Origin of the sequence: Asticcacaulis sp. AC466 (assembly GCF_000495815.1) — a bacterium.
Classification (GTDB): domain Bacteria; phylum Pseudomonadota; class Alphaproteobacteria; order Caulobacterales; family Caulobacteraceae; genus Asticcacaulis.
In genome coordinates this window covers 57,672-115,342 of the sequence record NZ_AWGE01000007.1, presented here as the reverse complement: position 1 = coordinate 115,342, position 57,671 = coordinate 57,672, and the positions used below count along the sequence as shown (strand labels likewise).

50 protein-coding genes and 1 tRNA gene (1 of these 51 only partly in view) are annotated in these 57,671 nt (G+C 56.7%); 26 read left to right on the top strand and 25 right to left on the bottom strand.

Annotated features, from left to right (window positions below; genetic code table 11):
- Positions 1 to 2 precede the first annotated feature (2 nt).
- Together AEAC466_RS31050 and AEAC466_RS31045 are read left to right on the top strand one after the other, a co-directional pair.
- Complete coding sequence (locus AEAC466_RS31050) at positions 3 to 401, top strand: NADH:ubiquinone oxidoreductase subunit NDUFA12 (RefSeq protein ID WP_023457700.1); 399 nt, start codon at positions 3 to 5, stop codon at positions 399 to 401.
- A 10-nt stretch (positions 402 to 411) separates the two neighbouring features.
- The gene (locus AEAC466_RS31045) at positions 412 to 1,143 is read left to right on the top strand and encodes a DUF2155 domain-containing protein (RefSeq protein ID WP_023457699.1); all 732 of its coding nucleotides are present in this window, start codon (positions 412 to 414) and stop codon (positions 1,141 to 1,143) included.
- Positions 1,144 to 1,156: 13 nt separating this feature from the next.
- On the opposite strand, the gene aat is transcribed toward AEAC466_RS31045, so the two are convergent.
- The 4 genes from aat to aroQ all read right to left on the bottom strand — a co-directional run bounded on the left by aat (position 1,157) and on the right by aroQ (position 4,357).
- On the bottom strand, positions 1,157 to 1,801 hold the full coding sequence (aat, locus tag AEAC466_RS31040) for a leucyl/phenylalanyl-tRNA--protein transferase (protein ID WP_023457698.1): 645 nt from the start codon (positions 1,799 to 1,801) through the stop codon (positions 1,157 to 1,159).
- A 219-nt stretch (positions 1,802 to 2,020) separates the two neighbouring features.
- Positions 2,021 to 3,391 carry an acetyl-CoA carboxylase biotin carboxylase subunit gene (accC, locus tag AEAC466_RS31035; RefSeq protein WP_023457696.1) on the bottom strand — a complete coding sequence of 457 codons (1,371 nt, stop codon included), beginning with the start codon at positions 3,389 to 3,391 and terminating at the stop codon, positions 2,021 to 2,023.
- Positions 3,392 to 3,396: 5 nt separating this feature from the next.
- A complete protein-coding gene (gene accB, locus AEAC466_RS31030) occupies positions 3,397 to 3,882 on the bottom strand; it encodes an acetyl-CoA carboxylase biotin carboxyl carrier protein (RefSeq protein WP_023457695.1) in 486 nt (161 codons plus the stop codon).
- A gap of 40 nt (positions 3,883 to 3,922) precedes the next feature.
- Positions 3,923 to 4,357 (bottom strand): type II 3-dehydroquinate dehydratase, encoded by a 435-nt coding sequence (gene aroQ / locus AEAC466_RS31025; protein ID WP_031238509.1) that lies wholly within the window; start codon positions 4,355 to 4,357, stop codon positions 3,923 to 3,925.
- 104 nt (positions 4,358 to 4,461) lie between these two features.
- Here aroQ and thiS point away from each other — a divergent pair, with 104 nt between their 5' ends.
- Entirely contained in the window at positions 4,462 to 4,662 is a 201-nt protein-coding gene (gene thiS / locus AEAC466_RS31020; protein WP_023457693.1) for a sulfur carrier protein ThiS, read from the top strand.
- A gap of 97 nt (positions 4,663 to 4,759) precedes the next feature.
- On the top strand, positions 4,760 to 5,548 hold the full coding sequence (locus AEAC466_RS31015; protein ID WP_023457692.1) for a thiazole synthase: 789 nt from the start codon (positions 4,760 to 4,762) through the stop codon (positions 5,546 to 5,548).
- Between the two features lie 57 nt (positions 5,549 to 5,605).
- Here AEAC466_RS31015 and AEAC466_RS31010 read toward each other — a convergent pair whose 3' ends face one another.
- The 3 genes from AEAC466_RS31010 to AEAC466_RS31000 all read right to left on the bottom strand — a co-directional run bounded on the left by AEAC466_RS31010 (position 5,606) and on the right by AEAC466_RS31000 (position 10,699).
- Positions 5,606 to 6,388: a DsbA family protein gene (locus AEAC466_RS31010; RefSeq protein WP_023457691.1), complete on the bottom strand. Its 783-nt coding sequence runs from the start codon at positions 6,386 to 6,388 to the stop codon at positions 5,606 to 5,608.
- 18 nt (positions 6,389 to 6,406) lie between these two features.
- Entirely contained in the window at positions 6,407 to 7,777 is a 1,371-nt protein-coding gene (locus AEAC466_RS31005) for a M48 family metalloprotease (RefSeq protein ID WP_235074218.1), read from the bottom strand.
- 153 nt (positions 7,778 to 7,930) lie between these two features.
- Positions 7,931 to 10,699 (bottom strand): ribonuclease E/G, encoded by a 2,769-nt coding sequence (locus AEAC466_RS31000; protein WP_023457688.1) that lies wholly within the window; start codon positions 10,697 to 10,699, stop codon positions 7,931 to 7,933.
- A 633-nt stretch (positions 10,700 to 11,332) separates the two neighbouring features.
- Here AEAC466_RS31000 and AEAC466_RS30995 point away from each other — a divergent pair.
- The 3 genes from AEAC466_RS30995 to prfB all read left to right on the top strand — a co-directional run bounded on the left by AEAC466_RS30995 (position 11,333) and on the right by prfB (position 16,350).
- Positions 11,333 to 12,559: an N-acetylmuramoyl-L-alanine amidase family protein gene (locus tag AEAC466_RS30995; protein ID WP_031238507.1), complete on the top strand. Its 1,227-nt coding sequence runs from the start codon at positions 11,333 to 11,335 to the stop codon at positions 12,557 to 12,559.
- Positions 12,560 to 12,799: 240 nt separating this feature from the next.
- The gene (locus AEAC466_RS30990) at positions 12,800 to 15,172 is read left to right on the top strand and encodes a penicillin-binding protein 1A (protein ID WP_023457686.1); all 2,373 of its coding nucleotides are present in this window, start codon (positions 12,800 to 12,802) and stop codon (positions 15,170 to 15,172) included.
- Between the two features lie 58 nt (positions 15,173 to 15,230).
- Positions 15,231 to 16,350 (top strand): peptide chain release factor 2 gene (gene prfB, locus AEAC466_RS30985; protein WP_155913557.1). Its coding sequence is split into 2 segments (ribosomal slippage): positions 15,231 to 15,299 and positions 15,301 to 16,350, totalling 1,119 coding nucleotides; the frame shifts between segments, so codons are not numbered across the junction.
- A gap of 7 nt (positions 16,351 to 16,357) precedes the next feature.
- On the opposite strand, the gene AEAC466_RS30980 is transcribed toward prfB, so the two are convergent.
- The 4 genes from AEAC466_RS30980 to AEAC466_RS30965 form a co-directional block, all read right to left on the bottom strand.
- Positions 16,358 to 17,356, bottom strand: a complete 999-nt coding sequence (locus AEAC466_RS30980) for a YihY/virulence factor BrkB family protein (RefSeq protein ID WP_023457684.1) — start codon at positions 17,354 to 17,356, stop codon at positions 16,358 to 16,360.
- 214 nt (positions 17,357 to 17,570) lie between these two features.
- Positions 17,571 to 18,113, bottom strand: a complete 543-nt coding sequence (locus tag AEAC466_RS30975; protein WP_023457683.1) for a bactofilin family protein — start codon at positions 18,111 to 18,113, stop codon at positions 17,571 to 17,573.
- Complete coding sequence (locus tag AEAC466_RS30970) at positions 18,097 to 19,239, bottom strand: M23 family metallopeptidase (RefSeq protein WP_031238505.1); 1,143 nt, start codon at positions 19,237 to 19,239, stop codon at positions 18,097 to 18,099. The genes AEAC466_RS30975 and AEAC466_RS30970 overlap by 17 nt, the downstream gene beginning before the upstream one ends.
- Positions 19,240 to 19,539: 300 nt before the next feature.
- Positions 19,540 to 20,034 (bottom strand): peroxiredoxin, encoded by a 495-nt coding sequence (locus AEAC466_RS30965; protein ID WP_023457681.1) that lies wholly within the window; start codon positions 20,032 to 20,034, stop codon positions 19,540 to 19,542.
- 175 nt (positions 20,035 to 20,209) lie between these two features.
- Between AEAC466_RS30965 and AEAC466_RS30960 the strand changes: the two genes are divergently transcribed.
- Positions 20,210 to 24,376, top strand: a complete 4,167-nt coding sequence (locus AEAC466_RS30960; protein WP_235074214.1) for a DUF3971 domain-containing protein — start codon at positions 20,210 to 20,212, stop codon at positions 24,374 to 24,376.
- A gap of 56 nt (positions 24,377 to 24,432) precedes the next feature.
- Here the strand turns inward: AEAC466_RS30960 and tyrS are convergent, their stop codons facing one another.
- Positions 24,433 to 25,686, bottom strand: coding sequence for a tyrosine--tRNA ligase (gene tyrS / locus AEAC466_RS30955; RefSeq protein WP_031238504.1), 1,254 nt, complete (start codon positions 25,684 to 25,686; stop codon positions 24,433 to 24,435).
- A gap of 86 nt (positions 25,687 to 25,772) precedes the next feature.
- Here tyrS and AEAC466_RS30950 point away from each other — a divergent pair, with 86 nt between their 5' ends.
- Together AEAC466_RS30950 and AEAC466_RS43695 are read left to right on the top strand one after the other, a co-directional pair.
- Positions 25,773 to 26,906, top strand: a complete 1,134-nt coding sequence (locus AEAC466_RS30950; protein ID WP_023457678.1) for an anhydro-N-acetylmuramic acid kinase — start codon at positions 25,773 to 25,775, stop codon at positions 26,904 to 26,906.
- 8 nt (positions 26,907 to 26,914) lie between these two features.
- The gene (locus tag AEAC466_RS43695) at positions 26,915 to 27,313 is read left to right on the top strand and encodes a hypothetical protein (RefSeq protein ID WP_023457677.1); all 399 of its coding nucleotides are present in this window, start codon (positions 26,915 to 26,917) and stop codon (positions 27,311 to 27,313) included.
- Between the two features lie 37 nt (positions 27,314 to 27,350).
- Here the strand turns inward: AEAC466_RS43695 and AEAC466_RS30945 are convergent, their stop codons facing one another.
- The gene (locus AEAC466_RS30945; RefSeq protein WP_023457676.1) at positions 27,351 to 28,001 is read right to left on the bottom strand and encodes an alpha/beta hydrolase; all 651 of its coding nucleotides are present in this window, start codon (positions 27,999 to 28,001) and stop codon (positions 27,351 to 27,353) included.
- A gap of 172 nt (positions 28,002 to 28,173) precedes the next feature.
- Here AEAC466_RS30945 and AEAC466_RS30940 point away from each other — a divergent pair, with 172 nt between their 5' ends.
- The 8 genes from AEAC466_RS30940 to AEAC466_RS30905 are packed head-to-tail and all read left to right on the top strand — an operon-like array spanning position 28,174 to position 34,948.
- Complete coding sequence (locus AEAC466_RS30940) at positions 28,174 to 28,716, top strand: Rrf2 family transcriptional regulator (RefSeq protein WP_023457675.1); 543 nt, start codon at positions 28,174 to 28,176, stop codon at positions 28,714 to 28,716.
- 3 nt (positions 28,717 to 28,719) lie between these two features.
- Positions 28,720 to 29,844, top strand: a complete 1,125-nt coding sequence (locus AEAC466_RS30935; protein WP_023457674.1) for a cysteine desulfurase family protein — start codon at positions 28,720 to 28,722, stop codon at positions 29,842 to 29,844.
- The gene (gene sufB / locus AEAC466_RS30930) at positions 29,844 to 31,310 is read left to right on the top strand and encodes a Fe-S cluster assembly protein SufB (RefSeq protein WP_023457673.1); all 1,467 of its coding nucleotides are present in this window, start codon (positions 29,844 to 29,846) and stop codon (positions 31,308 to 31,310) included. The genes AEAC466_RS30935 and sufB overlap by 1 nt, the downstream gene beginning before the upstream one ends.
- Positions 31,311 to 31,321: 11 nt before the next feature.
- Entirely contained in the window at positions 31,322 to 32,071 is a 750-nt protein-coding gene (gene sufC / locus AEAC466_RS30925; RefSeq protein ID WP_023457672.1) for a Fe-S cluster assembly ATPase SufC, read from the top strand.
- The gene (gene sufD / locus AEAC466_RS30920; protein WP_023457671.1) at positions 32,072 to 32,950 is read left to right on the top strand and encodes a Fe-S cluster assembly protein SufD; all 879 of its coding nucleotides are present in this window, start codon (positions 32,072 to 32,074) and stop codon (positions 32,948 to 32,950) included.
- The gene (locus tag AEAC466_RS30915) at positions 32,940 to 34,154 is read left to right on the top strand and encodes an aminotransferase class V-fold PLP-dependent enzyme (protein ID WP_023457670.1); all 1,215 of its coding nucleotides are present in this window, start codon (positions 32,940 to 32,942) and stop codon (positions 34,152 to 34,154) included. Before sufD ends, AEAC466_RS30915 begins: the two co-directional genes overlap by 11 nt.
- Positions 34,155 to 34,166: 12 nt before the next feature.
- On the top strand, positions 34,167 to 34,559 hold the full coding sequence (locus tag AEAC466_RS30910) for an SUF system Fe-S cluster assembly protein (protein WP_023457669.1): 393 nt from the start codon (positions 34,167 to 34,169) through the stop codon (positions 34,557 to 34,559).
- A 2-nt stretch (positions 34,560 to 34,561) separates the two neighbouring features.
- Positions 34,562 to 34,948, top strand: a complete 387-nt coding sequence (locus tag AEAC466_RS30905; RefSeq protein ID WP_023457668.1) for a HesB/IscA family protein — start codon at positions 34,562 to 34,564, stop codon at positions 34,946 to 34,948.
- Here the strand turns inward: AEAC466_RS30905 and AEAC466_RS30900 are convergent, their stop codons facing one another.
- From AEAC466_RS30900 to AEAC466_RS30865, 8 genes are all read right to left on the bottom strand, one after another.
- On the bottom strand, positions 34,949 to 35,692 hold the full coding sequence (locus tag AEAC466_RS30900; RefSeq protein WP_031238502.1) for a lysophospholipid acyltransferase family protein: 744 nt from the start codon (positions 35,690 to 35,692) through the stop codon (positions 34,949 to 34,951).
- A 75-nt stretch (positions 35,693 to 35,767) separates the two neighbouring features.
- On the bottom strand, positions 35,768 to 36,826 hold the full coding sequence (locus tag AEAC466_RS30895; protein ID WP_023457666.1) for a GGDEF domain-containing protein: 1,059 nt from the start codon (positions 36,824 to 36,826) through the stop codon (positions 35,768 to 35,770).
- A 129-nt stretch (positions 36,827 to 36,955) separates the two neighbouring features.
- Positions 36,956 to 38,425: a DEAD/DEAH box helicase gene (locus tag AEAC466_RS30890; RefSeq protein WP_023457665.1), complete on the bottom strand. Its 1,470-nt coding sequence runs from the start codon at positions 38,423 to 38,425 to the stop codon at positions 36,956 to 36,958.
- Between the two features lie 214 nt (positions 38,426 to 38,639).
- Positions 38,640 to 40,754: a DNA topoisomerase IV subunit B gene (gene parE, locus AEAC466_RS30885; RefSeq protein ID WP_031238501.1), complete on the bottom strand. Its 2,115-nt coding sequence runs from the start codon at positions 40,752 to 40,754 to the stop codon at positions 38,640 to 38,642.
- A gap of 124 nt (positions 40,755 to 40,878) precedes the next feature.
- Positions 40,879 to 41,541 carry a TorF family putative porin gene (locus tag AEAC466_RS30880; RefSeq protein ID WP_035429558.1) on the bottom strand — a complete coding sequence of 221 codons (663 nt, stop codon included), beginning with the start codon at positions 41,539 to 41,541 and terminating at the stop codon, positions 40,879 to 40,881.
- A gap of 609 nt (positions 41,542 to 42,150) precedes the next feature.
- Positions 42,151 to 43,554, bottom strand: a complete 1,404-nt coding sequence (locus AEAC466_RS30875; protein ID WP_023457662.1) for an ammonium transporter — start codon at positions 43,552 to 43,554, stop codon at positions 42,151 to 42,153.
- Positions 43,555 to 43,927: 373 nt separating this feature from the next.
- Positions 43,928 to 45,334 carry a type I glutamate--ammonia ligase gene (gene glnA, locus AEAC466_RS30870; protein WP_023457661.1) on the bottom strand — a complete coding sequence of 469 codons (1,407 nt, stop codon included), beginning with the start codon at positions 45,332 to 45,334 and terminating at the stop codon, positions 43,928 to 43,930.
- Positions 45,335 to 45,394: 60 nt separating this feature from the next.
- A complete protein-coding gene (locus tag AEAC466_RS30865; RefSeq protein WP_018080099.1) occupies positions 45,395 to 45,733 on the bottom strand; it encodes a P-II family nitrogen regulator in 339 nt (112 codons plus the stop codon).
- A 450-nt stretch (positions 45,734 to 46,183) separates the two neighbouring features.
- Between AEAC466_RS30865 and AEAC466_RS30860 the strand changes: the two genes are divergently transcribed.
- The 3 genes from AEAC466_RS30860 to AEAC466_RS30850 all read left to right on the top strand — a co-directional run bounded on the left by AEAC466_RS30860 (position 46,184) and on the right by AEAC466_RS30850 (position 48,559).
- A tRNA-Leu gene (locus AEAC466_RS30860) sits at positions 46,184 to 46,268 on the top strand.
- Between the two features lie 86 nt (positions 46,269 to 46,354).
- Entirely contained in the window at positions 46,355 to 47,203 is an 849-nt protein-coding gene (locus AEAC466_RS30855; protein WP_031238500.1) for an AraC family transcriptional regulator, read from the top strand.
- Positions 47,204 to 47,320: 117 nt separating this feature from the next.
- Positions 47,321 to 48,559 (top strand): dicarboxylate/amino acid:cation symporter, encoded by a 1,239-nt coding sequence (locus tag AEAC466_RS30850; protein ID WP_023457659.1) that lies wholly within the window; start codon positions 47,321 to 47,323, stop codon positions 48,557 to 48,559.
- Here the strand turns inward: AEAC466_RS30850 and AEAC466_RS30845 are convergent.
- Positions 48,556 to 49,338 (bottom strand): hypothetical protein, encoded by a 783-nt coding sequence (locus AEAC466_RS30845; RefSeq protein WP_155913555.1) that lies wholly within the window; start codon positions 49,336 to 49,338, stop codon positions 48,556 to 48,558. The two genes, AEAC466_RS30850 and AEAC466_RS30845, sit on opposite strands and share 4 nt — an antisense overlap.
- Before the next feature lie 58 nt (positions 49,339 to 49,396).
- Positions 49,397 to 49,894, bottom strand: a complete 498-nt coding sequence (locus AEAC466_RS30840; RefSeq protein ID WP_023457657.1) for a hypothetical protein — start codon at positions 49,892 to 49,894, stop codon at positions 49,397 to 49,399.
- Between the two features lie 217 nt (positions 49,895 to 50,111).
- On the opposite strand from AEAC466_RS30840, the gene tig reads away from it, so the two are divergent.
- Positions 50,112 to 51,455 (top strand): trigger factor, encoded by a 1,344-nt coding sequence (gene tig / locus AEAC466_RS30835; RefSeq protein ID WP_023457656.1) that lies wholly within the window; start codon positions 50,112 to 50,114, stop codon positions 51,453 to 51,455.
- A gap of 109 nt (positions 51,456 to 51,564) precedes the next feature.
- Here the strand turns inward: tig and AEAC466_RS30830 are convergent, their stop codons facing one another.
- Complete coding sequence (locus tag AEAC466_RS30830; RefSeq protein ID WP_023457655.1) at positions 51,565 to 52,029, bottom strand: GyrI-like domain-containing protein; 465 nt, start codon at positions 52,027 to 52,029, stop codon at positions 51,565 to 51,567.
- Positions 52,030 to 52,246: 217 nt separating this feature from the next.
- On the opposite strand from AEAC466_RS30830, the gene AEAC466_RS30825 reads away from it, so the two are divergent.
- Together AEAC466_RS30825 and AEAC466_RS30820 are read left to right on the top strand one after the other, a co-directional pair.
- Positions 52,247 to 52,459 (top strand): hypothetical protein, encoded by a 213-nt coding sequence (locus tag AEAC466_RS30825; protein ID WP_023457654.1) that lies wholly within the window; start codon positions 52,247 to 52,249, stop codon positions 52,457 to 52,459.
- A 186-nt stretch (positions 52,460 to 52,645) separates the two neighbouring features.
- On the top strand, positions 52,646 to 53,281 hold the full coding sequence (locus AEAC466_RS30820; RefSeq protein ID WP_023457653.1) for an ATP-dependent Clp protease proteolytic subunit: 636 nt from the start codon (positions 52,646 to 52,648) through the stop codon (positions 53,279 to 53,281).
- Between the two features lie 54 nt (positions 53,282 to 53,335).
- Here the strand turns inward: AEAC466_RS30820 and AEAC466_RS30815 are convergent, their stop codons facing one another.
- Positions 53,336 to 53,971 (bottom strand): HAD-IB family hydrolase, encoded by a 636-nt coding sequence (locus AEAC466_RS30815; RefSeq protein WP_023457652.1) that lies wholly within the window; start codon positions 53,969 to 53,971, stop codon positions 53,336 to 53,338.
- 275 nt (positions 53,972 to 54,246) lie between these two features.
- Here AEAC466_RS30815 and clpX point away from each other — a divergent pair, with 275 nt between their 5' ends.
- A complete protein-coding gene (gene clpX / locus AEAC466_RS30810; protein WP_023457651.1) occupies positions 54,247 to 55,506 on the top strand; it encodes an ATP-dependent Clp protease ATP-binding subunit ClpX in 1,260 nt (419 codons plus the stop codon).
- 302 nt (positions 55,507 to 55,808) lie between these two features.
- Positions 55,809 to 57,671 carry the 5' portion of an endopeptidase La gene (gene lon / locus AEAC466_RS30805; protein ID WP_023457650.1) on the top strand. It continues 531 nt past the right edge of the window, so the window shows 1,863 of its 2,394 coding nt (coding positions 1-1,863); its start codon is at positions 55,809 to 55,811; its stop codon lies off the right edge, out of view.

The window sequence follows — 57,671 nt, the reverse complement described above, 5'->3', positions numbered from 1 at the left end:
CCTTGCTGGCAAACATTTTCACCTGGTGGACCGGTAGCGGCACAATCGGCACGATTTTCACGATCGGCAAGCGCGGGCGCCAGGTCGGCACCGACGAGTTCGGCAATCGCTATTTCGAAGACCGGACGGCCAAGAACGCTTATGATACCGGCCGCAAACGCCGTTGGGTACTCTATAAAGGGTATGCCGACGCGTCGAAAATTCCGCCCGATTGGCACGGCTGGATGCACTATGTCTACGACACGCCGCCGTCGCAGGAACCTCTGCCTCGCAAGGCCTGGGAGCAGCCCCACCTGCCGAATATGAGCGGCACGCCGTACGCGAAATTCCCCGCCGGGTCTCTGAACGCCGAAGCCGAACGTCAAAAGACGACCGGTGACTACGAAGCCTGGAAGCCGTAGGAGTTATTGGATGAAACGCATTTCCGTATCCGGCTGGGCTTTACTGGCGGCTGTGGTGGCATGCGTTGTCATTCCGGCGTCCGCGCAGGTGCCGCCTCCCGACCACAGCGATGCACCCCATTATGTCGACAGCGCGGATTACGATCCGCAGCCCTACTATGTCGACGGCGTGCAGTACAAACCCTATGTGCCTGAGAAAAAGAAAGCCAAGCCTGCGGCCGACACGGTCAAGGCTGCCGCTTCACCCGCCACGCCGGAGACGGTCGCGAAGCCGGGCGAGTTGCATCCCTTCGTCCCCCAGGCCGCGCCCAATCAGATCGCCAGCAGCGATGCTGCCCCTAAAAATGCAGCATCGTCATCCTCATCCAGCCAAAGCGTCTATGTGCCGCAAAAACGGCCGCGCTACGCCGTAGCCATTATTGAGGCGCTCGACAAGGTAACGGCCGAAAGTGTGCGCTTCGAAGCCCCACTGGGTAAACCTATCCGGTACAAGGGCCTCATCTATACTGTAAAGGCCTGCGAGACGACTGCCGAAGACGAAGCGGTCAGCGATGTTATGGCCTACGTGCGCGTAAGGACTAACCCCGTCTCCGCGACAAGTAATGCACCGGCGACGAAGTCAAAAGAAGTTTTCCGTGGCTGGACCTTTTCATCGACGCCCAGCCTAAATCCCATTCAGCATCCAGTCTATGATGCCTGGGTTATCGGTTGCCGCAAGCCCTTAAGCGGTACCGCCAGCTAAGACGCTAAGCCAACTATGACGCTAAGATAGACATGACGTCGGCTCCTGAAGCGGTGCGCGGCAGGTCATAAAAATCCGATTTCAAATCGATCGCTTCAGACAATCGGACGAGATACTCAGCCTTTGGCAACTCGACCACACCGAACTGATGCAGGTGCTCAGTCTGAAACTGGCAATCAAGCAGGGTGTACCCTCCGGCTTTCAACCGCGCCACCAAATGAACCAGGGCGATCTTGGAGGCATCACGGGCGCGCGAGACCATGCTTTCGCCGAAGAAGGCGCCCCCTATGGCAACGCCGTAGAGGCCACCGACCAATTTGTCTTCTTCCCATACCTCAACGCTGTGGGCCAGGCCTCGCGCGAACAGGGCCTGATACAGGGCCTGAATGGAATGAGATATCCAGGTCGAGGTCCGGTTCAAGGCTTCTTCTGCACACAGCTCAATCACCTGCGTAAAAGCGGTATCGATGCGAACGTGGTAGATATCTTTGCGGACCGTGCGAGCCAGGCGGGACGGCACATGGAACCCATCCAGCGGCAGGATACCCCGCAGCGGCGGGTCGACGAGGAATAAGTACTCGTCGTCGCGCGCATCCGACATGGGAAAGACGCCGGTGCGGTAACAATTGATCAGATCATCGAGGGTAAATTCGGCCAAGATCCGCTACTCATAAACTAGTCAAATGTCACGTCGTAGCAGGCGGTCAAATGGCACGACGGCGTTCCGGAGTGCCCTTCCGTCCAATATGGCCTTCTGCATATCGATGACGAGCAATGCGGTTGTCATGGATATCTCCCGACCACAGCGACAAATGAATGGCGATGGCAATAAAAAAGCCTTGGCCAATGGGGACAAGGCTTTTTGGCGGCATGACAATCAGGCCTGGGCCTGAGCGACTTCCTGCGCCTTGATCCAGTTTTCCAGCCAGTGGATGTTGTAATCTCCGGTCTGGATATCCTTTTCCTGTAGAAGGTCGAGGAAGAGCGGGATGGTGGTATCAATGCCCGTTACTACGGTTTCCCCTAAGGCCCGCTTCAGGCGGGCCAGGGCTTCCGGACGGTCACGACCATGGACGATCAGCTTTCCGATCATCGAGTCGTAATAGGGCGGAATGGTGTAACCGTTATAAACGGCCGAATCCATGCGAACACCTAGGCCGCCCGGGGCGTGGAAATCGGTGACCGTGCCGGGTGACGGCACGAATGTGCGGGCATTTTCGGCGTTGATCCGGACCTCGATGGCGTGCCCTTGCAGGTCGATATCCGCCTGGGTGAAGCTGAGCGGATAGCCCTCGGCGATACGGATCTGTTCGCGGACCAAGTCGATGCCGGTGACATATTCGGTTACCGGGTGTTCGACCTGAAGACGCGTGTTCATTTCGATAAAGAAGAACTCGCCGTCTTCGTAAAGGAATTCGATCGTACCGACGCCGAGATAACCAATCTTCTTGATCGCATCGACGACAATCTTTCCGATCTTTTCGCGCGCGACCTTATCGATGGCGGGCGAGGGCGCTTCTTCCAGCACCTTCTGGTGACGGCGCTGGAGCGAGCAGTCGCGTTCGCCGAGGTGAACGACATTGCCATGGCTATCGGCGATAACTTGAATTTCGATGTGACGGGGCTTCTGGAGGTAACGCTCCATATAGACCGTGCCGTCGCCAAATGCGGCTGCCGCTTCGCTTTGGGCCGACATCACAGCTTCGGTCAGGGCTTCACGATCGCGCGCGACCTTCATGCCACGTCCACCGCCGCCCGCCGCGGCCTTGATGATGAGCGGAAAACCGATCTTTTCGGCGGCCTGGACCGCGTCTTCCACCGTGGCGACGCCGCCATCGGAGCCGGGCACGACCGGAATACCGGAGTCCCTGGCTGCCTGCTTGGCGGTGATCTTGTCACCCATCATGCGGATGTGCTCGGGTTTTGGACCGATAAAGGTCATGCCGTGCGCGCCGACGATTTCGGCGAAACGGGCGTTTTCCGACAGGAAGCCATATCCCGGGTGAATGGCCTGGGCGCCGGTAATTTCGGCGGCGGCAATGATCGACGGGATGTTGAGGTACGACTTGCCGGCTGCCGGCGGCCCGATGCAGACGCTCTCATCGGCCAGATGGACATGCATCGCGTTGCGGTCGGCTTCGGAATGGACGGCCACAGTGGCAATGCCCATTTCCTTGGCGGCGCGAATGACGCGAAGTGCGATCTCGCCGCGATTGGCGATCAGAATTTTATCGAATGTCTTGACCATGTGTCTTACTCGAAGACGACGAGCGGTTCGCCAAATTCAACCGGCTGGGAATCAGTAACCAGAATCTGCGCCACCACCCCTTCACGCGGGCTGGGGATTGGGTTCATGGTCTTCATCGCTTCGACGATCAGCAGGGTTTGGCCTTGCTTGACGCGGTCACCGATCTTGATGAACGGCGCGGCGCCCGGTTGGGCGGCTAGATACACTGTACCGACCATCGGCGACTTGATCGCATCCACGGCAACGGCCGCCGGAGCGGGTGCGGCTTCGACCGGTGCGGCCGCAGCAGGCGCCGCAGCAGGAGCCGGCGCCGCATAAGGTGCGGGCGCATAGGTGACATTGGCCGCTGCGGTCAGTTGACGCGCCACACGAATTTTCAGATCGCCTTGTTCGACCTCGATCTCGGTCAGCTCGGTTTCCTTGAGGATATCGGCGAGCTTGCGCACGAGTTTCGGATCGATGGGATCTACGGTGGGTTTAGCTGTCGTCATGATTAAACCTTGCACAAAGTCTTTTAAAACAAAGACTCTACTATTTTACGAGGGCCAAAACGGCGCGAATGGCCAGTTCATAACCAATGGAACCAAATCCTGCAATAACCCCCTTGGCCGCCAGCGACACATATGAGTGATGGCGGAAAGGTTCGCGGGCGTGCGGATTTGACAGGTGGCATTCTATGATGGGAATGCTAAGCGCCTTCAGGGCGTCATAGAGTGCCACGCTGGTGTGGGTGTAGGCCGCCGGATTGATGATCAGAGCGGCAGCTTCGGTACGCGCCTCCTGAATCCAGTCAACGAGCGCGCCTTCATGATTGCTTTGACGGAAGACGAGGCCATGCCCCGTGCCGTCCAGCAACCCCTTGCAACGCGATTCGATGTCGGCAAGGGTGTCATACCCATAAATTTCCGGCTCACGCACCCCAAGAAGGTTGAGGTTTGGGCCATTGAGGACATATATGGGTTTCATGAAACCTGCTTCGAAATCGAAGCGGCACTTGTAACGTGTCGTGAACAGGGCCACAAGCCCGCACGTGCATCGCAACATGCCCACAAGGCAAAAACGGCGTAAAAATGGTCAAAATACTGTTGAATGGCGAGGAAAAGGAGGTTGCGGCCTCCAATCTGACCGCGCTGATCGAGGAAATCGGGCTCGACGGTCGCAAAATCGCGGTAGAAAAGAATCTCGAAATCGTGCCGCGCTCGACCTATCTGGCGACGCAGATCGCCAATGGCGACCGGCTGGAAATCGTCCACTTCGTTGGCGGCGGCTAACCAGGTTCCCATTCGGAAAACCGCCCTGTATTCTTCATTTTGCGCGCTTTATAATTTAAAAAAAGTGCGTCACACGTTTCGGAAAGTGCTTTGTGCCATGGACGATCAATCCCTTTTGAATGAAACCTGGACCGTTGCTGGTCGTACCTTCAGTTCGCGCCTGATCGTCGGTACCGGCAAGTACAAGGACTACGCCCAGAATGCGGCGGCTGCCCGGGCGTCGGGGGCGGAAATCGTGACGGTGGCCGTGCGCCGCGTCAACCTGACCGATCCGAACCGGCCGATGTTGATGGACTACGTCAAACAGGACGAATTCACCTATCTACCCAATACGGCGGGGTGTTTTACCGGCGAAGATGCCGTACGCACGCTGCGCCTGGCGCGCGAGGCCGGCGGCTGGAACCTGGTAAAGTTGGAAGTTTTATCCGACCCCAAGACGCTTTATCCCGATATGGAAGAGACGTTGCGGTCTCTGAAACTGCTGGTCAAGGACGGCTTTGACGTCATGGTCTATTGCAGCGACGATCCGGTCTATGCCCGCAAGCTCGAAGAGGCCGGTGCCGCCGCCATCATGCCCTTGGCCGCGCCGATCGGCTCCGGCCTCGGCATCCAAAACCCCGTAACGCTGCGCATTATCATCGAAAATGCCAAGGTGCCGGTTTTGGTCGATGCTGGGGTCGGCACAGCGTCGGAGGCCGCCGAGGCCATGGAACTGGGCTGCGATGCCGTTCTGATGAACACGGCCATCGCCGAGGCCAAGGACCCCATTCGCATGGCGCGCGCAATGAAACATGCTGTCATTGCGGGACGCGAGGCCTATCTGGCCGGACGGATGCCGCGCAAGCTCTACGCGGACCCGTCGTCGCCATTGGCCGGTTTGATCTAGAAAGACGGGTTGCCCGGCCTCGTGCCAGCAGGCGTCTTCCTGGCTATTTTCTGCGGGCTATTTTCTGGCGGCGCGAGCGTCGGCAACCGCCTTTTTTACGTCGTCTATCTTGGCACCGTCGATGGCCTGATCACCGATCACGAAGGTGGGCGTACCGGTTACACCGATATCGCTGCCCAAGGACAAAACGCGCGTGATATGATTCTGTATCTCGTCTGACCCGGCCAGGGCGAGGATCTCCTTGGGATCGACACCGGATTTGATCAGCGCGGCGTCAAGGTCGGCTTCCGTCTTGATGGTGTCGGTCATGAATGCATAGTGGACAGCTTCGTAGTGGCCCAGCTTGGCGGCGGCGAGGGCGCGCGCTGCCAACGGCCGCGAGTTCTGACCAATGACCGGATATTCCTTGACGATGATCGCCACGTCGGGGTTTTGCGCCAGGAAGGCCTTCAATTCCGGCGTAACGGCGCGGCAATAGCCGCAATAGTAGTCAAGGAATTCAACAATCTTGATGGGCGCATTGGGATTGCCCAAAATCGGATCGGTCTTGTCCTCGAACAACGAGTCGTGACGACTCTTGATGCTGACAGCCATCGCCTTGGCGTCGGCGGCTTGTTTCTGCGCGGCATAGGCTTGGCTGGCGGTCATCAGCATAGCCGGGCGGTTGAGCATACCCTTTTCAACGATATAGCTCTGTACCTTGGGCACGACATAAGGGGCACCCGCCAGCACCACGGCGAAAACGGCCAGTCCCGTCGTCAGATTGGCTTGCGAAAAGATATCTTTCCAGATGGGGCGCTGAGGGGATGACGGCGTATCGCTTTTGGGGGTGTCGGTCACTTATAAGCCTTAAGAAAGTTAGCGTCGGCGGCGTTTGGTTTCCGCTTCAACGGGGGAAATCCCCATTTCCGAAGAGGTCGCCATGACGATGTCGCGGGCGCGGCGGTATTCAGGGGAGCTCGTGTCGAAATATTTTTGCGACCAGACAGCCGATGTACGGGCCGCCATGTAGTCACCGTTGTAGAATTGCGCTTCGGCGGTGGACAACCTGGCCAAGCCTGCCTGACCCAGCCCGTCATAGGCCTGAGCCAACTGCTCCCACGCGAAGCTATCGTCGTCCTCGTACTTGATTGATTCCTGCAAATGCGCAACGGCGGCATTGAGGCTCTCCTTGTCACCAATGGCGATCAGGGTTTGGCCGAGATTAAGTTGCAGCAATGGCGCCTTAGGCATGAGGGCGACGGATTTTTCATGCGCGGGCTTGGCAAGGGGCGCCCGACCGGTCTCAAAATAGATTTGGCCTTTCAACTCCCAGAGATAGGGGTTGTCCGGCTGCTCCTTAATGAGTGCATCTAGCATGGTCAACGCCTGATCCCACTGGCCGCGCTTATAGGTGGCGATCACCCGGGCGTATCGAGCCGGAAACGACGTATCGCTTTCGGGATACAGCTGAAACGTCTTGATTGGGTCATCCAAAAACCCGGCCAGTTTCGCCTTGACAATATTGAACTGGGCGATGGTTTCTGGACGATCTGGGGTGTTGTAGTGGGGCTGCGACTGAGCAAGCCGGGTCGTTGCCTGGATGCGCTCGCGGGACAACGGGTGCGTGATAAAGAACTGATAGCGTTCAGCGTTGCTGAAGGTTTCCACGTTGCGGAATTTGTAGAAGAAATCGACCAGACCCTTAGCCGACATGCCAGCCTTTTCCATCGCCTTGACGCCCGCGACATCGGCGGCAGATTCTTCGGTCTGCATGTAACGCAGAGCACCAAGTGTGCCGAAAGTGCCGGAACTGACCATAAGGTTGGCGCCCGCATCGGGGGCTCCGGCCAACGCGGCGATAATGCCAAGCCCCAGCGAAATCGCCATCGGTGCGCGCGCCGCGCGTTCGATCTCATCGGTCCGCATCATGTGACCGCCGCTTAGGTGGCCCGTTTCGTGCGCGATCACACCAAACAATTCATTGGGGTTATCCGCCTCCGTTATCGTCCCGGTATTAATCCCGATGCGTAAACCCGTTGTCGCGAAGGCGTTTAGCTCATCGCTTGCGATCAGCAAGTAGTGGACGCGATCAGGATCGAGGCCCGCTGCGGCCAGAACGGGGCGGGTTTCGGTTTTCAGAAAGGTTTCAATTTCCGTATCACGAATGACGCTTTGCGATTGGGCGCTGGCTGACGCCGGAGCCATCGCTACGCTCGCCGATATCGCAGCGCACAAAACGGTGCTCACGGCACGCCTCGAAACGAGGTGCCGTATACGTGCAAGGATGACCGGGAAAGCCTGCATTCTAGATCTCCACCTGTCGCAATTTCTAGGCGGCAAGCGTGACAAATCTAAGGCGGGCACTGATACTGTCAATGCCCGCCTCATTCATTTTCGTGCTTAGCGGCGCCACCAACCCCGCTTGGGTTTTTCCGGCGGGGCGCTGATCTCATTTGGATCAGGCGCCACGACCGGCTGTGGTTCCGGCTCAGGCAGCGAGACGGTTATGACATCTTCGACCAACGCCTCCACTGCCACAGGTGCTGCCGCCTTTCGGCCGCGAGCGGCTTTAGGCTTTGGTGCAACCGGCGCTGGAACGCTCGCAATCGCCTCCGGCGCAATATCGGCCGACTTAGTCTCGGCGGTCTCGTCGACAACCTTCTTGCGCGATCGTGTTTTCCGTACAGGCTTGGCCATTTCCGCCACCTCTGCCGTGACATCTACGGGTGCCAGAACGGCAATTGCCGGGTCGCTTTGTGGCGTCAGTTCTGGAGCTACCCCCGTATCGACGTCGGTTGACGTCGGCATAGGCGCAGTTATGACCACTTCCGACGCATTTACCGCAACGGGATCTGCGGCATCGACGCCGCCTTTGCCACGACGACGTGGGGGACGTTGGCGTTTAGGTGCGGGTTGACCGCGCAGTGCCTCGGGCACGATGGACGAAGGCGATGTGCTTTCGGCTCCAAGCGCGGAGACCACGGCCTGAGCAACAGAAACGTCCGATGCTTCTGCGGCGATCAGAGGCTGATGGGCCATCTCGGAACGCGGATGTTCCCGCCTTTGCTGTTCTTCGAACGGATCGATCCAGACGTAGGGGGCTTCGAGCGAGGGCGTGCGCGCCCGAACCCAGCTATAGGTCTCACGCGGACGGCTATCGAAACCGGCGCGACGACCACCCCTACGTCCCCGGCGGCGGCGGCCCCGACGGCCATCTTCGCCGACCTCACCATCCATTTCCTCTTCGCCGTCTTCGTCACCTTCGCCGGCGGGCGCTGCGGCGCGATCTTCAGCTTCAGGCCGCTCACGACCACCCCGACGCCGACGCCGACGCTTGCCACGACGGTCGTCACGGCCTTCGACACGCGTTTCGAGACGTTCTGAGGCTTCGTCATCGTCCGTGTCTTCACGTTCGATCGCGACCTCATCGTCGTCGTCTTCCTCTTCTTCGACCACTTCATCGCTCATATCGAAAGCGATCGGCTCGGGACGCACGGGTGGAACGAAGTCAACTTCGTCAGCATGAACCGTACGCACAATCTGCACTTCGGTATGGCCGAGATCGGTATCGATTTCGATATTGACCTTAAGGCCCCACTCGCCGCGCAGCTTGGCCAGATGCTCCTGCTTTTCGTTGAGGATATAGAGGGCGATATCCATTGGCACCTTGACGGTGATGGCGCCGGCGCCGTTTTGCATGGCTTCCATATCGATGACCCGCATCGCCGACAGGGCGGCGGAATCGACAGAGCGGATGCGGCCCTGGCCTTCGCAGTGCGGGCAGACGACCGTCGTACCTTCCAGGAAACCGGTGCGGCGGCGTTGGCGGCTGATTTCCATCAGACCGAAGCTGGAAATCTTGCCCATCTGGATACGGGCGCGATCCTCTGACAGCGCGTCCTTTAGCTTCTTTTCGACGGACCGGTTATTTTTCGCTTCATCCATGTCGATGAAGTCGATTACGACCAGACCGGCCAGGTCGCGCAGGCGCATCTGGCGGGCCGACTCCTCGGCCGCTTCCATATTGGTTTTGAGCGCAGTGGCTTCGATATTACGCTCTTTGGTCGACTTGCCCGAATTGACGTCGATGGCGACCAGCGCTTCAGTCTGGTTGATGACCAGATACCCGCCGGATTTAAGCGGCACGACCGGAGAATAGATTTTCGAAATCAGCTCTTCGACGCCATACCGGGCGAAGAGGGGGATATTGGCCTTGTATAGCTGTATTTTCTTGGCCTGCGACGGCATGATCATGCGCATGAAATCACGCGCAGACTTGTAGCCTTCCTCGCCCTCAACGAGCACGCCGGCAAAATCCTTGTCGAACAGGTCGCGGATGGCCCGTTTGACCAGATCCTCTTCCTCGTAGATCAGGGCAGGGGCGTTAGACCGCAGCGTGGTTTCGCGGATGGTTTCCCATACGCGCAGCAGATAATCATAGTCGCGTTTGATCTCAAGCTTCGTCCGCTTGGCGCCCGCCGTACGCACGATCAGGCCCATGCCGTGCGGCACATCAAGCGTGGTGACGAGCGTCTTGAGCCGCTTGCGGTCTGCCGCATTGGTAATCTTGCGCGAAATCCCGCCGCCACGCGCCGTGTTTGGCATGAGCACGCAATATCGACCGGCCAGCGACATATAGGTGGTCAGCGCCGCGCCTTTGTTGCCACGCTCTTCCTTGACGACCTGGACCAGCAGAATCTGGCGGCGTTTGATGACTTCCTGAATCTTGTAGCGGCGGATCAGGTGCTGGCGCAGGCGACGCTCTTCATCGGGCAGGTCATCGTCATGACCATGATCGTCATCATCCGCGTCTTCGCCGTCTTCATCGGCATGGCCGTTGCCATTACCGTTTGTATTGGCCTGAGCCTGCGCGGCCAGTTCCGCCATGAGTTTTTCGCGGTCGGCGACCGGGATTTGATAGTAGTCCGGATGGATTTCGTTGAACGCGAGAAAACCGTGGCGGTTGCCGCCATATTCAACAAACGCGGCTTGTAGGCTGGGCTCTACGCGCGTGACCTTGGCCAGATAGATATTTCCGCGAAGCTGCTTACGGGCATGGCTTTCGAAATCAAATTCTTCGACGCGGGCTTTACCGTTTTCCTGGCCGTTGAGCACGACGACACGGGTCTCTTCCGTGTGCGTCGAGTCGATTAACATTGTCTTTGACATTAAAGGTATCTCCGGAGCGCTCAAACGCAGGCATCAGCCGAGACGAAAGCCGGGCAGTTCCAAAAGCGTGGCGCTGATAGGGGGTAAGGGGGCGCGCGGCGGCGAAGACGATGGTGACATCTGTCTTCGCTGAAAACCGGTTGAGGCTCAAGGCGCAGCCCATATGGTATTGTTCCAAACTCGATTTTGCGCGTAAGCCGCGCAAATTTTATAAAGGCGTAATGCGGGTCCCGGGCGAAAGGCACCATCAGGCTGGACGAGATCGCCGGATCAGCATGACAGCGAAATAGGCGCGCGGGGCCTTCATCACAAGGGTTCGTCATATCAGTCGGCGAAAAGTCTGCGCTTTGGCCGGACTCATTAAAGAGCGATACCCGTCTGTCACATGTTCGCAAAACGCGAAAAACGTCAACGTTTTTCTTTTTACGTCCGTATCCGCCCTTTAGGAAACCGTGAATACACCGGGCAAATGTCGAAGGACGAGCCGGATTTTAACTTCATGGAAACCAAATTGCGTAAAGGAAAAGTAACCGTACCCTTTAATCGTATTTCTACCCAGCCGTGGCATGTTGAGGGGACAAACATGCCAATGACGGAAAAAAAGCCTACAGAATGTGGTGCGTGGAGTACTTGATGAGCCGACGCCTTAATGTCCTTTCCGACCTAATCCGAGCGATGGGCATCGCAGGTGTGATGTCGCTGGCCGCCTTCACGGCACAGCCGGCTAGCGCTGCACCGGATACCGGCACAGGCGACGTAGTAAAAGTGCGCCTGGGGGGAGATGCGACCCAAACCCGTATCGTCATCGAACTGGAAAAGTCGGTTGCCGGCCAACTGGTGACGCGCGACACAGATCTGTCCAAGCAGGTCATCGCCCTACCTGACATTGACCTCGACGGCACCATGACCGGTGCGGGGCAGGGGCTCATTCGGGATTGGCGCATTGACTCGGTGGCGGGAAGTGTACGCCTGAAGCTGAATTTCAAATCTGGCGCGAAAATCTATCGCCGCTTCCTCTTGCCACCTGCCGACGGCATTAGTGTTTATAGATATGTGATCGACGTTATCCCCGAAGGCACCGATACATCACTTGTCAAACCTGCCGTCGTACCGGTCGTAGCGACCACGGCACAACCCCGCACGCAACAGGCCGCTGTGAAAACACGTGCCAAAAAGGTGATCGTTATCGATGCCGGCCATGGCGGCAAGGATCCCGGCGCGCTCGGTGGAAACACCTTTGAAAAAGATGTCAATCTGGCTGCCGCGCGTGCCCTTCGTGAAAAACTGGAAAAGACCGGCCGCTACACCGTTATAATGACGCGTGACACCGACAGCTTTGTCGACCTGCCGGCGCGCGTCCGTATTGCGCGATCCGCCAATGCTGACCTGTTCATTTCGCTTCATTCCGATGCTGGTGGGAATGGTTCGACGTCTGGCGCCTCTATTTATACGCTTTCGGACTCTGGCACCGAACGCGCCGCCAAGAAAGCGCTTGTCAAGGGCGATTGGTCTCTGGCCGACAATTCGTCGTCGGACGCCATGGTCAACCGCATTCTTATCGACCTGACACAACGCGCTACTAAGAACCGTTCCGCAACCTTCGCCCAGCTTGTCATGGACAATATTAGCGACAGTACGCCTTTGTTGAAAACCAATCTGCGTCAGGCGGGGCTGTTTGTTCTGTTGGCCCCCGACGTGCCTGCCGTTTTGCTTGAAATGGGCTTTGTCAACAATGCCCGCGACGAAGCCATGCTCAATGATTCGCGTCACCGCGCCGTTATGATGGGCCAGGTCGCTAATGCCATAGATCAGTATTTCGCCAACAGCGTGCAATATGCATCGTTTGCGGGCCTGAATTAGAAGTCGAGTATAACCTGCTGAATTTATTTAAGGCCCTGATCGCCAGGTCAGGGCCTTTTTTTATGCCACCGCCGTCAGCACGCGTGATATTCGTCACATCGCTCAGGGATGGACGAAATTTCGCCGAATAGCTTTGCCTATTGGCCCGTCTTTGCTAAGTGTTAGGAAAGTGCGGATCGGAGCATTCGCAGCCGGTGGGTTGGAGGTTTTTTGCTAAGGTCTTCTGAACGTTGGTTTGCCATGGCAGGCGTGGCCGTGATGACCGCTGTGGCCATAGCGGGCTTCGCGGTGGCTATTTATGCTGCCTGGCTTTTCCATGACATGCCCGACGGTTCTGAACTGGCGGACTTTCACCCGGTAACTTCCGCCCGCGTCTTTGCCTGGGACGGGACGCTGATCGGTGAATACGGTCAGGAGCGTCGCATCTATGTACCGTACAGCCGGATTCCCGATCGTGTTACCAAGGCCTTCCTGGCCGCCGAAGACCGCAATTTTTTCAGCCATAACGGCGTGGACGTGTCAGGCGTTTCGCGCGCCATGGCCAAGAACGTTTTCAATCTGTTGCGGGGCAAGCGGTTCGAAGGCGGATCGACCATCACCCAGCAGGTCGCGAAGAATCTTCTGTTGAATAATGAGCGTACGGTTGGCCGCAAGCTCAAGGAAGTCATCATGGCGCGCCGGCTGGAAAGCTCGCTGCCGAAAGAACAGATTCTCGAGCTCTATCTCAATGATATTTATCTCGGCTATCGGTCGTACGGCGTCGGCGCTGCTGCCTTCAACTATTTCGGTAAATCGCTGGATGAGCTGACTCTCAGCGAAACTGCCTTCCTGGCCGCCCTGCCTAAGGGGCCTGAAAATTATCGCCCATCAACGCATAAGGCCGAAGCCATCGGCCGGCGTAACTGGGTTATCGGCGAAATGATCAAGGCCGGGTGGGTGACGCGGGAGGAAGGCCTGTCGGCCATGAAGGACGACCTGGTTATTCAGGACAAGCCGCGCCGCGCCAAATATCAGGATGCCGATTATTTCGTCAGCGAGGTCGAACTGCGCGCCCGCAAGCTGTTCCCGAACGATGCCATCTACACCGAAGGCTATTACGTAAAGACCACCCTGGATCCGCGCCTGCAAACCATGGCGCGCGAGGCGCTAATGGATGGTCTGGAAACCTATGATCGTCGTCACGGCTGGCGTGGGGCCTGGGGGCACGTCAACAGCAACGATCCCAATTGGCAGGACCAGGCTTTGCAGCATGACGGTCCAGCCGAGCGGCCGAACTGGCAGCCGGCCATGGTCACTTCGGCGTCCAGTAGCGCCGTGAAGTTCGAACTGGCCGAAGGGGGCGATGGCTCCCTAATCGGTGCGGATGTATCTTGGGCATTTGCGACCCGTGGCATCAAGACGGGTGATCTAGTCTTCGTCGAAAAGCGGGATAACGGCTGGCACCTGCGCCAGGTGCCGAAGGTCAACGGGGCCCTGGTCGCCATCGATCCGTTCTCGGGCCGCATTATAGCCCTGGTAGGTGGCTACTCCTATTCGCTGTCTAAATTCAATCGCGCTACCCAGGCGCTGCGTCAGCCCGGTTCCTCGATCAAGCCGTTCGTTTATGCTGTGGCGCTTTCCAAGGACTTCACGCCTGCCTCCATCATCGATGACGGGCCGATCTCCATGATGGGCGGCGACGGCAAGGTATGGTCGCCTGAAAACTACGAACACGACTATCTTGGCATGCAGCCCATTCGCCGGGGTCTGGAATTGTCACGCAACCTGATGACGGTGCGGCTGGCTCAAAAGGCAGGTATCAAAAATATTACCCAGGGTATCGTCAATTACGGCGTGCTCGATAAGATGCCGTCCGAAATGTCGATGGTTCTGGGCGCCGGTGAAGTGAACCCGTACCGCCTCACTAATGCCTATTCCATATTTGTGAACGGTGGGCGAAAAGTGAAGCCCCACCTGATTGACGAGGTGCAGGATCGCACCGGCAAAGTCATATACAAGGCCGATGAGCGCGTCTGCCCGGCTGCCTGTACAGCCGATTTCGACGGACTGGAAAGTCCGCGCCTGCCGCTTCAGGGGGACCAGGTCCTCGATCCAATTACGGCATACGAAGTCAATTCCATGCTGCAAGGTGTCGTCCAGCGCGGTACAGGGGCCGCCGCGCGATCGCTCGGCATTCCCATGGGGGGGAAGACCGGCACGACCAATGACTACCGAAGCGCCTGGTTTGTCGGTTTCACCGCCGATCTGGTTGTCGGTGTTTTCGTCGGCTTCGATGATAACAGCTCACTTGGTAATCACGAGACCGGCGCGGTTGCCGCCTTGCCTATCTGGATGGATTTCATGAAATCCGCCAATGCTGGAAAGCCGAACCGCGAATTCCAAAAGCCGCGTGACGCAGTCTACATGTCGGTGCGCGGTATCGAGGAGGCCTTTAAACCGGGCACCGAGCCCAAATACGAAGCCGCCCCCACGGCCGATGACGGGCCCAAGCCGTATCTCGATACGTGGACGGACGAGGACGCCCCAGGGGCGCCGGTAAAAGTGGTTCCCGCCGAGGAACCGCCGCCGCCGCCAAAGAAGCGTTCAGCCGACGAGGCGGGTACGCTATATTGAGACTTGTCATAAAGGGCGGGGCGCATTACACCCGCCCTTCATTTTTTAGGATTTAGCCATGCGTTTGGATATCGAAGCGTCCGCTTCCGAGATCGAGCAGTCCATCGGACTGCTCAGGAGGCGTCTTTGACTGGGATGTCGCTCTAAGACGTCTCGATGAATTGAATGCCCGTGTCGAGGACCCAACCCTGTGGGATCGCCCCGAAGAAGCTCAGAAGATTTCGCGAGAGCGTTCGAAATTGGCGGCTTCCATTGAGGCCGTGCGTTCAATCGAAAAGGAACTGAAGGACGCCATCGAATTCGCCGAGTTAGGCGATATGGAGGGCGATGAAGACCTGGTCGAAGAAGCCCGCAGCCTTTTGAAAGACCTCAAAAGCCGCACGGCCCGCGCCGAACTTGAAGCTCTCCTGTCTGGCGAAGCGGACGGTAACGATGCCTATATGGAAATCAATTCTGGCGCCGGCGGCACGGAATCCAACGATTGGGCGGGTATACTGCTACGCATGTATTCGCGGTGGGCCAATGCACACGGCATGAGCATCGATGTCGAGGAAGAAACGCCCGGCGAACAGGCCGGGATTAAATCCATCACGTTGAAGGTGTCTGGCGAAAATGCCTATGGCTGGCTGAAGACTGAAGCGGGTGTGCATCGCCTAGTCCGTATCTCGCCGTTCGATTCCAACGCCAAGCGGCATACTTCGTTTGCATCGGTTTGGGTGTATCCCGTGGTCGATGACACGATCGTCATCGATATCAACCCGGCCGACGTCCGCACGGATACCTACCGCGCATCCGGCGCCGGTGGCCAGCACATCAACAAAACGGACTCGGCCGTTCGCCTGACGCATATTCCAACCGGTATCGCCGTGGCGTGTCAGGCTGGACGGTCGCAGCACGCGAACCGGGACGAAGCCTGGAAGATGCTGCGGGCGCGCCTGTACGAGATGGAGCTACAGAAGCGCGAAGCGGCGCAGCAGGCTTTGGAAGACCAGAAAACCGATATCGGATGGGGACATCAGATACGGTCCTACGTCTTGCAACCTTACCAAATGGTCAAAGACTTGCGCACCAATGTCGAAACGTCGGATACGCAAGGCGTGCTCGATGGCGATCTGGATGCCTTCATGGGCGCGTCACTGGCACAGCGGGTCGGCGTGACCCGTGATGCAGACGCCTGACTATAGCTCAGGCTTCGCTGCGATTGCGCGCGCCGCCGCCCTTGGCGACGTTGACCACTTTCTCATTGTCGGCCACGGCGTGATCCGTTGTGGCCGACACATGCGCCGGCATCTTTCGACGGCCCTTTTTGATCACGATCTGCGCCCCCATGTAGCGGGAATATACCTGGGTGAATTCTGCGCCGAGAAAGAAAATCTGCGTCGAATAGTAAATCCAGACCAGAACAACGATGAGCGATCCGGCCGCCCCGTAGGCGGAGCTGAAAGCGCTGTGGCCAAGATATAGACCGATCAATAGTTTGCCGAATGAGAACAGCACAGCCGTAATGGCAGCCCCAACCCAGGTGTCGCGCCACTTGATGTGAACGTCCGGCAAGACCTTGAATATCATAGCAAAAAGAACGGTTATCACGCCGAATGATACTGCAAGGTTCGCAAAATGGAGCACGAATGCGAGCGGTATCAAATCTCGAACGAACGCGCCAATCGCAGACAGGGCAGCGGATACGACGAGGGCGATCAATAGCAGAAAACCAATGCCGACGATCATGGCGAAGGACAACAGCCGCTTCTGGATGAACCATGTCCAGTGACCGCTTTCCTGCTCCTCGACGTTCCAGATCGTATTGAGTGCGTCCTGTAGCTGAGCAAAAAAACTTGTCGCCGATACGATCAAGGTAATTATACCCACGAGACTGGCTATAAAGTTGGCCTTAGGGTTGCTGGTGCTGATCAGGATATTCTGTATGGCGCTGGCCCCCTGGTCGCCAATCAGGCCGCGGATTTCCGTAAAGACATAACCAGACACTGCATCGCGTCCAAAGGCTGTGCCCGCCATGGCAATGACAATCAGCAACAAGGGTCCCATCGACAGCATGCTATAGAATGCCAGGGCAGCACCCAGCCGCGGCACCTTATCATCGTTCCATTCGCGGATGGTTTCCTTGAATATGAACCAGAAGGCGGGCAAGGTCAGCGGCGGCCGCTTGCGGGGTATTTCTGTCATATATGAATCGCCTCGAGCATCATGCCAAAAAGTGAACGCCACTTTTTGGAAAAACATGATGCAAAATCAAATATCTAGAGCGAAATAATGATTCCACTAAAATCATTCCGCTCTAGTCTCGAAGGCGCGGATACAAGCATAAAGATTATAAAGAAAAAAGCCGAAGACAGTCGATGTCTCCGGCTTTCAACAAAGGCTGTGTGTCTCGACACGATTATTTCAGATCGGACAAGGCGTTCATATCGTAGCTACCTAGGCTGGGCGTACCATAATCGGCCTGTGCGGCCGGCGCGCTGACGGTCGCGGCCACTGCGGCGGGTTCGACACGGCGGTTTTGCAGGCAGCGCCCCTGGAAGAAAGCGCCCACATCGATCGCCAGTTGATCATGCGTAATGTCGCCTTCGACATAAGCGGTGGCCTGCAGTTTTATCTGCTTCCCGGTAATTGAGCCGACGATACGTCCCCTGATTTCGATAGTTTCGGCCTCGACCTTACCTTCAATGTTGCCGGATTCCCCTACAACCAGATGAGCAACCTTCACGTCGCCACGGACGGTACCATCGAGGTGCAGATCTCCGGTTCCGGTGATATTACCTTCGATGAGCAGGCCCCCACCAAAGCTGGACAGCGGACGGGCGCCACCGCCGGCAGTTGGCTTAGACCGGTTTAGATTGACGTTAGGCGTTTCAAGCGGCGGCGCGACAACGGGCTGCGGCTTCGGCGCGGGCGGGTTAGCTTTGCTAGTTTTGTTGAACATAATCTCCAGCCTTTAAGAAACGTGCGGGGTTTTGAGCACGACCGTTTTGCCAGACTTCATAGTGAAGGTGGGTGCCGGTCGAACGGCCTGTATTGCCCATGGAGGCGATGCGTTGATCGACGGCAACGCGCTGTCCTGTTCTGACACTGGCGGAAGCCAGGTGGGCGTATCGGGTCTTGAAGCCATTGCCATGGTCGATCTCGACCACATTGCCATAGCCGGTACGGACGCCGACGTAGGAGACGATGCCCGGCGCCGTTGCATAGATCGGCGTCAGATAAGGACCTGCGAAATCTTGTCCGCTATGCATGCGTGGGCGATGATTGAACGGGTCGAAGCGTACGCCGAACCCGCTGGTTTCGCGTACACCGATCGTCGGCCGGTCGAAAGGAATGCGCTGGGCACTGTTTTGCAGGCCACGCATATCGCTCAAATCCATGGCCGCGTTACGAATGCGTTCAGCAAAATCCTCGTCGACGCCCAAAAAGTCGGCCAAGCTTTTATTGTCTTTTGCGGCGGTCAGCGGACTCCCGGAACCACCGCCGGCAAAGGCCTGAGGGTTCAGGCCGGCGATACGGAAGGCCAGCCGAAGCTTTTCGGCACGGGTCCGTGCGAAGGTTTCCGCCTGGCTCACCATCCGTTCCTGTTCGGCACGCACGGAATAAATGCGTTCAATTGGCGGCAAACTGTCATCAATAGGTGAAGGTGAGAGCGCCGCCACGGCACCCGGCACGCCTTTGAAATCCTTCAATAAAGCCACAAGGCCTTGATGTCGCTTTTCAACGGTTTGGGCCAGTTGATCCAGCGATCCAGAATTGGCGGAGGCCTGTTGAGTAGCAATGTCGAGGCGCGCCTGACGGTCGGCTATCCAACGTTCTGATTGCGCCTTCATCATACGAATTTGGCTTTCAGAGCCAGATCCGTGATTGGCGGCCAGAAAAATCGTAAACGCCGTCGAGATGGCGAGCCAGGCTATCAGCGCAGAAACCAGAAGCATCAGGAAGAGCTGTTTGCCTGAAGTCAAAACATAACCACGGGTTTCCGCACCCGAGCGGATGTACAGATGGCGTTCTGGAAATATAGATTCCATCCAGCCGCCGAGCTGTCCCAAGTCTGTTTTACTCATCACCGCCAGCACCCTAAACCTTCTGTTAATTATGCCTTCGTGACGGTGGATAAGCAAGGTGTATATCGTAACGCCCCCTTGCTGCCGACGAGCAAGATCGAAACACCTATCAAAACCAATATGTTGAGCAGAGTAGCCATTCTGACTGTGTCCCAATTTGAAAGCTCGCAACCGAGCCGTTTCAAGAATGATGCCGCCGGACAACTTAAGAAAATTAAACTGTCCGGCGCTTCTCTCCGGGGTTATGCACAGGTTAAGAATATTAATAAAGCAAAGTAAATGCTCACATTTAGACTTAAACTATGTTTTCAAAAGATGCCTAAGGCTTTCCAATACGTCTTGAATATGCCCTTTAACTTTAACTTTATGCCAAACCTGCCTTACGTAACCTCTTGCATCAACTATAAAAGTAGACCTGTCGGTGCCCATATAGGCGCGGCCGTAAAGCTTCTTTTCTGTCCACGATCCAAACGCGTTAATCGTCGAGGTATCGACATCGGACAAAAGCGGCATTCGCAGGCCGTATTTTTGTATAAACTTTTCGTGATCTTTCAGGCTATCTTTCGAAATCCCAAACAATTTTACGCCCAATTTTTCGAACTCCGGCAAAGCCGCCGAAAAGTCGCAGGCTTCTTGAGTACAGGTTGGCGTGTTGTCCGTAGGGTAAAAGAACAGCACAAACCATGATCCTTTCAGGGCCGCGGAACTGGTTTCGCCCCCCACGCTTGACGGCAGGACAAAATCGGGTGCCGGATAGGCCGTGAAAGAAGTTACATTTTTTGGTTCTTTCGCCATGACATAGCCTTGCTCAGTATCTAAAGAAGATGACGGGCATAAGACAGCGCGCATTAACGCACTTTTCCCATGAGCCGTTTATAGTGATTTTCCGCCCGAACCTTACAGCCGCGTCCGCAAATAAGTGAAGAAATATTTCGAGATTATACGCAAGCGGCCGCGCGCGATCATTATTGTGCTCGTCGCCTTAATGATCGCCATATTGGGCATCCGGCTGGCGCAAGGTCCCATCCGGGTCGATAGCATTCGCTCAATCATCATTTCCCGTATCGAAGCCCAACTGCCGCGAACCAGCGTCAGCATAGAGCATCTTGATCTCGTCTGGTTCGGCGACGCACGTGCCGTCGGGTTTCGCTTCGACGACCTGATCATCACCGACCGCCAAAACCGCATCATCGCCCGCGCCGGGAAAATGGAAGCCGCGCTTGCTGCCGACAGCCTGCTTCTCGCGCACTTTGCCCCGGCTCGGCTGACCGCGGAGGACTTTTTCGTCGCGGCATCGGTATCCAAGGACGGTAAGTACGACTTGGGCTACGAGGCCCGCGGAAAGCCAGAAGAAGCGGGCGGACTGGCAGGTTTCTTCTATGACCTTACTGGTCCCGAAAAGCTGGGCCGGCCGGCCAGCTTCACTCGCCAGCTCTACCTTAAAAACGGGCAGTTGCGCTTGATCCAGCAGGACGCCCCCTTGGACTGGACTGCCCACGTCTCAACGATTGATTTTGCTAAGTTGCACGGGAAGATGTCTGGCCATGTCGATCTGGCAATAGCCGGCCTCGGCATGACCGAAGGTGCGCCTGCGACGCTCAAGGCGGAAGCGTCAGGCGCGGTCGGACTGAAACACGCGACCATCTCTGCCCATATCGGCAATCTTAATCCCAGTCGCGTCTTTCCGTCCGTCGGTGTTACGCGCACTATTGCCGGCATCAATGCCGCGACAAACGGGCTGGCTCGGGTCGATTACAGTCAAAAGATGGGCTTCGAAGGCGCCAGCGTTGATTTGAGCGCCGCGCGGGGCCGTATAGATATCGGTGATTTCCGCCAGACTTTTGAAGAGGCACGTATCAAGGCCAGGTACAGGTCTGCCGATCATACCGCGCGTTTCGATACCTTCCGCGTTCGCTCGCATTTGCTGGATACGGATCTGCACGGTGCCGTTCTCTTTCAGCCCCGCGACCGCAAACTCAATCGCGACCTGACGTTCCGATTCGATTTCAACGGCCCCAGGGTTAGCGGGCGTCTTGCTGACGACTTTGCCCGGCAGACGCTCACCCAGGCGCATTTCAAGGGCGCCTACGTGCCACTTCAGCGGGAGCTGACGATCGAGACCGGGACTGGTCTGCTAAATGGCGCGCCCCTTCAGACCAAGGGACGCGTCTACACAGATCCGCAAGGCGAGATCGGCGCCGACCTGACGGCCCAGATCAAGGGACATTTTACCAAGGAAGAAGTGTTCGCCTTCTGGCCCGAGGATTTGTCGCCCATCACCCGTTCCATGCTGATCGAGCGGATCAAAGGGGGCGACTTCGCCAACGCAGACTTCGTGCTGAAGGCTGAGCCAGGTGATTTCCACCACCTGACAAACGATGACCTGCGCCTGGATTTTGATTTCGAGAACCTCACCCTGGCGATCGAAAATCGGCTTGAGGATGCTACCGAACTAAAGGGGCACGGCACCCTTCTGGGTAACCGCTTTGACATGGATGTAAACGGTGGGCGTCTGGTCGATGTCCGTCTGACGAAGGGGCGTCTGCTCGTCCCCGATTTCACCGATCATACAACATATACGCAAATCTCACTCGACAGCGATACGGATGTCATCAGCGTGATTGAAGCCATCGATCCCGTTACGGATATGGCTTTAAGCCATAATGGCCTGACACGGGACCGCCTGAGCGGAGCCGCCAAAGCCCATGTCGAAATCCGCTTTCCGACTTTCCACGCCATCAATGATAAAAATTTCGGCCTGACCTTCAAGGCAAACGTCACTGATGGCGCCTTCAAGCAGGCGGCCCTTGGTTGGGACATGACGCGGGGGCAATTGATTGTGACGGGTGACAAACTCGCCAACACATTGGTCGTTGAAGGCCCCGCTCGACTAGGCCCTTATGAGGGTAACGCCAAATATCAAACCCAGTTCGACCCCAAAAGCCAGGTCATCGATTTCAACGGCCACTTCAACGCCGCGCAGTTCGGCGGCTCGCCACGCGTGCCCGTCGCCATAAAAGGCCATTTCACAATTGCCAACCGAAAAGGCGAGGGCACAATCGACGCCGATATTTTCCGCGGCAAGGTTTCCTGGCAGGGTAAAGCGCAAGTCGCGGATGAACGGCCAACCGAAATGTTGATCGAAGGTGTGACCCTTTCGAAGGGGATGGAAGCCCAGGGGCTGCCCATTTTCGAGCATTTGAAACGAGAAGTGCCAACGCGGATTTCGCTATTGCGATCCGGCGAGATCTGGAGTGGCGAAGTCGATGCCGAAAGCCTGTCTGGTGACATCGCCTACATCCAAGGTGAACGGTCACGGCTGGTATATAAGTCTGTTATCACGCCGGATGAAGCCGACGAACTGGGATACGGCGCCTTGCCCATGTTCAATGAGCCGCGTCACCTCACAGTCAACATTTCCCTGGATGGCGCCTCGAAGGAAGCGCTCCTTAAGCTCGACCAGATGAACGCCACATTGGGGTGGGCGGAAATCCCAGGCACGGATGAACTGCAACGGCGTCTGAGCATGAAGGTCATGCCTGATGACTGGTACGTTCTGGGGCTCCCCAAGGCTTTCTTCACTCCCAAGCAACCGGTCGATGTCACGGCTGTGTGGCAGCAGACGGACAGATTACTGAGTGGTCAGGTCGGACTGCTCGACCAGACCATCAAGTTCGAAATGCCTCTAAAGGAACGCGACGATCCTCAGCCGATCGTCTTGCCGAATACAAACGTGCCCTATGAATTGCAGATTCGCGGTACGGTGAGCGATGCCATTTTGTCGGCGCTGGGCTATAGCCAGACGCCCGTCAGGATTGGTGGTAATACTGACTTCGTGTTCAGCCTGTACAACACGCCCGGACAGCCAGCCGCCGTTCTCAATATGGACGCGACGCATGCAAACCTAGGCGTCAATGCTACAGATTGGGTAAAGCCCGCGGGCGAGTCTGCTCAATTCGCGGTGTCAATTGACGAACAGGGGCCAAAGGGAGGGACGAACCTGTCGCGCATATATGGCGCCGGCCCACGCGTCGGCATCGACGGCCGCGCATCCTTTGCTGAAGATGGAAGTCTGAAATTTGCCGATTTTTCAAAACTTTATCTGCAAGACTTTATCGACGTCGCTTTCAAATATTATGCCGTTCCCGAGCAAAATACGAATGTAATGTCCATAAGCGGTCAGCAACTGGACCTTCGGCCCTGGCTGGAGTCGACGCGCGAAAGAACTCGGCAAAATTCCGCACCCGCGCCAGCGGCCAAACTTGCCGATGTCGTTGATGCCGCAGCCAACGCCCCGGCGTCGATTCCCGCCACTCACCTGGTTGTCAACCTGGCCCAACTGCGCATGACGCCTTCCGATGTATTCAATCAGCTCAACCTCGACCTGACCTGGGATGGCGCCAACGGCATAAGCGGTGGGGGCTCAGGACGAACAACCGATGGCGAACCGCTGACACTTACCCTTGACGATCAGGGTGCTTATAGCTTCTTCACGCTTCGGACTGACAATCTGGGAAGTATCATCCAGGCTGCATCCGGCAACCGTAACGTTAAAGGAGGACGGACGGTCATTGATGGCGTCTACGCTGACGGTCAGGTCGATGCATCGGTACGTGGCTCAGATATTCGGGTGAAACAAATTCCCGCTCTGGCCCAGCTTCTGACAGTTGCCTCCCTCCAAGGGCTTAACGATACCCTTGTCGGTGATGGTATTCTGTTCCGTGAATTCGACTTCCCCGTTCGGTACAAAGACGGGCTGCTTTTTATACGCAACGGTTACGCCAAGGGGGAAGCTCTGGGGATCAGCGTCTGGGGTACGAGTGATCTCGACAGCAAGGCGCTCGACCTGCGTGGCACCATTATTCCGGCTTACAGCGTCAATGCGATTTTCGGCGATGTCAAATCGAATGGACTAGGGTTGGTCGGTATCAAGTATCATATCGGCGGGACATCGAAGCTTCCAGAAGCGACCGTCAATCCTCTGTCCGTGGTATTGCCAGGTTTCATGAAGGTCTGGTTCGAGGCGTCACGCAAGGATGCCCTGCCGGCGTTGGATTTGCCGGGCATGGAAGACAAGCTTGACGACCTGCGCGATCAAAATGACAGACTGAACAAGCCGGTCAACAACAAGAAATAGAAAAGCCCGGAGGCGTTTGTCGCCTCCGGGCTTTTTCGATCGACTAAACGGAGACTCTAGACAGGACGAACCAGAACGATTTTCTTCTTGCCCTGAGAGACCTTGATAACGCCGTCCGCATTCAGATCGGCCTGGGTGATCAATTGGTTGCCATCGCTGATAGCAACATCGTTGACACGCAGACCGCCGCCTTGAGCCAGGCGCCGGGCTTCACCGTTGGATGCCGTCAGCCCGATGCGAGTGGCCAGGGCGGCCAGCATGATACCTTCAGCAAGGACCGCGTCTTCGATTTGCACCGTCGGCAGGTCAGCGGACAGAACGCCTTGTTCAAAGGCCTTTTGTGCCGTATCGCGCGCAATCGCGGCAGCTTCCTGACCGTGAACCATACGCGTTGCTTCATCAGCCAGAATTTTCTTGGCCTCGTTGATTTCCGCACCTTGCAGCGCTTCGAGGCGAGCAACTTCGCTCATCGGCAACGCCGTAAACAGGCGCAGGAACCGGCCAACGTCAGCGTCTTCGGTATTGCGCCAGTACTGCCAATAGTCGTAGGGCGACAGCGCATCGGCATTCAGCCAGACCGCGCCGCCGAGCGTCTTGCCCATCTTGGCGCCGGATGAGGTCGTGAGCAGGGGTGTGGTCAGCCCGAAGGCCGCCTTGTTGTTGATGCGGCGCGTCAGTTCAACGCCGTTGATGATATTGCCCCACTGGTCAGATCCGCCCATCTGGAGCACGCAATCGTATTTGCTGTTCAGTTCGCGGAAGTCCACGGCCTGCATCAGCATGTAGTTGAACTCAAGGAAGGTCATCGGCTGTTCGCGCTCAAGCCTCAGTTTGACCGAATCGAAGGTCAGCATACGATTGATGGTGAAATGCGTGCCGAAATTGCGCAGGAATTCGATGTAACCGAAGCCCGACAGCCAATCATTGTTGTTGACCATTATGGCGTCGGTTTCACCGGCGCCGAAGGTCAGGAAATTAGTGAACACGCTTTTGATACCGTCCATGTTCGACTGAATCTGTTCGTCGGTCAGAAGCGGCCGCTGGGTATCCTTGAAGGTCGGATCGCCAACCTTGGTCGTACCGCCGCCCATCAGAACAATCGGCTTGTTCCCGGTCTTTTGCAGCCAGTAAAGCATCATGATCTGCACCAAGTGGCCGGCGTGCAGCGACGACGCCGTGGCGTCATAGCCGATATAACCCGTGATCGGTCCGGCGGAAGCCAGCGTATCGAGGGCTTCCGCGTCCGTGCACTGGTGAATGAAACCGCGCTCTGAGAGGACGTTGAGGAAATCGGATTTAAAGGTGGTCATGATCTCTAACATGAAGGTTGGTGTTCGCACGATTTGGTGCGACAGTGCCTGTACCACGTTGCGACTTCTTTTCCATAGGTAATTGCATGAAAACCATCGGCTTTATGACGGGGACATCGTTGGACGGCATCGATATGGCGGTGCTGGAAACCGACGGCGACGCGCAGCTTATATTCGGACCCTGGGCGGAAATGCCGATGCCGGGGCCGACGCGATCCGTGTTGGAAGAGACCATCCGGGCCGCCCTGGCGTGGCCACGCGGAGAGGCAGAGCCTGCTATTTTCGCCGAAGCACGGCGCGTTCTGGTCGATTATCACCTTCGCTCTCTGCATGAATTTCTGACGCACAATGATCTGAATTTGCAGACATTCGATGTGCTGGGTGTGCATGGCCAGACCGTGCTGCATGAACGACCGAAGGGCGATGTGAAGGGGCGAACGGTCCAACTTTTCGACGGCCAGGCTTTTGCGGATGCAACCGGTATTCCTGTTGTCTGTGATTTCCGCCAGGCCGATATCGAAGCCGGTGGCGAAGCCGCCCCGTTGGCCCCAGTGTATCACCGCGCGCTGGCTCAGAACGCAAAGCTGGAATTGCCCCTGGTCGTCGTCAATCTGGGTGGTGTTGCAAATATTACCGTGATTGACACGGACGGCCTGACCGCGCTGGATACCGGTCCCGCCAACGGCCTGATGGATCAATGGATGCGCCGACACGGCCGCGGCGATTACGATCATGAAGGCCGTATTGCGGCGTCGGGCACGATTCATGAGGACATCGTAGCCGCCTATCTCTCGCATCCCTATTTTCAAGCCAAGGCGCCGAAGTCGCTCGACCGCTACGATTTCACCTTGTCGCACATTGACGCGCTGTCCTTCGAAGATGGTCTCGCGACCCTAAGTGCTTTCACCTTGCGGAGTCTTCTGGCGGGTATTCGACTGACGGGCGTGGAGCCGAAGACGGTTATCCTGGCGGGGGGCGGCCGCCATAACACCCATCTCGTCAATCAGGTGACGTCCGCGCTGCCCCCGGCGCGCGTCGTCCTGGCCGAGACGATGAACTGGCGCGGCGGTGCTATCGAGGCCGAAGCTTTCGCCTACATGGCCGTAAGGTCGCTCCAGGGAAAGCCTATTTCGTTTCCCGGCACGACGGGCGTCAAAACGCCATTGAGCGGCGGTATTGTCAGTTATCCCCGGAGCAAATCCCGGTCGCTCGCCAGCTAGGAGCCAAGATGCGCGTTCTGACCTTCGTAACCCTGTATCTGTGCCTGGCGGCCTGCGCGCCCGCCATTTCGACCGGTGCAGCCGCATCGACACCGGCAGCAGCCGCGCGCTCGCTTGCGGCGACAGCGACGGTCTTGCCTAAAAAATTTGTCGGGCACTGGGATGCTGATCTGGCCGCCTGTAAAGCGATCAGCGACATGAAACTGACCGTCACCCAAACCCAATTGATATTTTGGGAAAGTAGCGGCACCATTACCGGCGTGATCGTCCACGCGCCGAACGACGTAACGGTCAATGCCGCTTTTTCTGGCGAAGGCGAGCAATGGAACCGCGTCCTGCACCTTGTGCTAAACGGCGATGGGCAGGGCCTAACCATTGACGGCACAAAGCGCGTGCGCTGTCCCTAACACCTATGCCGTTTCACCGTCGGCACCTGCCAATAGGCTACTCGATTTCACCGGCCATGCGCCTATCAATATAGGCGCCGACACGGGTTTCGACTTCTTTCAGTTGATCGTTCCAGAAGTGGTTGGCCTCCGCGACCGTCTCAGAGCGGATGGTGATCCCTTTTTGCGAGCGCAGCTTGGTGACGACGCGTTCCACTTCTGAGGTCGGCACGATCGAGTCGTTTGCGCCGTGCAGGAACATGCCAGACGCCGGGCAGGGGGCCAGGAAGCTGAAATCATAGGCGTTGGTCGGTGGGGACACCGAAATGAAACCATCGGTTTCCGGACGGCGCATCAGCAACTGCATGCCGATATAGGCGCCGAAATCATAACCCGCGACCCAGAATTGCGAAGCGGTCGGATTTTTCGCTTGCAGCCAGTCAAGCGCCGTCGCCGCGTCCGCCAGTTCGCCGATGCCGGAATCGAATTCCCCTTGCGATTTTTGAACGCCGCGGAAATTGAAACGCAGGACAGAAAAGCCGCGCGTCATGAAGAGGTGAAACAGTTGCACCGTGACCGGATTATTCATATGGCCGCCCGCCTTGGGGTGCGGATGCAGAATCAGGGCGATCGGCGCGTTCTCGGTCTTGCCTGCGCTGTAACGGGCTTCGATACGTCCGGCAGCTCCGGCCAGGATCACTTCGGGCATTCAATCACCTTATATATGCATAAAATCGTCATGTTCGGCGCCATAATTGTTGACTAGATTAGTCGGAATTATTACATTCCAACCCAGCCATCATAGGCGGCAACTGCGCCTATTAGCACAAAGATTTCTTTTTGCGCAGGTTTTTGCTTACGAACGAATACGAAAGACATCCATGCGTTTATCGACAAAGGGACGTTATGCGGTCATGGCAATGACCGATCTGGCGCTGAATGCCCGCCCGACCGACAAGGGAAGTGACCGGGGCCGCCCAATTTCGCTGTCCGAAATTTCCGAGCGACAGCAGATTTCCCTGTCCTACCTTGAGCAATTATTCGCGCGACTGCGCAAGGCTGGCCTGGTCAGAAGTGCGCGCGGCCCGGGCGGCGGGTACACCTTGGCTCGCGATGCGGGGGCACTCTATGTGTCGGAAATCGTGTTGGCGGTCGATGAGCCAATAAAGGCAACGCGCTGCGAACTGACCTCCAACAAGTTGGGCGCGAACAAGCGGCTGTCCAAAGACCAGGCTGTGCGTGAAATCGGCTGCATGCCGGGCGGTCAACGCTGCCTGACACACAATTTGTGGGAAGATCTCGGCGTCGCCATCCACGACTACCTGTCTCAGGTTTCGTTGGAAGACATTATTCGCCGCCGCACGCGCAAAAAGGTTCAAATCACCTCACCCGAACCGGTGAAATCGTCCTTTGTGGAGGCCTAAGGCTTGGCCGATATCCTTTACCTCGATCACGCCGCGACATCGCCGCTTCGTCCCGAAGCGCGCGAGGCCTTTTTGCGCGCGTCCGATCTGGGCAGTAACGCGTCTTCGGTTCACAGTCTGGGCCGCAAGGCGAAGCTGCTACTCGAAGAAGCGCGCGCCGATATTCTGGCGGGCGTTAATGCCATCGGTACGGGCGGACTGGTCTTTACCTCAGGCGGCACCGAAGCCAATGCGCAGGCCCTGCATCAGGCGCAGACATTCGATTATGTCGTCGTCTCGGCCGGCGAACACGACAGCATTTACGGCGCAGTTGCCGGGGCGGTCGTGGCGCCTGTTACAGCCGACGGCGCTGTCGATCTCGATGGCCTCGCCCGAGTGTTGGACCGCCCAGGTCGGCCATTCGTATCTGTTATGCTGGCCAATAACGAAACCGGCGTCGTCAATGACATAGCTGCGGTTGCGGCACAGGTCCACGCCCGTGACGGTTGGCTGCACGTAGATGCCGTTCAGGCCTTAGGCAAAATCAATATCGATTTCGCTGCCCTGGATGCGGATTCTTTGTCGCTGAGCGCGCACAAGATCGGTGGCGGGCAGGGCGTAGGTGCGCTGATCTATAACCGTGACCGCACGGTAAAAGCTCTGATCGGCGGTAGCGGCCAGGAATTGGGGTTGCGCGCCGGGACGGAAAACATTCCCGGCATAGCGGCATTCGCGGCGGCGCTTAAGGCTTGCCACGGGGTGAGCGACGATTTATCCAGCGCACAAAAATCGGTGGAGACCGCTTTAAAGGCGTTGGGCGTCACCATCTTAGGTGAAGCCGCCGGTCGGGTTCCGGGCATTTTATATATTGCCCAGCCGGAGTGGGCGTCGTCGCTGCAACTGATCCACATGGATATGGCTGGTATCTGCGTCTCATCCGGCTCCGCCTGTTCGTCTGGCAAGGTGAAATCCAGTCGCGTCTTGACGGCGATGGGGTGGCCTGATCTGGCCGATAAGGTTTTACGAATATCCGGTGGCTGGACGACACGGCCCGACGATTGGCAGAAATTTTTGGCCGTTTGGTCAAAGGGTTATGAAGTGTATTTGAAGCGTCACAATAATTTGCGTATAACTGGGGAAGTCGCCTGATGGCCGCCGTCAAGGAAACCATAGATACGGTCGCCAAGCTCGAAACCTATGAGCACGGGTTCGTCACCGATATCGCCATGGAGTTTGCCCCCAAGGGGTTGAATGCCGATATCGTGCGTTTTATCTCGGCTAAAAAGAATGAGCCGGAATGGATGCTGGAGATGCGGTTGGCCGCTTACGAACGCTGGCTAACCATGGAAGAACCCGACTGGGCCAAAGTGCACTATCAAAAGGTCGACTATCAGGACCTCTATTTCTACGCCGCGCCGAAGAAGAAGGACGGCCCGAAATCGCTTGACGAAATCGACCCTGAACTGCTGAGAACCTATGAGAAACTCGGCATCCCATTGCGCGAACAAGAGGTGCTGGCCGGTGTTGTCGGTGCCCCGAAATATGCCGTCGATGCAGTCTTCGATTCAGTGTCGGTCATCACGACCTTCAAGGATGAGCTTAAGAAGTCCGGCGTCATTTTCTGCGCGATTTCAGAGGCTTTGCGCGAATATCCTGATCTGGTGCGGCAATATCTCGGCTCGGTCGTACCGGTGTCGGATAACTATTTCGCGGCCTTGAACGCTGCTGTCTTTTCCGATGGCTCGTTTGTCTATGTCCCGCCGGGCGTGCGCTGCCCAATGGAATTGTCTACCTATTTCCGTATCAATGCGGAAAATACCGGCCAGTTCGAACGCACCCTGATCATCGCCGACAAGGGCGCGTATGTGTCGTACCTGGAAGGGTGTACGGCGCCGCAACGGGACGAAAATCAGCTTCACGCCGCCGTGGTCGAACTGGTCGCGTTGGACGAGGCCGAAATCAAGTATTCGACGGTGCAGAACTGGTATCCCGGCGACGCGGAAGGCAAGGGCGGCATCTACAATTTCGTGACCAAGCGTGCCGATTGCCGCGGGGTACGGTCCAAGGTGTCGTGGACGCAGGTCGAAACCGGATCGGCTGTGACCTGGAAATATCCGTCCTGCATCCTGCGCGGTGACGACAGCGTCGGCGAATTTTACTCTATAGCGGTCACCAACGGCGCTCAGCAGGCCGACACCGGCACCAAGATGATCCATCTGGGCAAGAACACGCGGTCGCGCATTATTTCCAAGGGCGTGTCGGCGGGCAAATCGTCGAATACCTATCGCGGGCTGGTCTCAGCCCACGCCAAGGCCACGGGGGCGCGCAACTTCACGCAATGTGACAGCCTGCTGATCGGCAAAACCTGCGCGGCCCACACGGTGCCCTATGTCGAAAGCGATACGGCGAAAGCCCAGTTTGAGCATGAGGCGACCACCACGCGCCTGTCCGAAGATCAACTGTTCTACGCCATGCAACGCGGCCTCAGCCAGGAAGAAGCGGTAGCGCTTCTCGTCAACGGCTTCGTCCGCGATGTCTTGCAGGAACTGCCCATGGAATTCGCCGTAGAGGCACAAAAACTCGTCGCCATCAGCCTTGAAGGCTCGGTGGGTTAGGAATTAGTGACATGCTTTCGATCAAAGACTTAACCGTCTCCGTTGACACCAAGACGATCCTCAAGGGGCTGACGCTCGACGTGCCGGCCGGAGAGGTCCACGCCATCATGGGCCCCAACGGTGCTGGCAAATCTACCCTTGGGTACGCTCTGGCTGGCCGACCGAACTACCAAATCAAGGGCGGCAGCGTAACCTTCAACGGCGAAGACCTGATGGACAAGGACGTGCATGAACGCGCCGCCGCCGGGCTATACCTGTCGTTCCAGTATCCGCTGGAAATTCCCGGCGTGCCGGCGCTGACCTTCCTGCGCACTGCGTTGAACGCGCAACGCAAGCTGCGGGGCGAAGCCGAAATGTCCGCGCCGGATTTCCTGAAGCGTGTGCGTGAGGTCGCCAAGACGTTGAAAATCGACATGGATATGCTGAAGCGCCCACTCAATGTTGGCTTTTCCGGCGGCGAAAAGAAGCGCATGGAAGTGCTTCAAATGACGCTTCTGGAACCTAAGTTCCTTATCCTCGACGAAACCGATTCCGGTCTGGATATTGATGCGCTGAAGGTGGTGTCGGACGGAGTCAACGCCCTGCGTGCGCCGGACCGCGGCATGCTGGTCATCACCCACTATCAACGATTGCTCGATCATATCAAACCGGACCGGGTTCATGTGCTGGTCGCCGGCCGGATCGTCCGTTCAGGCGGCCCGGAACTGGCGCTGGAACTGGAAGCCAACGGTTACGACCGTTATGTCGGAGAAGCGGCGTAAATGTTGACTCACATCGACATTTTCGATCCGTCGTCCTATCCGACCCGTCGTCAGGAAGAATGGAAATATTCCGACCTGTCGCGGGCGCTTCGCGTCGTGCCTGCGTCATCGGATGTGCATCGCCACGCCGAAACCGTCACTGTGCCAGCGGGCGAAGCCGTCATACGCCTGGACGTATACGACGCGTCCGCGCCGGTTGTGCACGAAGACCTGCGGTTTACGCTAGGCGAAGGCGCGTCCCTGACCCGTATCGTCATTCTAGATGAAGCCGACACGACTGTCTCCATTCGGCAATCCATCGTTGAGACGGCGCCCGGCAGCGTGTTCCGGCAATATGTCTTTTCGACCGGCGCTCATTTTCAGCGCTTCGAAACCCATGTCAACCACGCCGGCCATGGCGCACAGGTCGAGTTGCACGGCGCCTATCTGCTGAAGGGCAAGCGCCATTTCGACCTGACGACACGCGTCAACCATACCGATGTGGACGGCGTCACTCAGCAGTTGATCAAAGGATTGGTCAAGGATCAGGCGACCGCCGTCTTCCAGGGCCGTATCCTGGTTGAGAAGGGCGCGGACGGCACTGATGCCCGGATGCGGCACCAGGCGTTGATCCTGAACGATGGCGCGCATATCCGCGCTAAGCCCGAGCTTGAAATCTACGCTGACGACGTGCAATGCGCCCACGGCAATACCATCGGGGCGCTTGACGAAGAAGCCCTGTTCTTCTGCCAGAGCCGCGGGATTCCCGAAGATATGGCCCGCGCCATGCTGACACATGCGTTTGTTCTGCCCGTCGCCGATCAGATCGAAGACGAGGGCTTGCGCGCCCGCGTTCTGTCATTCCTTGAAAACGCATCGGGAGATTTCCATGCCCTTTGACGTTGAAAAAGCCCGCGCCGACTTCCCCATTCTGTCGCGCGAGATCAAGGGCAAGCCGCTGATCTATCTCGATAGCGGCGCCAGCGCGCAAAAGCCGAATGCCGTCATTGACGCCATGAGCACCGCCATGCGCCATTCCTACGCCAATGTGCATCGCGGCCTGCATACCTTGGCCAACGAAACGACGGACGCATACGAAGCTGGCCGGGAAACAGTGGCGCGGTTCATCGGCGCGGACACGAATGAGATCGTCTTCACCAAGTCGGCGACCGAGGCCATCAATCTGGTGGCCTATAGCTGGGGCGAGCGCCTGCAAGCCGGTGACGAGATATTGACGACCGAGATGGAGCACCACGCCAATATCGTGCCGTGGTACATGCTTGCCCAACGCAAGGGCGTAAAGCTGAGATATGTGCCGATCCTCGACGACGGCTCACTCGACATGGCGGCGTTCGATCAATTGTTGACGCCCAAGGTCAAGCTGGTCGCCGTAACGCATATGTCAAATGTGCTGGGCACGATCAATCCTATCCATGACATCGTCACCAAGGCACACAGTGTTGGCGCCAAGGTCATGGTCGACGGCTGCCAGGGCGTTGTTCACCTGCCGGTGGATGTTAAGGCGCTTGATGCAGACTTTTACGCCTTTTCTGCCCACAAGCTGTACGGCCCCACCGGCCTGGGTGTTCTTTACGCCAAGGCGGATATTCTCGAAGACATGCCGCCCTGGCAGGGTGGTGGCGAAATGATCGCGCACGTATCCAAGGAAAAGATTACGTGGAACGAACCGCCGCACCGTTTCGAAGCCGGGACGCCCGCTATCCTGGAGGTCATCGGGTTGAAGGCCGCGATCGACTGGTTACTACAGTTTGACCGCAGCGAGATCGCGGCACATGAGCATGCGCTTTATCAACGCGCCCATGACCGCCTGAGCCGCATCAACTCCCTGCGCATTCATGGCGAAGCGCCAGGGAAGGGCGCCATACTGACCTTCAGCCTGGGGCAGGCTCACGCGCACGACGTCGCGCAGATACTCGACCGCTACAATGTCGCTGTGCGCGCCGGCACCCACTGCGCCGAACCCTTGATGACCCGTCTGGGCGTAACCTCTACCGTTCGCGCCTCGATCGCCCTATATAATACAGACGCCGAGATCGACGTTCTGGCCGAGGCCGTGGCCAAGGCCCAATCCTTCTTCGCTTAGAGTGTGAGTCCGATGACCCAAACCGTTGAATCTCAAGAATCGTTGTTCAGCCTGGACGATATGGGGGCAAACCAGCCCTCTGCGCTGGCGCAGGAGGAATTGACGCGCCTGACAGATGACTTGATCGCGGCCTTCAAGACGGTGTTCGATCCGGAAATTCCCGTCGACATCTATGAGCTGGGTTTGATCTACAAGGTGGACGTGTCTGACGACCGTGATGTCGTCGTCGATATGACCCTGACCGCACCAGGATGCCCCGTGGCGGGTGAAATGCCCGGATGGGTCAAGGAGGCCGTTTTGACGGTCAAGGGCATCAATAGCGCCGAGGTCAATCTGGTATTCGATCCTCCTTGGGAGTCGTCGAAAATGAGCGACGAAGCCAAGCTGCAACTGAATATGTTCTAATCATGAATATGGAACTTACCCCCCGTCCGCGTCGCCCACGTCCTGCCGTCGTGTCTTTGACCGAGGCTGCGGCCACACAGGTCAAGGCCATTATGGCACGGGCCGATAAGCCCTATGTCGGGCTGCGCGTTGGTGTGAAGCAGGGCGGCTGTGCCGGCCAGGAATATGTTCTGTCCTACGCCGAAGAGGTCGGCCCGATCGATGAAGTGGTCCACGATAAGGATGTGACGATCCTTATCGAACCAAAGGCGGTGCTTTATCTGGTCGGTACGGTCATCGACTATGAGACAACCAAATTGGCATCCAAGTTCGTGTTCAACAATCCAAATGAGACGGACGCCTGCGGCTGTGGCGAAAGCGTGACCATAAAGCCGGTCGAAGCCGAATAATTAATCGGTTACGAGAACCGACGGCGTTAAAGGCTTTCCGGTCGCCTCACTGATCAGCTCTTGCGAACGCGCTTCGATGCGATCACGCAGCAGGGTCAAGAATTCATCCTTGGCCATGCCCGGCGCGATGGGTTCAAGGAATTCAAGCACTGCGGTGCCGGGCGTTTTGCTGTAGCGGTCTTCCTGCCAAAACAGGCCTAGGTTAGTAGCGACTGGCACCACTTGCATATCGAAATTATTCATCATGTGCCAAACACCGGACCTGTAGCGGCGATAGGTGCCCGGCGCATTGAGATGGCCTTCTGGGTAAATCAGGATGCTTCGGCCATCCTTCGCAGCGTCGGCCGACCGCGACGCCAGGTTTTTGCGCGCCTCGATCCCCCCGCAATTGTTCACGACAATCGCACCCAGCTTGGAGAGCAGGGTGCTCATCAAGGGATACTTTTCAAGGTGATCCCCGGTTACAAAGGCCAGGTCATCGAACTGGGAATAGATGCAGAAACCGTCCCCCCAACTGTGATGCTTGCAGGCGAAGATAACCGGCACTTTCGGGACATTTCGACGTCCACGTACCTCCAGTTTGATTCCGGCAAATACGCGCATCGCCTGGACCATACGGCGGGTATAGCGCTTGATAATCCACTTCACGGGCTGACGCCCAGGCAGCAACGTCAGCACCAAGGCCATAAAACTGTAGGTAACCGACAAAAACCAATAAGCCACGGCAAATGCAAAACTGCGCATAACATCTCCCCCAAATAACGAAGCCGATTTGAACATTGTTCAAATCGGCTGTCAACTCTTATCGACAAGGATGGGTCAGGCAGCAGATGAAGCGGCGTTCACGTCGTCGGCGAGGGTTACGCGGTTACGTCCATTATTCTTGGACATGTACAAGGCCTTGTCAGCGCGGTCGAGCAGGTCGAAGGAGTCTTCACCATATTCACGTTGCGCCACGCCGGCCGAAATGGTGACCGTACCCAGATCTTCATTGGTCGAACGGCGTTTAAGGACGCGTGACGCAATCTCAGTGCGCGCTTCGTTGAGCAGACGCTCCACTGTCGCTGAGCTTTCTCCCGGAAAGAGCAGGCCGAATTCTTCTCCGCCGTAACGGGCGGCCAGGCGCGGCGGACGACCGATACGGGCAAGGACGGAGGCAACATACCGCAGGACCTGATCGCCCGTCTGGTGGCCCCACGTGTCGTTGAAACGTTTGAAATGGTCAATATCGATAACGGCCAGCGTCAGCAGGGACGAGAGATCCTCGCTACCACAATGCGCATCCAACGCTTCGTCAAAAGATTTGCGGTTGGCCAGATTGGTCAAGGCGTCGGTCATCGCTTCCATACGCACCTGATCCAGGTGCTTACGCAGACGGTTCACTTCACGCGACGATTCCGTCAGGCGGTTTTCCAGTTGGTTGTGCTGTGTCAGGACCGCATTGGTGGCTTCGGTCAGGCTGTCGATCAAGCCGCGCAAGGACAGTGTTTCAACTGCACTCATAGAGCGCTTGGCGCCTTCCAAGGTTTCGCCGTAGGTCTTCTGCGCCTTCTGTGCATCGACAATGACTTCGGTAATGGAGGCCAGTTCGCGCGTCAGCTTAAGACCCGCGTCGCGGACCTCATCGTTCAACTTCAGGCGCGCGATGAATTTGGAGGCCAGGCTTTCAGACACATCCTCGGTGATGACTTCACCTGCAGCGATGAGGCGCTGAATTTCTTGAGCAAGCGGACATTCGGGATCGCCGGCGACATAGAGCCAAAGTTCATAATTGAGAGGCGTGGGCCAAACCCCATGATCCTGCATCAATCGCAAGGCTTCGCCAGCCAAAGCATACGCGGCGGGGCTGCGGACGCTGATCTCTATGTCGTTGTTCATTCGTTATGGCGCCCTTTCGGACGCCTCCCCTGGCGCTCTCGGCGTGACCCGATTCTTCGGATAACGCCGACATGATAAACGAACTTCTCTGACAGGCGGTTAACGAAAAATGCAAAATCGCTGCAAATTTTAAGCTTTGATCGTAACCGGACGCATCATGAACGCAGGCATGTGCTCACCGAAAGGCGCGCCAACATCCACGTTAGCATCTGAATTTTCTACTCTTTTTTCCTTGGCAGCGGGACGCCGCGGCTCTCGTCTAGGCGACCGTACCGGTGGCGCAACCTCAGTTTCGATCTCTGCGGATTTTGTACTTTTTTCAGGGATTAAGGGTTCGGGCGGCGCGATTCGTTCGACTGCCGCTTCTTTCGGCTTGTGATCACGATCCCGGTCACGCCCGCGGCCCTTACCTGATTCGCGACGCGGCGACCGATCAGAAGTGCGAGGTGCATCATTGAGTTGCGAATAGTCGATATCAAGCTCAAGGACAGCCGGATCTTTCTTGATGAGCTTGACGACCTTGTCGTAATTTTTTTCGTCCTGCGGGGAGAGCAACAAGTAGGCTTCGCCGGAACGGCCGGCGCGGCCTGTACGGCCGACGCGGTGGACGTAGTCATCGGCATGAATAGGCGCATCGAAATTGAATACGTGTCCAACGGCCGGGATATCCAGCCCACGGGCGGCGACGTCGGAGGCCACCAGTAAGGTAAGCTCACCCTTACGGAAGGATTCCAGCGTACGCATGCGCAGAGCCTGATCCAGATCGCCGTGAATAGGAGCCGCATTGAAGCCGTGCACGCTGAGCGATTTGGCCACTATATCAACATCAGTTTTGCGATTGCAGAAGACGATGCCGTTCTTGATATCCAGAGTTTTGAGCAGGGCGCGCAGGGCAATCCGCTTAGCCCGGACATCCTTGTGCGGCACGCGCAAAACGTACTGCGTGATGTTCTCGTTGGTCGAGGCGGGACGCGCAACTTCGATGCGCACCGGATTTTTGAGAAACGCTTCAGTCAGGCGTGTAATTTCCGGCGGCATGGTCGCGGAGAAAAACAGGGTCTGGCGTGTAGGCGGGGTCAGCTTGAAGATGCGCTCAATATCCGGGATAAACCCCATGTCCAACATCCGATCGGCTTCATCGACGACCATAATCTGCACACCATTGAGCATGACCTTCGAGCGTTCGAACAGATCAAGCAAACGACCCGGCGTCGCGATCAACACGTCGACACCCTTGTCCAGCTTGGCCACCTGATCCGCCATGGATACGCCGCCAATAAGGAGTGCCCATGTCAGCTTGTGATACTTGGCGTATTTTTCGAAGGCTTCGGCGACCTGATCGGCCAATTCGCGCGTCGGCGCCAACACGATGGAGCGTGGCATGCGCGCCTTGGAGCGGCCGGCGGCCAGACGCTCGATCATGGGGAGTGTAAAGGCGGCGGTCTTGCCTGTGCCGGTTTGGGCGATGCCCAGGACGTCCAGTCCTGTCAGAGCAACCGGAATCGCCTGTTCCTGGATTGCGGTAGGTGTATCGTAGCCTGTTTCGGCGACGGCTCTGAGCACTTGTTCGCTCAGGCCGAGATCGGTAAATTTCGTCATGACACTCTTTGGTCGGAAAGGCTTACGATCAGGCAAACGAACTTGCGGGATGGTAAGCCGGCGCGCCGATCGTGGCGCTAAAGATGGGCGGCCTGTGCCGATACAGCGAATTCCATTGTCGCAAACGCATCGACACGCGCAGGCCAACTCATGGCCCGCGCGTGTCTGATATCAGAATTCGCAACAATTAACAGGTTTTTCTTGAGACTACCGGCTAAACGTCGAGGTCATTGGCCGCGAATTCGGCATGATCCTGAATATAGCGATAACGCAGTTCCGGCTTGCGCCCCATTAGCGTCTCAACCAGATCCTCAATGTCTTCCTCGTCATGGGGCAAGGTTACGCGCGCCAGCGTCCGGGTCTTTGGGTCCATGGTCGTTTCCTTGAGCTGCGCAGGCATCATTTCGCCCAAACCTTTGAAACGACCGATTTCAGTCTTCTTGCCCTTGAAATGCTTGGCCAATATCTCGGCGCGGTGCGCATCATCCTTGGCATAATGCGTTTCCTTACCATGACTTATCCGGTAAAGTGGCGGCATGGCCAGGAACAAATTACCGTTTCGAATCATGCCCGGCATGGTCCGGTAGAAGAAAGTAATGAGCAGGGACGCAATGTGCGCCCCGTCCACGTCGGCATCAGTCATTATGATGATGCGTTCATACCGCAGGTCGCTATCCTTGAACTTGGCGCCGGGCTGCACACCGAGCGCCAAACCGAGATCGGACAATTCGGCATTGGCGCGCATCTTGTCGCCTGTGGCAGAGGCCACGTTCAAGATCTTGCCGCGCAACGGCAGGATCGCTTGGGTGTTGCGGTTACGGCCCTGTTTGGCGGAGCCGCCGGCGGAATCCCCTTCGACGATGAACAGTTCTGTACCGATGGCATCCTGGCGGGCGCAATCGGCCAACTTGCCCGGTAAACGCAGCTTACGCGTTGCCGACGCACGCGCGACTTCCTTATCCTTGCGCCGCTTCAGACGCTCTTCGGCACGTTCCACGATGAACTGGAGAATGCGATCGGCCTGCTTTGGCGAAGACGTCAGCCAATGATCAAACGGATCGGCCAGCGCCTTTTCGACCAGACGCTGAGCATCGCTGGATGACAAGCGATCCTTTGTCTGGCCCTGAAATTCAGGATTGCGGATGAAGACAGAAATGACGATGCCGGCCTGAGCAGACACGTCTTCTGCGGTTATCAGCCCCCCGCGTTTGTCACCTGTCATTTCCGCATAGGACTTCAGCGATCGGGTCAACGCTGCGCGCAGGCCTGCTTCGTGAGTGCCGCCATCGGGCGTCGGAATGGTGTTACAATAGCTCTGGCAGAATCCGTCATATTCGCCAAATCCAGCGCCGGACCATACAACGGCCCATTCGACGGCACCGGCTTCGCCCTTACGCTCGACGCGGCCGGAAAAGATTTCGCTAAGGGTTTCGGTATCCTTTACGCGCTCGGCCAAATAGTCGGCCAGGCCATTCGGGAAGTAGAACTTGTCCTCGGCCGGTGTCTGATCCTGAATGAGATCCTGCGCACATTTCCAGTAAATCTGCACGCCGCGGAATAGATATGCCTTGGCCTTAGCCATGCGGTACAGGCGCGCAGGCTTGAAATGCGCGCCCTGACCGAAGATTTCCGGATCAGGCAGGAATCGCTCAAGCGTACCTTTTTTCTTGGACGGTCCCACCTGGACGACGTCCGTCAGCTTATGGCCCTTAGAGAAGCTCTGCTGCCATTCGAAGCCGTCGCGCCAGACGGTGACTTCCAACTTTTCCGACAGAGCATTGACAACGGAAATACCGACGCCATGCAGACCGCCGGACGTTTCGTAAGCCTTGCCGGAGAATTTGCCGCCGGAATGCAGCATAGTCATAACCACTTCAAGCGCCGACTTGCCTGGATATTTTGGGTGCGGGTCGACCGGAATGCCACGGCCATCGTCGCGGACGCTAAGATAGCCCTCCTTGTCCAACTCGACCCAGATCGCCTTGGCGTGGCCGGCGACGGCTTCGTCCATGGCGTTATCGAGCACTTCAGCGAACAGGTGGTGCAACGCTTTTTCGTCAGTGCCGCCAATGTACATGCCCGGCCTTTTGCGCACGGGTTCAAGCCCTTCCAGGACTTCGATGCTCGACGCACCATACCCTGCGTCCACTGTCGCAGGCTGATGGGGCTTGGCAATGGGCTTGACGGTGTCCGCGACCGTAGCGGGGGCGGGAGACACTGGGGACGACATTGCCGGCACAGGCGCACCGGTCGTTTCCGCAGCAGGCTGCGAAGCTGGGGAGGCGGGCTCTTCGCCGCCGAATAGAGAATGCTGGCTACTGGAGGTCATATTGGAAACATGTGGTGATTCGGTCCTAACTCATAAGGAAGCAAGAACAAATGCACAACAAAAAAGGCCGCAAACCCGAAGGTTCGCGGCCAGACGTTTCTTTACCCTTGGTCAGGCTTAGAATTTAGAAGGTGGCCTTCAGCGAGGCCGCCAAGGTCGAAGGCATCTTCGAGGCGTCCGCCCAGCGTACGTCAAAGCCCAGCGACGGGGTGATGGCATAGGTTACACCGAAGTTCTTCGTGGTGTAGCCAGCGCCTTCGTAGTTGCCCAGGGCGCCCGAGACGGTCCACTTGTCCGACAGCGGGTATGCCATGTTGACTTCGTAGTACGGATCTTCGAGGCTCTCGGTCGGCAGGTAGAAGGCCAGGCCAACAGTCCCCTTGCCCATCGGGTGGCTGACGGCAGCCTTCAGCTCGGTAACATTGAAGTCCGAACCGTCATCGGCGCCCGGATAGGTGTAGGCAATGACGCCGAAGTCGAAGTTGAACTTACCGGCAGTCGGGGTCAGCCCCATGTACAGATCCAGTTCAGTGCTGGCCTTATGGCCATCGCTGTCAGCGAAATCGACGTTGGACGCCCAGGCGCCCGCGTAGAACAAGCCCTTCTTATAGTCGATACCGCCTTGCAGGGCAGCCTTGCCATCCGTTTGCGAAACGCCGCGCCAGACATAGTCGCTGGTGACGCCTAGGTTGTAGCTCAGGCTACCGGTCTCGTCTTGAGCCATAGCGGCTCCGCCGGCGAAAAGTGCGCTGATAGCCACAGCAGCGACAAGAAGAGTCTTTTTCATGTTCATATCCCAGTTCAGTTGTTGGTGCCGGCTAAACACAGTAGCCAGCCATATGGCGATTTTAGGCGCGTCGGTAAAACCGAGGTTAATTTAGCAAGTTTTTGGGGTGAGCAAAGACCCCCATTCTCATTTAGAGAGACCTTGATGTATATTTACAACGTTTATCCCGACTTAGTCTTTCTTATTTTTCTTAGCTTTGCAGGGGTTTGCGTAACTTTGCGAATATCAAGAACACCGCTTACCTTCACCCACCTGTCACAAATTTGCAATCAAAACGCCAATAAAATCAGGCATTGGCTAAGACCGATTTGTCGCAATGCAACAAAAATGACTGGACGGGTTGATGGATACCGGACTTCATTCTGCGCCCGTTTGGCTCGCTCTGACCTTTAGAGATAGAACGAGAATTTTTATTGGGAGCCAAAATTCCGGCACCGTCGCAGTCGAATCCACCAGAAACCGCGCCGTCGGCCTATCACTTAGTCCCTTGAACGGAACAATCCTCGCTCATTGCGCATCTGCACCAATTCAAAAGTCTAGCCAACCAAACAAAAACGGGACGCCCTAAGGCGCCCCGTCTCTTTTGTGCAACTAAATTAAGGTTGTAGCTTAGTGGTCCATGACTTCGTCATGAAGAGACGAGTCTAGGCCAGCCTCTTCTTCGTCTGCCGTGACGCGCAGCCCCGTCGTGAACTTGCAGATAATCAGAATAATCAGCGTTCCGATAGCCGACCACAGGATGGTGACAGCCAAGCCTTTCAACTGGGCCATGACGTTGTGATCCTTGCCCAGGGAGTTGATAACCGGGTCGGCAAGCCAGCCTGTGAGGATGGCGCCCAGGATGCCGCCGGCGCCATGGATGCCGAAGGCGTCGAGAGAGTCATCATAGCCAAGCAGCTTTTTGATCCAGGTCGCGGATGCATAGCACACCGGACCGGCCAGGACGCCGCAGATCATGGCGCCCGTCGGATTGACGAAGCCGCAAGCCGGGGTAATGACGACGAGACCGGCAACCATGCCCGACAGGATACCGATGAGCGAAGGCTTGCCGCGGAAGATCCACTCAACGATCTTCCAGGAGACGCCGCCGACGCAGGTAGCCAGGATGGTGTTTAGCAAGGCGGCCGAAGCAATGGAGTCGCCGGACCATTCCGAACCGGCGTTGAAACCGATCCAGCCCACGAAGAGCAGCGAGGCGCCGATCATGATGTAGACGGGGTTGTTGGCCGGCATAGAGTCCGTGCCATAGCCCTTACGGCGACCGAGGAACAGAGCGCAGACGAGGCCAGCGACACCGGAGTTACAGTGGACAACCGCGCCGCCAGCGAAGTCGAGCACGCCCCACTTCGAGAGCAGACCGCCGCCCCAAACCATGTGACAGATCGGAGCGTAAACCAGGATCGACCACAAAACCATGAACAGCAGCAGGCCTGAGAATTTCACGCGTTCAGCAAACGCGCCGGTGATGAGCGCCGGCGTGATGATGGCGAACGTCATCTGGTAAGAAATCCAGGTGAATTCCGGCACCTTGGCAGTGGCCATATAAGCCGTTGTCGGCGTAACCGCCTTCAACATAATATTGTCGAAACCGCCGAAGAACAGGTTCAGTGTATCGGCTGACAGGCCGAACATGGGCTTCACGGCTGTACCAAATGCCATAGAGTAGGAAACGACCCACCAGACAATGGCGACGACGCAGGTCACGCCTACGGATTGCGTGACGGTGGCGATAATGTTCTTACGACGAACCATCCCGCCGTAGAACAAGGCCAGACCGGGAAGGGTCATCATCAGCACCATAGCGGTACAGAAGATCAGATAGGTTGTGTCGGCAGCGTCGAGTTCCAACGGCTTCTGAGACGCCAACAGGGCAGGGGCCTCAGCGGCGGGTTCAGCGGCTACAGATGCCGTCGCCGATTCTTCGACAGAAGCCGCAGCTGACGTAACGGCCTCAGCTGACGCCGAAGCGGCTTCCTGGGCTAGAGCATGGCTGGCGACGGGTGCCGCCAGCATAAGAGCGGCCGCCGCAGCGAGCGCTCTCGAAAGTTTGATCCACGTTTTCAAAGTATCCCCCTTGGTTAGCGGATATTGCACCTGCTCACAGTGCAGCGACTTCAAACTATCGCAAAGCGGATTATGGGGTTAACGAAGCGTCAAGACCGTACCCATGGGCATTTGCGTCATTTATGTGTCGGAATGCCGGGAAAGGGTGTGAAATCAGGCCCTTTTGGGTCGGTTTCAAGTGAAACCACATTTATTGCATTTGAAACTATAATTAATATTATATTTTATTGCTTTTGCATCGCTATGTCGCCGGAAAGAAAATAGGCCGCCCCATGCGGGACGGCCTATCGCAACATTCATGTCTTTCGACAAGATATTCAGCTTAGCACTTGTAATACATCTCGAATTCGATCGGGTGCGGACGCAGTTCGAGGTTCATCACTTCTTCCATCTTCAGTTCGATGTAAGAGTCGATGAAATCGTCGTCCATCACGCCGCCCTTCTTAAGGAAAGCGCGGTCCTTGTCGAGGTTTTCAAGCGCTTCACGCAGCGAACCGCAGACTTCCGGGATGTTCTTTTGCTCTTGGGGCGGCAGATCATACAGGTTCTTGTCGGCGGGTGCGCCCGGATCGATACGATTCTCGATACCGTCGAGGCCAGCCATCAGTAGGGCGGTGAAGGTCAGATAGGGGTTGCCCATCGGATCCGGGAAGCGAGCTTCAAGACGCTTGCCCTTCGGCGAAGATACCCACGGAATACGGATCGAGGCCGAACGGTTACGTGCCGAATAGGCGAGCTTGACCGGTGCTTCGTAGCCCGGAACCAGGCGTTTGTAACTGTTGGTCGTCGAGTTCGAGAAGGCGTTGATCGCCTTGGCGTGCTTGATGATGCCGCCGATGTACCACAGGCACAGGTCAGACAGACCGGCATACTTGTCGCCCGCGAAAAGCGGCTTGCCGTTCTTCCAGATCGACTGGTGAACGTGCATGCCCGAACCGTTGTCGCCAAACATCGGCTTGGCCATGAAGGTCACTGACTTGCCGTAGGCATGGGCAACGTTCTGGACAACGTACTTGTAGAGCTGGGTACGGTCGGCCATGGTCAGCATGTCCGAGAACTTCAGGCCAAGTTCGTGCTGGGCGGGCGCCACTTCGTGGTGGTGCTTTTCCGGTTCCATGCCCAATTCACCCATGACGGCGAGCATTTCACCGCGCAAATCCTGAGCGGAGTCGACCGGATTGACGGGGAAGTAGCCGCCCTTAGGCCCCGGGCGATGTCCCATATTGCCTTCAGGGTAGACCTTAGCCGAGTTGTGCGGCAGTTCGGTCGAATCGAAGGCGTAGCCGGTGTTGTCCGGCGCGATCGACCAGCGAACGTCGTCAAACATGAAGAATTCGGCTTCCGGGCCGAAATAGACGGTGTCGCCGACGCCGGCCGCCTGCGTATAGGCCAAGGCCTTCTTCGCGATCGAGCGCGGGTCGCGGTTGTACGGTTCATTGGTGTCGGGGTTCACGACATCGCAGAACATGAACAACGTCGTCTGCTGATAGAACGGATCGATATAGGCCGTCTTCAGGTCGGGGCGGAGCTTCATGTCGGATTCGTTGATGGCTTTCCAACCGGCGATCGACGAACCGTCGAACATCGTGCCGTCATTCAGGAAATCCTCATCGACGAGATCGATGTCAAAGGTCACGTGCTGGAGTTTGCCCTTCACGTCGGAAAAACGCACGTCAACATACTTGACGTCCTTTTCCTTGATGAGCTTGAGAATGTCTGCTGCGGTCATATTTGACGCCCCATTAAGCCTGTAGATTTAAAAGTAGGGAAGGCGGAACGCGTCGGTCTTTTAAACCGCCTGCGGACCGGATTCCCCGGTTCTGATGCGGACGACATCAAGGACGTCGCTCACAAAAATCTTGCCATCACCGATTTTGCCTGTGCGCGCCGCCGTTTGGATTGCCTCCAGGGCGGCGGGTGCAAGGTCGTCGGCAACAACCAGTTCGATCTTGATTTTCGGAAGAAAATCAACAACGTATTCGGCCCCACGGTAGAGTTCCGAGTGGCCCTTTTGGCGGCCATATCCCTTGGCCTCCAGCACGGTCATGCCTTGTACGCCGATTTCCTGAAGGGCTTCCTTCACTTCATCGAGCTTAAAGGGTTTGATGACGGCTTCTATCTTTTTCATGATATATCCATAAAACTATAGACCGTTCCGCACCGTAACTTGTTTGCATTGCGCAAGAATGCAAGCGCATTTCCAGCGTGCCATCTCACATGGCTGTAAGAATGTATTACGACGCGTGAACGCAAGGTGGTCGGCCTTTAGCCTTTGCCTTTGGCAAATACAAAAGGAAAATGCGTTTTAGCGCGATTTCACCACATATAAAGAGAAAATTTACCGGACGCGGCAGGTTGATTCGCATAAAGGACGAAAACCCGTCTCAACTGCAATCAGATTAGGCGCTTAGACCACGAAATCAACGTGAAAAACGATCAAATTTTCGCGCCGCAACATTTCACAATCATGCCGACTACGCTTAAGTCATGGATATCAGCTTGACGGCGGCCGCGCTTTGCGTCACAGAGCGCCCCTCCGGATAGCGTCTGTAATAGTCCGGTGCCTGAAAGCTGACATGCGGATGTGGCGGAACTGGTAGACGCACTGGGTTTAGGTTCCAGCGCTGCAAGGCGTGGAGGTTCGAGTCCTCTCATCCGCACCAGTTTCCTATTTCTTTTCTTCACAGCGCAATTCTGATCAAATGGACGTCCGCGGCCCGGCCTAAGGTCGCCCCGTGAGGTGAAGCCCGTGAATTCTGCCGTCCATCCTGCCGCCAAGGCCTTGTGGTTTATCGAAAACCGCTTCGATATGAGCATGACGCTCGACGACATCGCCGCCCATGCCGGTGTCAGCCGGTTCCACATGACGCGCGTTTTTGATGTGCGCATGGGGATGCCGGTCATGGCCTATGTGCGCGCCCGAAGGCTGTCAGAAGCAGCGAAACGGCTGGCTGGCGGGGCGGGGGACATACTTAGTGTCGCACTCGATGCTGGTTACGGATCGCACGAAGCCTTCACCCGCGCGTTTCGCGATCAGTTCGGCATGACGCCAGAGCAGGCACGCGATCGGAAATCGCTATACGGCATAAAGCTACAGGAGCCCTTTATCATGGACAAAGCGCTTATCGACATCCCGAGCCCACACACGCTCGTCACAGGGCAGGCGATATGTATCGGCGGCCTGAGCGGCCATTATCGCGGGGAAGAAACCGCAGCTATACCGATGCTATGGCAAAAGTTCGGGCCGTATCTGCCCGATGTCCCGGGAAGAATCGGCGATCCGCATACAACCTATGGCGTCTGCTATAATCAGTCCGATAATGCCATCGACTACATCGCCGGGGTTGAGGTTTCACCCGATGCAGACCTTCCACCGGAATTTTCTACCGTTCGAATCGCGCCCCAAACCTATGCCCGGTTTGTTCACACTGGCCATATTTCCGGTCTGCGCGCGACCTGGTCGACCATTTGGGACAAATGGTTGCCCGAATCCGGCCTTCGCGTGAAACATGCGCCGTTTTTCGAAAAATATGGCCCGAAATTCAACGGCCGAACGGGCGAGGGTGGCGTGGAAATCTGGATAGCGGTAGAGGCTTGACGCTCGATTCGGATTTCCGACAGCGAGACTTCCCTCCGTGGTAAGCCCGATACAGGGCTGGCGCATCTTCAACACCTCGTCTAGTGTTCGTGGACAAGGCTGTTTGAGGGAGCTTCCATGAAGTCGAAATTTGCGCTGTTTATCCTGTTCGCTATGGTGGCGGGCGTTGGCGCGGGCTGGGCCAGCCACGAATATCTGACGGCTGAAAACCTCAAGACGGCGACCATGATCTATGGGTTGCTGACTAAGATCTTCATCACCTTAATCAAGATGATCATAGCCCCCCTGGTGCTATTCACGCTCATCGCGGGCATCGGGCATATGGAAGACGCCGCCTCAGTGGGCCGTGTCGGCCTTAAGTCTCTGGCGTGGTTTCTGGCTATGTCGATCGTGTCGCTCATCATCGGCATTTTGATGGTCGAATGGCTTAAACCCGGTGTCGGCATGAGTCTGCAAATGGCCGGGGAGGCCATCAAGGCGCCAACGACAGAAGGCTTCACGATCGAGAAATTCGTCGAACACCTGATTCCCAGTTCGATAATCAAGGCCATGGCGGACAATGAAATCCTCCAGATCGTCATTTTCGCCGTCTTCGTTGGCACCGCCATATCTATGCTTGAAAAGAAGTCACCGCGCGTCATGGAACTGGCAGAAGAAGCGTCAGCCATTATGCTGAAGGTCACCGAAGTGGTGATGAAGTTCGCACCCTTCGCCATTTTCGGGGCCTTAGCTAAGACCGTATCGGAGCAAGGGCTTCCCATTCTGATCACATACGCCAAGTTCATGGCCGGGTTTTACGGCGCCATGGGCGTTTTGTGGGGACTGCTGATCCTTTTGGGCTTTTTGTTTTTGGGCGGCCGAATGCTACGCCTCCTTGGCGTCATTCGCGAACCAACCCTGCTGGCGTTTTCCACCGCCAGCTCGGAAGCAGCCTATCCGAAGCTCCTGGCCGGCTTGCCCACCGTCGGCATCTCGCGCAAGATTGTTTCGTTCGTTCTGCCGCTCGGGTATTCCTTCAATCTCGACGGCTCGATGATCTACTGCACCTTTGCGACGCTGTTTATTGCCCAAGCGTACGGCGTGCATTTCACTACGGCGCAAATCATCATGATGCTGTTTCTGCTGTTGATAACGTCCAAGGGGATTGCCGGCGTGCCGCGCGCCTCTCTGGTGGTCATCATGGCGACCCTGGCCTATTTCGGCTTGCCGACGGAATGGATCGCGCTTGTCCTGGGCGTCGACCATCTGCTCGACATGGGGCGTTCGGCCACCAACGTGCTGGGCAACAGCGTCGCGTCGGCGGTGATCGCCAAGTGGGAAGGCCAACTCGACAAGGAAGAAGAGATAAAAGTCTAGGTCGATTTATCGAAATGCGGGGCAGGCGGCGGCTCGGCCGTAAAGTGATAAAGGGGCTTAGCCATCGTCTTGGGCTGATAGGTGTCGCGATCAACCCAATGCGTTGCTTCCATCTGCCATTTTCCAGCCGCATCAAGACTGATCTCAGCTTTGAAATAGAAGGCAAAACTATCATACGGATTTGCTTCGTTCGGCCCGTCATTATGCCAGCAAGTCGCCGAGAAATGTGTGCCGTCACGCCAGACTATGCCTTTGCAATGCGCCGGAAAGATAACGACGTCGCGAACCTTCGGCCATTCGGCAATGGCCAGGCTGCCTTGCGTCTTGTCCGCCCGATCAAATCCGGAAACTAGATAGCGGCCGTCCGGCGAGGCTGAAGCATCCTCATGAACGAGGTATTTGTCGCTGTTGGGCAGGACCAGATAGGTGTTTTCAGAGTTGGCGAAGTGGCACGTAACACCGGCGACGGGGTAAGTGTCACCGGCCTTGTCGCGTAACTTCAAGACTCCGGTGAGGAAGTAGCGCTGACAGCCCGTCGGATCGTTGCGGTAACTGGTGATCTGCTCCCCTTTATGAAAAATGGTCAGATCGCGATCGTTTCGCACAGCAAGACCAGGATTGGCGGCGATCAGGGCAGCTTCGACCGCCATTGTCCGCTTTTCGTCCTCCGAACCTTCAAACGTGGGGTCGATGCCTTCGGCCCTCTGCGGCGGCGGCGCGGGTTTGCAGGCGACGAGAACCACCATTAGAATTAGCGGAATGTAAGGATACGAACGCAAGCTGGCCTCCTGTCAGAACATAAGAGACTAGGATTCTTGTTGCAAAAAATCACGATGTTCATGTGACCGCTGCGATTAACAACATGCGCGCCTTGTGAACCATAAACCAGAAAAATCCATTGCAAAAGCTGACGACAATGACGGCGCATATAACCGGTATTGCGGCCTTCTGTTCAGCGTAAGCGAAAATGGCCCCGGTGAGCAAGGTAAGCATCAGCCCGGTCAAGAGAATGTACGAAAACACCTGCATTCGAACGCCGACGGTAATTACGCATCCTTCTGCCGCCGGATGAATCCTGCCATTTAGAACAGGCCGGCATATGTTTCGTGTCCTGGCAAACCCGACGAGGTTGAAGTCTTCCTGGGGTGTTGATAACCTAAACCGACGGTCTCCGACGGTTCCGACAAAAACATAGCTCTTTCCGCTGATGTCGTCAGGCCCCATCAGTTCGTGAGCAGGGCCGGTGATGCCCCTAAGTGACGCTGCAATCATTTCAGCAGATTCGGCGCTGACGATCGTAAATGCGCCCCATGGCAACACGTATTTCAGGATCATGATTGTGCTATCGCCCGACGTTTTGGGAAGGTTAGCACGAAATTTCCGCTGAACACACGGTCACACCCGACATAAACGTTGACCTGATCCGCAATCATGCCATAAGGGCTCATCTTTCGGCGTCCCTGCCAGCCAGGGGCGCTTTGTCGCTATTTTTAACCGCCCGTGCGGGTCTGACGAGAGGTCAGGGACCAAACCGGCATAAGGTAACTGATCGATGCAAGTCGTTGAAAAACTGAATGAAGGCCTGAGCCGCGTCCTCGAAGTCACCATCGCCAAGGGCGATCTGACACAAAAGCTGGACGCCAAGATTGCCGAACTGGCCCCCAAGATGAATATCAAGGGCTTCCGTCCGGGCAAGGTGCCGCAGGCACACGTCCGCAAGATGTACGGCAAGGAACTGATGGGCGAAATCATTCAGGAAACCCTGAACGAGACGACTCAAAAGGCGATGAGCGATGCCAACATCCGTCCCGCCAGCCAACCTGAACTGAAGCCGATCGGCGACATCGAAGGCGTCATTGAGGGCAAGTCCGACCTGGCCTATGAAATCGCCGTCGAAATGATGCCGATCTTCACGCCGGTTGAACCGAACACGGTCGAACTGACCCGCCCGGTTTACGAGCCGACCGATGCTGATATCGACGAAGCCCTGAAGACCGTTGTTGCGGGCTCCAAGCAATTCGAAGCCAAGACCGGCAAGACCGTCAAGGCCGCCGATGGCGACAAGCTGATCATCGATTTCGTCGGCAAGATCGGCGATGACGTGTTCGAAGGCGGCTCGGCCGAAGGCGCCGAACTGATTATCGGCTCGGGCCAATTCATCCCGGGCTTTGAAGAACAATTGATCGGTGCGAAAAAGGGCGAGACCAAGACACTCAACGTCACCTTCCCGGAAAACTACGGCGCCGCCAACCTGGCCGGCAAGGCCGCGACGTTCGAAACCACGGTTCAGGACATCCTGGCGCCGAAGGCAGGCGAAGCTGACGACGAATTGGCCAAGAGCCTCGGGCTGGAAAGCCTGGACGCGCTGAAGGACATCCTGAAGACCCAGTTGCAACAGCAATATGGTCAGGCGTCGCGTTTCAAGATGAAGCGTCAGCTACTCGACGTCCTCGATGAAAAGCACGATTTCGAACTGCCCAAGCGTATGCTTGAAGCCGAGTTCAATGGCATCTGGGCCCAGGTCGAGCAAGACAAGGCCAATGGCCAACTCGCCGAAGAAGATTCGAACAAGTCCGAGCAAGAACTGAAGGACGAGTACATGAAGATCGCCGAGCGCCGCGTGCGCCTGGGTCTAGTGCTCGCCGAAATCGGCACACGCCAGAACGTCCAGGTCACCGACCAGGAAGTCAATCAGGCGATCATGCAGGAAGCCCGCAACTATCCGGGTCAGGAACGCCAGGTGTTTGAATTCTATACCAAGAACCCCGGCGCTGCCGCGCAAATCCGCGCACCGATCTACGAAGAAAAGGTCTGCGACCTGATCTTCTCGCTCGCCAAGGTAACGGACGCGCCGATCAGCAAGGAAGACCTTCTGAAAGAAGATGAAGAAGCATAAGCTTGTCGGCTGCAAGTCATAGAAAAGAGGCCCCGTTTGGGGCCTCTTTTTTTGTCTGTTTATTGAGCAGGATGGCGCTGACGGCGACGCCCCGTCTTAATAAGCGCCTCTACACTTGCAAAGGGCAACTGAGTTCGGTCCGCCAATCGGCGGGGTCCGTGCTGTCATCCGGGCCGACGGTATAGGCTTCACAAAAATCGCCCGCCATTTGAAGCTCATGAGCGTGGATCCAGGTCATGAACTCGACCCAGCCGTTCGGCAGGCCACTATAATTGCCATTATAGACGGTTCTTGCGATGCGGGCAGCTCGCAATTCACCGGCTCCTACACGCCCCTGAGGGGCTATATCGGTCTCTACCGGTATGCATATTTCAAAATCGAACGTCGTGTTGGGCACCTTGAAATGGTGAGTAAGCCAAGCGCCAGACGCTTTGATATTCTGTTCCGCCAATGCCTGCCTCACCTCTTTTAGGCCCGCGCCCATGTGCGTCATAATGTCTTTTGAAGGCACTACGAGGTGGATCTTGGCAATCTTTCGCGCCGGCACGTCGACCAGCTCTGGTGTATCAATCATTTGGCATTCCCTTTGTAAATTTCATTCCGCAAGTTACACTTAAACATCTGATAAAAATAAACATTATTACGTAGTGACGTTGTCGTATCCTCAGCCCGCAAAGCCGTCATGTGTTCGGCGGTCTATCGAGCCGGTCTTGGCAATTCAGAGTTCCACCTCGATTTTTGATGGCTATCTATCCACGCTAGCGTCCTTGATGCCAATAAGGAGCTCAGTCATGTCCACCGCCAAACAGGCCGACGACAATATCACCAAACATCGCGCCGCCGAAACCGACGCCGCCCATCGCCAGCAAAAAGACGACCCCGCAGAAAAGCAGACCAGCGGCGATGATCGCCTGTCCAAGGACCAGACAGGTCACGGCGATACTCATGGAAAAGGTGTCGATGAGACGGGAAAAAACAGCCGCGCCCCGCACAGCGGACAATAGGCAACCGAGCGTTTTCGCATCGCACTTGAAATCCGGTCGGTAAATTGCCAATTTGCCGGCGTCCCTATTGCTTCGGCGATAAGGGTGAATACATATAAGGCAGGCTGGAACGCATCCACTTACGGTTAAGACATTTAGCCCTATATCTGCGCCCAGACTTTAAAACATTCCAAATAAGGATTCGTGATGCGCGACCCCATCGATAACCTGACTATGAACCTTGTGCCGATGGTTGTGGAGCAATCCAGCCGCGGCGAACGCGCCTACGACATCTTCTCACGCATGCTGAAAGAGCGCATTATCTTTCTGACGGGGCCGTTTGAAGACGGCATGGCCTCGCTGATTTGCGCCCAGTTGCTGTTCCTCGAATCGGAAAACCCGAAAAAGGAAATCAGCATGTACATCAATTCGCCCGGCGGCCAGGTGACCTCGGCCTTGGCGATTTACGACACCATGCAATACATCAAATCGCCCGTTACCACGGTGTGCATGGGCATGGCGGCGTCGGCTGGCTCCCTCATCCTCCAGGCCGGTGAAGCGGGCCAGCGCATTTCGCTGCCCAACTCCAAGATCATGGTGCACCAACCCTCGGGCGGTGCGCGTGGCATGGCGTCGGATATCGAAATCCAGGCCGAAGACATGCGCAAGACGAAGAAGCTGCTGAACGAGATTTACGTCAAGCATACGGGTCAGAGCTACGACACCATCGAGAAGACCCTGGACCGCGACCGCTATATGACCGCCGATGAAGCCAAGGAATTTGGCCTTATCGACCACGTCTACGAAAAGCGCGCCGATGCCGAAAGCGGCAAGGACGCATAGGTTTCAGCCATCGCAACCTGAAATCAAGCGGTCGGAATTTCCGACCGTTTTTTTTTATGGCTTTTGAGTAAAGACGCGATAGTGGCCGTGCCGAGCGGCCGCCAGCATTTCCGTGTCGCCAGACGTGTCGCCATACGCGCTATCCAGGTCGAGATCCGGGCCGAACGCTTCGCGCAGACGGCACATCTTTTCTTCGCCACGGCAATTCACGCCATCAAGCACCGGCAATAATCCTCCGCTGCCTGAAAATTTCAGGCGGGTACCGATGACGCGATCGGCGCCGATCAAACGTCCGAACGGCCCTACAAGCAGTTCCGGCGACGCTGTGACGATCACCCGCAGGCAGTCCGGCTGGTCATGCCCCTCCCACGCCCGAAGGGCATCGGGCCGGAACAAGCTATGGCCGGTTTTGGTGACGAAGGCCTTGACCAGCGTTTCCAAGTCACCCTGAGAAATGTCTCCCAGGAGGCGATGCAGAAGACGCGCCTTAAGTGCGCCACGATCCTTTGTTTTCAGATAATTCAACAGCATAGACGGCTGAAACGCGAGGGCGCTTGCTATTTGCAAGCCACCTGAGCTTGCATGGAGAAAAGCAACGAGGCTATCCGTCCAAGTGAGCGTACCATCGAAATCGAACGCGATTATCTTTTTTGATTCGGCGGTCAATTTCGTATCGGTTTTCTTCGACATCGGCGGCAAAAACTCCCAAATCCAGCCGGTACGGCTTTCATTCCGTACCCTTTATCCCATATAAAGATAGTTAAGCGACCCATTGATTGAGCAAGCCGGTTGAGGCGTGGTCTAAACTGTGCATAAATGCGTATCGATACGGACGATGTTAGGGGTATTCCGGACCGAAATTAGCCTTTGTTAAGGCTTGAGGCCCTAGGATACCATGTAAGGGCGGCGCCTTGATTCAAGGTTTGTGAATCGAGTTTCCGCCAGTTGAAGGTGAAAAGAGACACATGACCAAAGCTGCGACAGGCGACAGCAAAAGCACTCTTTACTGTTCTTTCTGCGGAAAGAGCCAGCACGAGGTGCGCAAACTTATCGCCGGGCCGACCGTCTTCATCTGCGATGAATGCGTCGAGCTGTGCATGGACATTATCCGTGAAGAGCACAAGATCGCCTTCGTTAAGTCGAAGGACGGGGTGCCGACGCCGAAGGAAATTCGCGAAGTCCTCGATGATTACGTCATCGGCCAGGGCCAGGCGAAGAAGGTCCTTTCGGTTGCGGTACACAATCACTACAAGCGTTTGAACCATGCGCAGAAGGGCAACGATGTCGAGTTGGCGAAGTCCAACATCATGCTCATCGGCCCAACCGGTTCCGGCAAGACATTGCTGGCCCAGACCCTTGCCCGCATCATCGATGTGCCGTTCACTATGGCCGACGCCACGACCCTGACCGAAGCCGGTTATGTCGGTGAAGACGTCGAAAACATCATCCTGAAGCTGCTGCAGGCGGCCGATTACAATGTCGAACGCGCGCAACGCGGCATCGTCTACATCGACGAAGTCGACAAGATTTCGCGCAAGTCCGACAACCCATCGATCACCCGCGACGTTTCGGGCGAAGGCGTGCAACAGGCCTTGCTCAAGATCATGGAAGGCACGGTTGCTTCGGTTCCGCCTCAGGGCGGTCGCAAACATCCGCAGCAGGAATTCCTCCAGGTCGACACGACTAATATTCTGTTCATCTGCGGGGGCGCCTTCGCCGGCTTGGAAAAGATCATTTCCAGCCGTGGCAAGGGCTCTTCGATCGGCTTTGGCGCTTCGGTGAAAGACCCAGAAGATCGTCGCACCGGCGAAGTCTTACGCGAAGTCGAACCGGACGATTTGATGAAGTTCGGTCTGATCCCGGAATTCATTGGCCGTCTGCCGGTTCTGGCGACCTTGGAAGATCTGGATGAGCATACCCTGGTCAAGATTCTGACTGAGCCGAAGAATGCGTTGATCAAGCAATATCAACGCCTCTTCGAGATGGAAAATGTTTCGCTCAACTTCACCGACGAAGCGTTGTACGCGGTGGCCAAGCGCGCCATCGTGCGTAAGACTGGTGCCCGCGGCCTGCGCTCCATCCTGGAAGGCATCCTGCTTGAGACCATGTACGAACTGCCGAACATGCAGGGCGTAGAAGAGGTGGTTATCAATGGCGAGGTCGTCGAAGAACGTGCCCAGCCTCTGATGATCTACGCCGAAAAGCGTTCGGGCGGCGCGGCGTAAAGCCACATCGCTTTCAATTGGCAAGGAAACGCGGCCTCGGAAACGGGGCCGCGTTTTTATTTGTCTATACAGCCGATTGAACCGCATAAAGACATGCGAAACCCGTCGTCTTGAACTTTCGTCCGCATTCACCACATTGAGATCAAGGCGCTGTGGCGGGGGCCAAGGGGACTTATCCCCCCTTTCGTTTCCAAAACGGCGCGGTTTATATTAAGACTCTGTTGAGCCTGTACGCCTAGGGTTTATGCTTTGAGCATCCGGCGGCTGAGTCTGTGAAGCGGTTAAACCCGCAAGGAGTATCCATGTTAGATGTTTTGACCATCCCCGTACTGCCGTTGCGCGATATCGTGGTGTTTCCGCACATGGTCGTACCTCTGTTCGTCGGCCGTGAGAAATCCGTTCAGGCGCTGGATGAGGTCATGAAGGGCGACAAGCAGATTCTGCTCGCAACCCAGAAGAATTCCTCGGACGACGACCCCACCGCCGACGCCATCTATGAAATCGGCGTCTTGGCCAATGTGCTGCAACTGCTGAAACTGCCAGACGGCACCGTGAAGGTGCTTGTCGAAGGCAAGCAACGTGCGCGCGTAAAGCGCTTTGTGTCCACGGATCGGTATTATGAAGCCGAAGCCTATGTGCTTGACGCCAATCTGGCCGAAGGCCCTGACGCCGAAGCGCTGCAACGCGCCGTCGCTGAACAGTTTGAAAACTATATCAAGCTGAACAAGAAAATTCCGCCGGAAAGCCTGAACGCGATCGCCGAAATCACCGATGCCGACGTACTGGCTGACTCAATTGCGGCACATCTGGTTGTCAAGATTCAGGACAAGCAGGCCCTGCTGGAGCAATTGTCGGTCACCAAGCGCCTGGAAAAAATCTATGCGCTGATGGAAGGCGAAATCTCCGTCCTGCAAGTCGAAAAGAAAATCCGTTCGCGCGTCAAGCGCCAGATGGAAAAGACCCAGCGCGAATATTACCTGAATGAGCAGATGAAGGCCATTCAGCGCGAACTGGGTGAGCAGGACGAGGGCAAGGACGAGCTGGCCGATCTTGAAAAGAAGATCAAGGGCACGAAGCTTTCCAAGGAAGCCCGCACCAAGGCGATGGCCGAGCTCAACAAGCTGCGTCACATGTCGCCCATGTCGGCCGAAAGCACCGTCGTGCGCAACTATCTCGACTGGCTTCTAGCCATCCCTTGGGGTGCCGCCAAGCCGAAGCCCATCGACCTAAAGAAGGCGGAGGATATCCTCGAAGCCGATCATTATGGCCTGGAAAAGGTCAAGGAACGCATCCTTGAACATCTAGCTGTTCAGGCCCGCATGGGCACCCTGAAAGGTCCGATCCTGTGCCTGGTCGGTCCTCCGGGCGTCGGCAAGACATCGCTCGGCAAATCCATCGCCAAGGCGACCAATCGCGAATTCGTCCGTATTTCGCTAGGCGGCGTGCGCGATGAATCGGAAATTCGCGGCCACCGCCGCACCTATATCGGCTCAATGCCCGGCAAGATCATTCAGAACATGAAGAAGGTGAAGACCACCAACGCCTTCTTCCTGCTCGATGAAATTGACAAGATGGGCAATGATTGGCGTGGCGATCCCGCCTCGGCCCTGCTTGAGGTACTCGATCCGGCGCAGAATTCGACCTTCGCAGACCACTACCTCGAAGTCGATTATGATCTGTCAAAGATCATGTTCGTGACCACGGCGAACTCGCTAAACATGTCGCAACCACTGCTTGACCGGATGGAAATCATCCGTATCCCCGGGTACACCGAGGATGAAAAGGTCGAGATTGCACAGCGCCACGTCCTGCCCGGCCTTATGAAGGAGCATGGCCTGTCTGCCGAGGAATTCATCGTACCGGAAGAAGCGGTGCGCGACCTGATCCGCTACTACACGCGGGAGGCGGGCGTGCGGTCTCTGGAGAGAGAATTGGGTAATCTGGCGCGTAAGACGATCCGCGATCTGGCGCGTGAAAACGTCAAGTCGATTACGATCGACGGCGAACGTCTGTCGAAATATGCCGGCGTACGCAAATATCATTATGGCGCAACGGACGAGGTCGATCAGGTCGGCATTGTCACCGGCTTGGCATGGACGGAATTCGGCGGGGATATACTCACCATCGAAGCCATCAAGATGCCTGGCAAGGGCAATATGAAGGTG

What these genes read in the sequence shown, in the direction of transcription:
- AEAC466_RS30890 (WP_023457665.1), bottom strand. Translation starts at nt 38,425, where the DNA reads ATGACGAAATTTACCGATCTCGGCCTGAGCGAACAAGTGCTCAGAGCC.
- aroQ (WP_031238509.1), bottom strand. Translation starts at nt 4,357, where the DNA reads ATGAAACCCATATATGTCCTCAATGGCCCAAACCTCAACCTTCTTGGG.
- AEAC466_RS30815 (WP_023457652.1), bottom strand. Translation starts at nt 53,971, where the DNA reads ATGTCGAAGAAAACCGATACGAAATTGACCGCCGAATCAAAAAAGATA.
- AEAC466_RS30990 (WP_023457686.1), top strand. Translation starts at nt 12,800, where the DNA reads ATGGCAGGCGTGGCCGTGATGACCGCTGTGGCCATAGCGGGCTTCGCG.
- AEAC466_RS30915 (WP_023457670.1), top strand. Translation starts at nt 32,940, where the DNA reads ATGCCCTTTGACGTTGAAAAAGCCCGCGCCGACTTCCCCATTCTGTCG.
- accC (WP_023457696.1), bottom strand. Translation starts at nt 3,391, where the DNA reads ATGGTCAAGACATTCGATAAAATTCTGATCGCCAATCGCGGCGAGATC.
- AEAC466_RS31015 (WP_023457692.1), top strand. Translation starts at nt 4,760, where the DNA reads ATGGACGATCAATCCCTTTTGAATGAAACCTGGACCGTTGCTGGTCGT.
- AEAC466_RS30830 (WP_023457655.1), bottom strand. Translation starts at nt 52,029, where the DNA reads ATGATTGATACACCAGAGCTGGTCGACGTGCCGGCGCGAAAGATTGCC.
- AEAC466_RS30900 (WP_031238502.1), bottom strand. Translation starts at nt 35,692, where the DNA reads ATGCGCAGTTTTGCATTTGCCGTGGCTTATTGGTTTTTGTCGGTTACC.
- AEAC466_RS30975 (WP_023457683.1), bottom strand. Translation starts at nt 18,113, where the DNA reads ATGTTCAACAAAACTAGCAAAGCTAACCCGCCCGCGCCGAAGCCGCAG.
- thiS (WP_023457693.1), top strand. Translation starts at nt 4,462, where the DNA reads ATGGTCAAAATACTGTTGAATGGCGAGGAAAAGGAGGTTGCGGCCTCC.
- AEAC466_RS30880 (WP_035429558.1), bottom strand. Translation starts at nt 41,541, where the DNA reads ATGAAAAAGACTCTTCTTGTCGCTGCTGTGGCTATCAGCGCACTTTTC.
- AEAC466_RS30950 (WP_023457678.1), top strand. Translation starts at nt 25,773, where the DNA reads ATGAAAACCATCGGCTTTATGACGGGGACATCGTTGGACGGCATCGAT.
- sufC (WP_023457672.1), top strand. Translation starts at nt 31,322, where the DNA reads ATGCTTTCGATCAAAGACTTAACCGTCTCCGTTGACACCAAGACGATC.
- AEAC466_RS31000 (WP_023457688.1), bottom strand. Translation starts at nt 10,699, where the DNA reads ATGTCAAAGACAATGTTAATCGACTCGACGCACACGGAAGAGACCCGT.
- AEAC466_RS30895 (WP_023457666.1), bottom strand. Translation starts at nt 36,826, where the DNA reads ATGAACAACGACATAGAGATCAGCGTCCGCAGCCCCGCCGCGTATGCT.
- tyrS (WP_031238504.1), bottom strand. Translation starts at nt 25,686, where the DNA reads ATGACCACCTTTAAATCCGATTTCCTCAACGTCCTCTCAGAGCGCGGT.
- sufD (WP_023457671.1), top strand. Translation starts at nt 32,072, where the DNA reads ATGTTGACTCACATCGACATTTTCGATCCGTCGTCCTATCCGACCCGT.
- AEAC466_RS30995 (WP_031238507.1), top strand. Translation starts at nt 11,333, where the DNA reads ATGAGCCGACGCCTTAATGTCCTTTCCGACCTAATCCGAGCGATGGGC.
- AEAC466_RS30980 (WP_023457684.1), bottom strand. Translation starts at nt 17,356, where the DNA reads ATGACAGAAATACCCCGCAAGCGGCCGCCGCTGACCTTGCCCGCCTTC.
- AEAC466_RS30940 (WP_023457675.1), top strand. Translation starts at nt 28,174, where the DNA reads ATGCGTTTATCGACAAAGGGACGTTATGCGGTCATGGCAATGACCGAT.
- AEAC466_RS30905 (WP_023457668.1), top strand. Translation starts at nt 34,562, where the DNA reads ATGAATATGGAACTTACCCCCCGTCCGCGTCGCCCACGTCCTGCCGTC.
- parE (WP_031238501.1), bottom strand. Translation starts at nt 40,754, where the DNA reads ATGACCTCCAGTAGCCAGCATTCTCTATTCGGCGGCGAAGAGCCCGCC.
- AEAC466_RS31045 (WP_023457699.1), top strand. Translation starts at nt 412, where the DNA reads ATGAAACGCATTTCCGTATCCGGCTGGGCTTTACTGGCGGCTGTGGTG.
- AEAC466_RS30850 (WP_023457659.1), top strand. Translation starts at nt 47,321, where the DNA reads ATGAAGTCGAAATTTGCGCTGTTTATCCTGTTCGCTATGGTGGCGGGC.
- AEAC466_RS43695 (WP_023457677.1), top strand. Translation starts at nt 26,915, where the DNA reads ATGCGCGTTCTGACCTTCGTAACCCTGTATCTGTGCCTGGCGGCCTGC.
- sufB (WP_023457673.1), top strand. Translation starts at nt 29,844, where the DNA reads ATGGCCGCCGTCAAGGAAACCATAGATACGGTCGCCAAGCTCGAAACC.
- tig (WP_023457656.1), top strand. Translation starts at nt 50,112, where the DNA reads ATGCAAGTCGTTGAAAAACTGAATGAAGGCCTGAGCCGCGTCCTCGAA.
- AEAC466_RS30865 (WP_018080099.1), bottom strand. Translation starts at nt 45,733, where the DNA reads ATGAAAAAGATAGAAGCCGTCATCAAACCCTTTAAGCTCGATGAAGTG.
- AEAC466_RS30945 (WP_023457676.1), bottom strand. Translation starts at nt 28,001, where the DNA reads ATGCCCGAAGTGATCCTGGCCGGAGCTGCCGGACGTATCGAAGCCCGT.
- AEAC466_RS30840 (WP_023457657.1), bottom strand. Translation starts at nt 49,894, where the DNA reads ATGATCCTGAAATACGTGTTGCCATGGGGCGCATTTACGATCGTCAGC.
- glnA (WP_023457661.1), bottom strand. Translation starts at nt 45,334, where the DNA reads ATGACCGCAGCAGACATTCTCAAGCTCATCAAGGAAAAGGACGTCAAG.
- AEAC466_RS30970 (WP_031238505.1), bottom strand. Translation starts at nt 19,239, where the DNA reads ATGAGTAAAACAGACTTGGGACAGCTCGGCGGCTGGATGGAATCTATA.
- AEAC466_RS30910 (WP_023457669.1), top strand. Translation starts at nt 34,167, where the DNA reads ATGACCCAAACCGTTGAATCTCAAGAATCGTTGTTCAGCCTGGACGAT.
- AEAC466_RS30825 (WP_023457654.1), top strand. Translation starts at nt 52,247, where the DNA reads ATGTCCACCGCCAAACAGGCCGACGACAATATCACCAAACATCGCGCC.
- AEAC466_RS30820 (WP_023457653.1), top strand. Translation starts at nt 52,646, where the DNA reads ATGCGCGACCCCATCGATAACCTGACTATGAACCTTGTGCCGATGGTT.
- accB (WP_023457695.1), bottom strand. Translation starts at nt 3,882, where the DNA reads ATGACGACAGCTAAACCCACCGTAGATCCCATCGATCCGAAACTCGTG.
- clpX (WP_023457651.1), top strand. Translation starts at nt 54,247, where the DNA reads ATGACCAAAGCTGCGACAGGCGACAGCAAAAGCACTCTTTACTGTTCT.
- AEAC466_RS30875 (WP_023457662.1), bottom strand. Translation starts at nt 43,554, where the DNA reads ATGCTGGCGGCACCCGTCGCCAGCCATGCTCTAGCCCAGGAAGCCGCT.
- AEAC466_RS30965 (WP_023457681.1), bottom strand. Translation starts at nt 20,034, where the DNA reads ATGGCGAAAGAACCAAAAAATGTAACTTCTTTCACGGCCTATCCGGCA.